51 protein-coding genes and 1 tRNA gene (2 of these 52 only partly in view) are annotated in these 57,671 nt (G+C 45.1%); 41 read left to right on the top strand and 11 right to left on the bottom strand.

The window, feature by feature from the left end; all coding sequences use genetic code 11:
- The 9 genes from ssnA to AB5916_RS02995 form a co-directional block, all read left to right on the top strand.
- Positions 1 to 1,332, top strand: the 3' portion of a protein-coding gene (gene ssnA, locus AB5916_RS03035) for a putative aminohydrolase SsnA (RefSeq protein WP_158421571.1). Its footprint begins 6 nt before the window's first position; the window shows 1,332 of its 1,338 coding nt (coding positions 7-1,338); its start codon lies off the left edge, out of view; the stop codon is at positions 1,330 to 1,332.
- Between the two features lie 11 nt (positions 1,333 to 1,343).
- Positions 1,344 to 4,340, top strand: a complete 2,997-nt coding sequence (gene ygfK, locus AB5916_RS03030) for a putative selenate reductase subunit YgfK (protein WP_368189185.1) — start codon at positions 1,344 to 1,346, stop codon at positions 4,338 to 4,340.
- Between the two features lie 39 nt (positions 4,341 to 4,379).
- Entirely contained in the window at positions 4,380 to 6,941 is a 2,562-nt protein-coding gene (gene xdh, locus AB5916_RS03025) for a selenium-dependent xanthine dehydrogenase (protein ID WP_368189184.1), read from the top strand.
- Positions 6,942 to 7,038: 97 nt separating this feature from the next.
- Positions 7,039 to 9,324, top strand: a complete 2,286-nt coding sequence (xdhA, locus tag AB5916_RS03020) for a xanthine dehydrogenase subunit XdhA (RefSeq protein WP_368189183.1) — start codon at positions 7,039 to 7,041, stop codon at positions 9,322 to 9,324.
- Between the two features lie 17 nt (positions 9,325 to 9,341).
- On the top strand, positions 9,342 to 10,226 hold the full coding sequence (xdhB, locus tag AB5916_RS03015; protein ID WP_368189182.1) for a xanthine dehydrogenase subunit XdhB: 885 nt from the start codon (positions 9,342 to 9,344) through the stop codon (positions 10,224 to 10,226).
- Positions 10,223 to 10,711 (top strand): xanthine dehydrogenase subunit XdhC, encoded by a 489-nt coding sequence (xdhC, locus tag AB5916_RS03010; protein WP_158421576.1) that lies wholly within the window; start codon positions 10,223 to 10,225, stop codon positions 10,709 to 10,711. Before xdhB ends, xdhC begins: the two co-directional genes overlap by 4 nt.
- A complete protein-coding gene (gene yqeB / locus AB5916_RS03005; protein WP_368189181.1) occupies positions 10,704 to 11,516 on the top strand; it encodes a selenium-dependent molybdenum cofactor biosynthesis protein YqeB in 813 nt (270 codons plus the stop codon). The genes xdhC and yqeB overlap by 8 nt, the downstream gene beginning before the upstream one ends.
- 11 nt (positions 11,517 to 11,527) lie before the next feature.
- Complete coding sequence (gene yqeC / locus AB5916_RS03000) at positions 11,528 to 12,250, top strand: selenium cofactor biosynthesis protein YqeC (RefSeq protein WP_173726702.1); 723 nt, start codon at positions 11,528 to 11,530, stop codon at positions 12,248 to 12,250.
- Entirely contained in the window at positions 12,237 to 12,839 is a 603-nt protein-coding gene (locus AB5916_RS02995; protein WP_368189180.1) for a nucleotidyltransferase family protein, read from the top strand. Before yqeC ends, AB5916_RS02995 begins: the two co-directional genes overlap by 14 nt.
- Positions 12,840 to 12,994: 155 nt before the next feature.
- Here AB5916_RS02995 and arcC read toward each other — a convergent pair whose 3' ends face one another.
- The 4 genes from arcC to dpaL all read right to left on the bottom strand — a co-directional run bounded on the left by arcC (position 12,995) and on the right by dpaL (position 17,842).
- Entirely contained in the window at positions 12,995 to 13,939 is a 945-nt protein-coding gene (arcC, locus tag AB5916_RS02990) for a carbamate kinase (RefSeq protein WP_158421580.1), read from the bottom strand.
- A 27-nt stretch (positions 13,940 to 13,966) separates the two neighbouring features.
- Positions 13,967 to 15,160 (bottom strand): knotted carbamoyltransferase YgeW, encoded by a 1,194-nt coding sequence (gene ygeW, locus AB5916_RS02985; RefSeq protein ID WP_173726704.1) that lies wholly within the window; start codon positions 15,158 to 15,160, stop codon positions 13,967 to 13,969.
- A 94-nt stretch (positions 15,161 to 15,254) separates the two neighbouring features.
- Complete coding sequence (locus AB5916_RS02980; protein ID WP_368189179.1) at positions 15,255 to 16,565, bottom strand: YgeY family selenium metabolism-linked hydrolase; 1,311 nt, start codon at positions 16,563 to 16,565, stop codon at positions 15,255 to 15,257.
- Positions 16,566 to 16,615: 50 nt separating this feature from the next.
- Entirely contained in the window at positions 16,616 to 17,842 is a 1,227-nt protein-coding gene (dpaL, locus tag AB5916_RS02975) for a diaminopropionate ammonia-lyase (protein ID WP_173726706.1), read from the bottom strand.
- A 222-nt stretch (positions 17,843 to 18,064) separates the two neighbouring features.
- On the opposite strand from dpaL, the gene AB5916_RS02970 reads away from it, so the two are divergent.
- Positions 18,065 to 19,312, top strand: a complete 1,248-nt coding sequence (locus AB5916_RS02970) for a DUF1015 domain-containing protein (RefSeq protein WP_368189178.1) — start codon at positions 18,065 to 18,067, stop codon at positions 19,310 to 19,312.
- On the opposite strand, the gene AB5916_RS02965 is transcribed toward AB5916_RS02970, so the two are convergent.
- Positions 19,309 to 19,830: a hypothetical protein gene (locus AB5916_RS02965; protein WP_158421585.1), complete on the bottom strand. Its 522-nt coding sequence runs from the start codon at positions 19,828 to 19,830 to the stop codon at positions 19,309 to 19,311. The genes AB5916_RS02970 and AB5916_RS02965 overlap by 4 nt on opposite strands.
- Before the next feature lie 75 nt (positions 19,831 to 19,905).
- Here AB5916_RS02965 and AB5916_RS02960 point away from each other — a divergent pair, with 75 nt between their 5' ends.
- Complete coding sequence (locus AB5916_RS02960; RefSeq protein WP_158421586.1) at positions 19,906 to 20,088, top strand: hypothetical protein; 183 nt, start codon at positions 19,906 to 19,908, stop codon at positions 20,086 to 20,088.
- 36 nt (positions 20,089 to 20,124) lie between these two features.
- On the opposite strand, the gene AB5916_RS02955 is transcribed toward AB5916_RS02960, so the two are convergent.
- On the bottom strand, positions 20,125 to 20,760 hold the full coding sequence (locus AB5916_RS02955; RefSeq protein WP_368189177.1) for a transcriptional regulator: 636 nt from the start codon (positions 20,758 to 20,760) through the stop codon (positions 20,125 to 20,127).
- A gap of 342 nt (positions 20,761 to 21,102) precedes the next feature.
- On the opposite strand from AB5916_RS02955, the gene hydA reads away from it, so the two are divergent.
- The 3 genes from hydA (at position 21,103) to AB5916_RS02940 (ending at position 24,259) form a co-directional block, all read left to right on the top strand.
- Positions 21,103 to 22,482: a dihydropyrimidinase gene (gene hydA / locus AB5916_RS02950; protein ID WP_368189176.1), complete on the top strand. Its 1,380-nt coding sequence runs from the start codon at positions 21,103 to 21,105 to the stop codon at positions 22,480 to 22,482.
- Between the two features lie 117 nt (positions 22,483 to 22,599).
- Positions 22,600 to 23,589 (top strand): XdhC family protein, encoded by a 990-nt coding sequence (locus AB5916_RS02945; protein ID WP_368189175.1) that lies wholly within the window; start codon positions 22,600 to 22,602, stop codon positions 23,587 to 23,589.
- Between the two features lie 133 nt (positions 23,590 to 23,722).
- The gene (locus AB5916_RS02940) at positions 23,723 to 24,259 is read left to right on the top strand and encodes an SH3 domain-containing protein (protein WP_368189174.1); all 537 of its coding nucleotides are present in this window, start codon (positions 23,723 to 23,725) and stop codon (positions 24,257 to 24,259) included.
- 89 nt (positions 24,260 to 24,348) lie between these two features.
- Here AB5916_RS02940 and AB5916_RS02935 read toward each other — a convergent pair whose 3' ends face one another.
- A complete protein-coding gene (locus AB5916_RS02935; protein WP_158421591.1) occupies positions 24,349 to 24,828 on the bottom strand; it encodes an S-ribosylhomocysteine lyase in 480 nt (159 codons plus the stop codon).
- Positions 24,829 to 25,049: 221 nt separating this feature from the next.
- Between AB5916_RS02935 and trpS the strand changes: the two genes are divergently transcribed.
- Together trpS and AB5916_RS02925 are read left to right on the top strand one after the other, a co-directional pair.
- Positions 25,050 to 26,054 (top strand): tryptophan--tRNA ligase, encoded by a 1,005-nt coding sequence (gene trpS / locus AB5916_RS02930; RefSeq protein WP_368189173.1) that lies wholly within the window; start codon positions 25,050 to 25,052, stop codon positions 26,052 to 26,054.
- Between the two features lie 211 nt (positions 26,055 to 26,265).
- Positions 26,266 to 26,940: a peptidylprolyl isomerase gene (locus AB5916_RS02925; RefSeq protein ID WP_368189200.1), complete on the top strand. Its 675-nt coding sequence runs from the start codon at positions 26,266 to 26,268 to the stop codon at positions 26,938 to 26,940.
- 19 nt (positions 26,941 to 26,959) lie between these two features.
- On the opposite strand, the gene AB5916_RS02920 is transcribed toward AB5916_RS02925, so the two are convergent.
- Positions 26,960 to 27,526 carry a class I SAM-dependent methyltransferase gene (locus AB5916_RS02920; RefSeq protein ID WP_368189198.1) on the bottom strand — a complete coding sequence of 189 codons (567 nt, stop codon included), beginning with the start codon at positions 27,524 to 27,526 and terminating at the stop codon, positions 26,960 to 26,962.
- 175 nt (positions 27,527 to 27,701) lie between these two features.
- Between AB5916_RS02920 and coaBC the strand changes: the two genes are divergently transcribed.
- The 3 genes from coaBC to AB5916_RS02905 all read left to right on the top strand — a co-directional run bounded on the left by coaBC (position 27,702) and on the right by AB5916_RS02905 (position 30,429).
- Entirely contained in the window at positions 27,702 to 28,910 is a 1,209-nt protein-coding gene (gene coaBC / locus AB5916_RS02915; protein ID WP_368189172.1) for a bifunctional phosphopantothenoylcysteine decarboxylase/phosphopantothenate--cysteine ligase CoaBC, read from the top strand.
- Between the two features lie 85 nt (positions 28,911 to 28,995).
- Entirely contained in the window at positions 28,996 to 29,652 is a 657-nt protein-coding gene (locus AB5916_RS02910) for an ECF transporter S component (RefSeq protein ID WP_158421595.1), read from the top strand.
- A gap of 12 nt (positions 29,653 to 29,664) precedes the next feature.
- On the top strand, positions 29,665 to 30,429 hold the full coding sequence (locus AB5916_RS02905) for a type III pantothenate kinase (protein ID WP_158421596.1): 765 nt from the start codon (positions 29,665 to 29,667) through the stop codon (positions 30,427 to 30,429).
- Positions 30,430 to 30,463: 34 nt separating this feature from the next.
- Here the strand turns inward: AB5916_RS02905 and AB5916_RS02900 are convergent, their stop codons facing one another.
- A complete protein-coding gene (locus AB5916_RS02900) occupies positions 30,464 to 31,360 on the bottom strand; it encodes an RluA family pseudouridine synthase (protein ID WP_173726717.1) in 897 nt (298 codons plus the stop codon).
- Positions 31,361 to 31,481: 121 nt separating this feature from the next.
- Here AB5916_RS02900 and AB5916_RS02895 point away from each other — a divergent pair, with 121 nt between their 5' ends.
- The 12 genes from AB5916_RS02895 to AB5916_RS02840 all read left to right on the top strand — a co-directional run bounded on the left by AB5916_RS02895 (position 31,482) and on the right by AB5916_RS02840 (position 44,980).
- Positions 31,482 to 32,822 carry an MATE family efflux transporter gene (locus AB5916_RS02895; RefSeq protein WP_158421598.1) on the top strand — a complete coding sequence of 447 codons (1,341 nt, stop codon included), beginning with the start codon at positions 31,482 to 31,484 and terminating at the stop codon, positions 32,820 to 32,822.
- A gap of 82 nt (positions 32,823 to 32,904) precedes the next feature.
- Positions 32,905 to 34,068, top strand: coding sequence for a cobalt-precorrin-5B (C(1))-methyltransferase CbiD (gene cbiD, locus AB5916_RS02890; protein ID WP_368189171.1), 1,164 nt, complete (start codon positions 32,905 to 32,907; stop codon positions 34,066 to 34,068).
- Complete coding sequence (gene cobI / locus AB5916_RS02885; protein ID WP_368189170.1) at positions 34,065 to 34,757, top strand: precorrin-2 C(20)-methyltransferase; 693 nt, start codon at positions 34,065 to 34,067, stop codon at positions 34,755 to 34,757. Before cbiD ends, cobI begins: the two co-directional genes overlap by 4 nt.
- 67 nt (positions 34,758 to 34,824) lie before the next feature.
- Entirely contained in the window at positions 34,825 to 35,598 is a 774-nt protein-coding gene (gene cobM / locus AB5916_RS02880; RefSeq protein WP_368189169.1) for a precorrin-4 C(11)-methyltransferase, read from the top strand.
- Between the two features lie 40 nt (positions 35,599 to 35,638).
- Positions 35,639 to 36,694 (top strand): cobalt-precorrin 5A hydrolase, encoded by a 1,056-nt coding sequence (locus AB5916_RS02875; protein WP_368189168.1) that lies wholly within the window; start codon positions 35,639 to 35,641, stop codon positions 36,692 to 36,694.
- Entirely contained in the window at positions 36,687 to 37,424 is a 738-nt protein-coding gene (gene cobJ, locus AB5916_RS02870) for a precorrin-3B C(17)-methyltransferase (RefSeq protein ID WP_191868051.1), read from the top strand. Before AB5916_RS02875 ends, cobJ begins: the two co-directional genes overlap by 8 nt.
- Entirely contained in the window at positions 37,417 to 39,390 is a 1,974-nt protein-coding gene (gene cobK, locus AB5916_RS02865) for a precorrin-6A reductase (RefSeq protein WP_368189167.1), read from the top strand. The genes cobJ and cobK overlap by 8 nt, the downstream gene beginning before the upstream one ends.
- On the top strand, positions 39,387 to 40,805 hold the full coding sequence (locus tag AB5916_RS02860) for a cobyrinate a,c-diamide synthase (protein ID WP_368189166.1): 1,419 nt from the start codon (positions 39,387 to 39,389) through the stop codon (positions 40,803 to 40,805). The genes cobK and AB5916_RS02860 overlap by 4 nt, the downstream gene beginning before the upstream one ends.
- A 2-nt stretch (positions 40,806 to 40,807) precedes the next feature.
- Entirely contained in the window at positions 40,808 to 41,770 is a 963-nt protein-coding gene (gene cbiB, locus AB5916_RS02855; protein WP_368189165.1) for an adenosylcobinamide-phosphate synthase CbiB, read from the top strand.
- Positions 41,771 to 41,786: 16 nt separating this feature from the next.
- Entirely contained in the window at positions 41,787 to 42,836 is a 1,050-nt protein-coding gene (locus AB5916_RS02850; RefSeq protein ID WP_368189164.1) for a histidinol-phosphate transaminase, read from the top strand.
- Positions 42,818 to 44,332, top strand: coding sequence for a cobyric acid synthase (locus tag AB5916_RS02845; protein ID WP_368189163.1), 1,515 nt, complete (start codon positions 42,818 to 42,820; stop codon positions 44,330 to 44,332). The genes AB5916_RS02850 and AB5916_RS02845 overlap by 19 nt, the downstream gene beginning before the upstream one ends.
- Before the next feature lie 6 nt (positions 44,333 to 44,338).
- On the top strand, positions 44,339 to 44,980 hold the full coding sequence (locus tag AB5916_RS02840) for a precorrin-8X methylmutase (RefSeq protein ID WP_158421627.1): 642 nt from the start codon (positions 44,339 to 44,341) through the stop codon (positions 44,978 to 44,980).
- On the opposite strand, the gene AB5916_RS02835 is transcribed toward AB5916_RS02840, so the two are convergent.
- The gene (locus AB5916_RS02835) at positions 44,969 to 46,297 is read right to left on the bottom strand and encodes a PLP-dependent aminotransferase family protein (RefSeq protein ID WP_368189162.1); all 1,329 of its coding nucleotides are present in this window, start codon (positions 46,295 to 46,297) and stop codon (positions 44,969 to 44,971) included. The two genes, AB5916_RS02840 and AB5916_RS02835, sit on opposite strands and share 12 nt — an antisense overlap.
- A gap of 135 nt (positions 46,298 to 46,432) precedes the next feature.
- Between AB5916_RS02835 and AB5916_RS02830 the strand changes: the two genes are divergently transcribed.
- The 4 genes from AB5916_RS02830 (at position 46,433) to AB5916_RS02815 (ending at position 49,731) form a co-directional block, all read left to right on the top strand.
- Complete coding sequence (locus tag AB5916_RS02830) at positions 46,433 to 47,299, top strand: pyridoxamine kinase (RefSeq protein ID WP_368189161.1); 867 nt, start codon at positions 46,433 to 46,435, stop codon at positions 47,297 to 47,299.
- 4 nt (positions 47,300 to 47,303) lie between these two features.
- Positions 47,304 to 47,909 (top strand): TIGR04100 family radical SAM protein, encoded by a 606-nt coding sequence (locus AB5916_RS02825; RefSeq protein WP_368189160.1) that lies wholly within the window; start codon positions 47,304 to 47,306, stop codon positions 47,907 to 47,909.
- Positions 47,910 to 48,025: 116 nt separating this feature from the next.
- The gene (locus AB5916_RS02820) at positions 48,026 to 48,514 is read left to right on the top strand and encodes a bifunctional precorrin-2 dehydrogenase/sirohydrochlorin ferrochelatase (protein ID WP_173726729.1); all 489 of its coding nucleotides are present in this window, start codon (positions 48,026 to 48,028) and stop codon (positions 48,512 to 48,514) included.
- A 131-nt stretch (positions 48,515 to 48,645) separates the two neighbouring features.
- Positions 48,646 to 49,731, top strand: a complete 1,086-nt coding sequence (locus AB5916_RS02815; protein ID WP_173726730.1) for a lactonase family protein — start codon at positions 48,646 to 48,648, stop codon at positions 49,729 to 49,731.
- 126 nt (positions 49,732 to 49,857) lie between these two features.
- Here the strand turns inward: AB5916_RS02815 and aroC are convergent, their stop codons facing one another.
- Positions 49,858 to 50,952 (bottom strand): chorismate synthase, encoded by a 1,095-nt coding sequence (gene aroC / locus AB5916_RS02810; protein WP_368189158.1) that lies wholly within the window; start codon positions 50,950 to 50,952, stop codon positions 49,858 to 49,860.
- A gap of 177 nt (positions 50,953 to 51,129) precedes the next feature.
- Here aroC and AB5916_RS02805 point away from each other — a divergent pair, with 177 nt between their 5' ends.
- From AB5916_RS02805 to ftsH, 6 genes are all read left to right on the top strand, one after another.
- Positions 51,130 to 52,071: a magnesium transporter CorA family protein gene (locus AB5916_RS02805; protein WP_158421615.1), complete on the top strand. Its 942-nt coding sequence runs from the start codon at positions 51,130 to 51,132 to the stop codon at positions 52,069 to 52,071.
- Between the two features lie 18 nt (positions 52,072 to 52,089).
- The gene (locus tag AB5916_RS02800) at positions 52,090 to 52,968 is read left to right on the top strand and encodes a rhomboid family intramembrane serine protease (RefSeq protein WP_368189157.1); all 879 of its coding nucleotides are present in this window, start codon (positions 52,090 to 52,092) and stop codon (positions 52,966 to 52,968) included.
- A gap of 51 nt (positions 52,969 to 53,019) precedes the next feature.
- Positions 53,020 to 54,453: a pyruvate kinase gene (gene pyk, locus AB5916_RS02795; protein WP_368189156.1), complete on the top strand. Its 1,434-nt coding sequence runs from the start codon at positions 53,020 to 53,022 to the stop codon at positions 54,451 to 54,453.
- Positions 54,454 to 54,476: 23 nt separating this feature from the next.
- On the top strand, positions 54,477 to 55,763 hold the full coding sequence (locus tag AB5916_RS02790; protein ID WP_158421618.1) for a diaminopimelate decarboxylase: 1,287 nt from the start codon (positions 54,477 to 54,479) through the stop codon (positions 55,761 to 55,763).
- Between the two features lie 135 nt (positions 55,764 to 55,898).
- A tRNA-Leu gene (locus tag AB5916_RS02785) sits at positions 55,899 to 55,981 on the top strand.
- 233 nt (positions 55,982 to 56,214) lie between these two features.
- Positions 56,215 to 57,671, top strand: partial view of an ATP-dependent zinc metalloprotease FtsH gene (gene ftsH / locus AB5916_RS02780; protein WP_368189155.1) — the 5' portion only. Its footprint extends 397 nt past the window's final position; only the first 1,457 of its 1,854 coding nucleotides appear in the window; the start codon lies at positions 56,215 to 56,217; its stop codon lies beyond the right edge, outside the window.

Genomic DNA, 57,671 nt, shown 5'->3' with positions numbered 1-57,671 from the left:
ATTATTGGTAATGGAAGAATGATCACACGGGACAAATCTCACATATTCTTTGAAAATGGGGCAGTGGCCATAGATGGCAATACGATCCACATGGTAGGCAATACGGAAGAAGTAAAAAAGGCCTGTCCAGGGGCAGAATACATTGATGCAAAAGGTGGCCTGATCATGCCTGCATTTATTAATGCACATGAGCACATTTACAGCGCCTTTGCCAGAGGGCTTTCTATCAAGGGGTACAATCCATCTGGTTTTCTGGATATTCTGGATGGACAGTGGTGGACGATCGACCGGCATCTTACGCTGGAGCAGACCAGGCTCAGTGCTTATGCTACCTATATTGATTCCATCCGCAACGGTGTAACAACTGTTTTCGACCATCATGCCAGCTTCGGGCATATTACAGGATCTTTAAGTGCTATAGAGGACGCAGCCAGGGATCTGGGGATCCGTACCTGCCTGTGCTATGAGATTTCTGACCGTGATGGTATGGATAAGTCCAGAGAGTCTGTTATGGAGAACGTGAATTTTATCAAACACGCCCTGGCAGATGACAGCGATATGATCGCAGCTATGATGGGTATGCACGCATCCTTTACGATTTCTGATCAGACAATGGAGCTTTGTAATGAACTGAAGCCGGAAGGTGTTGGTTACCATATTCACGTAGCTGAAGGGATCTATGACCTTCATCAGTGCCTGAAAGAGCATAATAAGCGAATCGTGGACAGGTTATATGATTGGAATATCCTGGGACCCAAGACTCTTCTGGGACATTGTATCTATGTGAATGAGCATGAGATGGATCTTATCAAAGACACAGATACTATGGTTGTACACAATCCGGAATCCAATATGGGCAATGCCTGTGGATGTCCTCCTACTATGGAGATGGTACATAAAGGAATTGTTACAGGACTTGGAACAGACGGATATACCCATGATATGCTGGAGTCCTGGAAGGTGGCAAATATCCTTCACAAGCATAGCCTTTGCGATCCTAATGCAGCCTGGGCAGAGGTTCCCAGGATGCTGTTTGAGAATAATGCAGTGATCGCAGGCAGATACTTTAAGAAACAGCTGGGTGTACTGAAGAAAGGTGCTGCAGCGGATGTGATCGTAATGGATTATGATCCTCTTACACCAATGCGTGGGGACAATGTGAACGGTCATCTTCTGTTTGGTACAACCGGAAGAGATGTTGTAACAACCATCTGCAATGGAAAAGTGCTGATGAAGGACAGAGAAGTATTGGTATGTGATGTGGAGAAGGTGATGGCAGACTGCAGACAGTCTGCGAAAGAACTGGCTGATGATATTAACAGTGGGAAATAGGAGGCAGACGAATGAGTGATCTTATGACATGTATGTCCTTTGGACAGCTGATGGAGTGGATCCTGGAGGAAGAAAGATCAAGAGGAACTGTATTTGGAGTGCATAGGGCTTATAAGGCAGATCCTGGGAAAGGCGGAGAGATCTTTGGCAGGAAGCTGGAGAATCCAATTGGGCCGGCAGCCGGCCCCCATACTCAGCTTGCTCAGAATATTGTAGCTTCATATTATGCAGGAGCACGATTCTTTGAGCTTAAAACTGTACAGAAGATGGATGGACAGGAATTGGCTTCCTGTATTAATAAGCCATGTATCCTTGCTGAGGACGAGGGATATAACTGTGAGTGGTCTACTGAGCTGACAGTACCGGATGCAATGGGAGAATATATTAAGGCATGGTTTCTGCTTCATGTAATGGCCAAAGAGTTTGAACTGGGAGGACAGGACGGATTCCAGTTTAATATTTCCGTAGGATATGATCTGGCAGGGATCAAGACTCCTAAGATCGATGCCTTTATCGAAGGCATGAAGGAAGCAAAGGATACCGCTGTTTTTAAAGAATGCCAGGAATGGCTTCTGGATCATACAGACCTGTTTCAGCATGTAAATGCAGAAGATATTAAGAGAATCCCATCTGCAGTCTGTAATTCAGCTACGATTTCTACTTTGCATGGATGTCCGCCAAAGGAAATCGAAAGTATTGCAGATTACCTGCTGAAAGAAAAGCATTTAAATACATTTATTAAATGCAATCCTACTCTTTTGGGCTATGAATTTGCCAGAAAGACTATGGATGAGATGGGATACGACTACATGGCATTTGGAGATTTCCATTTCCTGGATGATCTGCAGTATGAGGATGCTGTGCCTATGCTGACCAGACTGATAGAGCTTTCCGGTCAGCTTGGGCTTGAATTCGGAGTGAAGATCACCAATACCTTCCCTGTGGATGTGACCAGAGGTGAGCTTCCAAGTGAAGAAATGTATATGTCCGGGAAGTCTTTGTTCCCACTGTCTATTTCACTTGCAGCAAAGCTTTCTGCACAGTTTAAAGGAAAGCTTCGGATCGCTTATTCAGGAGGAGCTGATTATTATAACATTGACAAGATCGTTTCCTGTGGTGTGTGGCCGGTAACAGTAGCTACTACTTTATTAAAAACAGGCGGATATCAGAGATTTACCCAGATGGCAGAAAAAGTAATGGAAAAGCCTTTGGAGAAATGGCAGGGTGTACAGGTGGAGAAGCTGTCTGCCCTTGCTGAAGAAGCGAAAAAAGATCACCATCATTTAAAGAGCATTAAGCCTCTTCCTGTAAGAAAGAGTGATCAGCAGGTTCCGCTTCTGGATTGCTTTTATGCACCTTGTCAGGAAGGATGTCCTATCCATCAGGATATTCCGGAGTATATCCGGCTGACTGGGGAAGGCAGATATAAAGAAGCTCTTGAAGTGATTCTGGATAAGAATCCACTTCCTTTTATTACAGGTACCTTGTGTGCACATAATTGTATGACAAAATGTACAAGGAACTTTTATGAAGAGCCGGTGGACGTGCGTGGAACAAAGCTGATGGCTGCCAAAAACGGATACGAAAGTGTGCTTCCATATGTAAAGGCGAAGGCTGCTATCAGTAAAAAAACAGCTGTTGTAGGCGGTGGCCCGGCAGGTATAGCTGCAGCTTACTTCCTTGCAAGAGAGGGAGCGGATGTAACTATTTTTGAAAAAGAGGCACAGCTGGGCGGAGTGATCCGTTACGTGATCCCGGAGTTCCGTATTACAGACAGTGACATTGAAAAGGATCTGTCCTTCATAAAAGCACTTGGTGTGACAGTAAAGACAGGCAGGGCAATTGGTTCTGTTCAGGAACTGAAAGATGAAGGATTTGATTCTGTAATTCTTGCAGTAGGTGCACACAAACACGGCATTCTCTCTCTGGAAAAGGGAGAAGTTCGAAATGCACTTGAATTTTTAAGGGAATATAAAGAAAAGAATGGAGAACTTTCCCTTGGAAAGAATGTAGTAGTTATCGGTGGCGGCAATACTGCCATGGATACAGCAAGGGCAGCCAGCCGTGTGAAAGGCGTGGAAAAGGTTTCACTTGTATACAGAAGGACTAAGAGATATATGCCGGCAGCTGAGGATGAATTGCTGGAAGTTCTTGGTGAGGGTATTCAGTTCTGTGAACTTCTGTCACCTGTTAGTCTTGAAAATGGCAGCCTCCTCTGCAGAAAAATGGAACTGACCCAGGCAGACGAATCTGGCCGTGCAGGTGTAAAAGAAACGGATGAATGGATGCAGGTTCCAGCAGATACTGTGATTGCAGCAGTTGGTGAAAATGTACCCACAGAGTTTTATCAGGCAAATGGACTGGCTGTGAATGAAAAGGGCAGACTTCGCCTGAATACCCAGACCTGTGAGACAAGTGTGGCCGGGATTTATGCAGTAGGAGATGGATCCAGAGGAGCAGCTACCATTGTAGAGGGCATTCGTGATGCTCAGTTAGCAGCAAAGGATATCTTGAAAAAAGACATCGTAAGCCAGCATCCGGATCAGGGAACAAATGAAGATTGCTATAAAAAGAAAGGTATTCTTTGTGAAAAAGCACAGGCCTCATCCGAGGCAGACAGATGTCTGGATTGCAGCAGGGTTTGCGAGAATTGTGTGGATGTATGTCCAAACAGAGCCAATATTTCCATTCATGTGCCTGGCATGGAGAAAGACCAGGTGATCCATGTTGATTATATGTGTAATGAATGCGGGAACTGTGGCACTTTCTGTCCATATGCAAGTGCACCATATAAAGACAAGTTTACTTTATTTGCCAGTGAAGCTGACATGGCAGACAGCAAAAATGACGGATTTACTGTACTGGATCATGAGAATCGGATCTGCAAAGTCCGTTTTCTGGGTACAGAAAAGCAATGCAAGGCAGACGATCCGGAGGATCCATTATTCGAAAACCTTAGAAAACTGATACTTGCAGTGATTTGTGATTACAGTTATCTGATTCCGTAAAGTAGATCGTTCAGGTTCCGGAAAATATGGGAGGGATCTATGTACCGTTTTTATGTAAATGGAAAGGAATATCAGGAGGAAGGCGATGGGAAGCTGCTTCCTTTCCTGAGAAATGTATGTAAATTAAAATCAGTAAAAGACGGATGCAGCGAAGGCGCCTGTGGTACCTGCCATGTCCTGATCGATGGTAAGCCCATGAAAGCCTGTGTCCCCAGACTTTCCAAGCTTGAAGGAAAGCATATCCTGACTGTGGAAGGTCTAAGTGAGCAGGAAAAGGAGATTTATGTAAGAGCCTTTGGGGAAGCAGGTGCCGTGCAATGCGGTTTTTGCATTCCTGGGATGATCATCAGTGCAAAAGGGCTTTTGGACAAAAATCCGGATCCTTCCAGAGCAGATGCTGCAGATGCCATCAAGAATAATATTTGTCGCTGTACAGGTTACAAAAAGATCATTGATGGAATCCTTCTTGCAGGGAAATATTTGCGGGAAGGGCTTCCAGCCACTCCTTCCTATACTTGGAAGATGGGAGAGAGAGTTCCAAGGATTGATGTACAGGAAAAGGTACTGGGAACCGGTAAATATCCGGATGACCTGGAGTTTGAGGGAATGATCTATGGAAGCGCCCTTCGGGCAGCTTATCCCAGGGCACGGGTTCTTGCTATTCACACAGAGGAGGCAAAGGCACTTCCAGGAGTGATCGATGTTTATACAGCAGAAGATGTTCCAGGCAATGTTAAAACCGGACATCTGAAAAAAGACTGGGATACATTGGTTCCGGTGGGACGGCTGGTTCACTATTTGGGAGACGCGGTTGCCCTTGTGGCAGCCCGCACACCGGAGATCCTTGAAGAGGCCAAAAAACTGATCCGTGTAGAGTATGAAGAGCTTCCTATGGTTAAAGACCCATATCAGGCTATGAAGCCGGAAGCACCTAAGGTCCACGAGTCGGAAAAGGATAATCTTATGGCTCACTGGCATGTACACAGGGGGAATGCAGATCAGGCGATTGCACAGTCTGCCTATGTGGTGAAAGACAGTTTTCAAACACCATGGACAGAGCATGCCTTTTTGGAGCCGGAGTGTGCAGTGGCAGTTAAGGATGAAGATGGCGGTGTGACCGTTTATTCTACAGATCAGGGCGTCTACGACACACAGCAGGAATGTATGACTGTTCTGGGACTCCCGGCAGAAAAGGTTCGTGTACGAAATATGCTGGTAGGCGGAGGGTTTGGCGGCAAGGAGGATGTGACTGTCCAGCATCATGCTGCTATGATCGCTTATCTGTCCGGTTATCCGGTAAAGGTTAAGCTTACCAGGGCAGAAAGTATCCTGATCCATCCAAAGCGCCATCCTATGGATATGGAGTTTACGCTGGGGTGTGATGAAAATGGGATCATCCAGGGAGTAAAGGCAAGTGTGATCGCAGATACAGGAGCATATGCCTCCCTTGGCGGACCAGTGCTGCAAAGAGCCTGTACGCATGCATCCGGGCCATACAATTATCAGAATTTTGATATTGATGGTAAAGCATATTATACCAATAATCCTCCGGCAGGTGCTTTTCGAGGGTTTGGTGTGACCCAGACCTGTTTTGCAATTGAAATGCTCCTTACCAAAATGGCAGAGAAGGTAGGAATCAGTGACTGGGAAATCAGGTACAGGAATGGGATACGGCCGGGACAGGAGCTTCCTAATGGTCAGATTGTGGATGCATCCACTGGCCTTTGTGAAACACTGGAAGCAGTAAAGAAAGTATTTGATGAACATCCAGGTGCCGGCATTGCCTGTGCCATGAAGAATGCGGGTGTAGGCGTGGGGCTGCCAGACTGGGGCAGATGCAGGCTGCTTGTGAAGAACGGGCGTGTGGAGATCCACGCAGGAGCATCCTGCATCGGACAGGGGGTAGGCACTGTTCTGGTGCAGCTGGTATCAGAGCATCTGGGACTTCCAAGAGAAAAGATCTGTTACAGTGGGTCAGATACCTATAGTGCACCGGATTCAGGTACTACCTCTGGTTCCAGGCAGACTCTTGTTACAGGGGAAGCTTGTATACGAGCCTGTGAAAAAATGAAAAAAGCTCTGGAAGGAACAGATCTTTCTAATCTGGAAGGCAGTGAATATATAGGTGAATATTTGGCGAAAACAGATCCTATGGGAAGTGATCTGAAAAATCCGGTTTCCCATGTGGCTTATGGATATGCTACCCAGGTATGTATTTTGAATGAGGACGGAATGGTGGAAAAGATCGTAGCTGCCCATGATGTGGGAAAAGCAGTGAATCCATTGTCTGTGGAAGGGCAGATCGAAGGCGGTGTGATCATGTCTTATGGATTTGCACTTACAGAAAAATATCCTCTTACAGATTGCAAACCAACAGCCAGATATGGTACACTGGGATTACCAAAAGCAAACAAAATACCTTTGGTAGAGAGTATTATTGTAGAGAAAAAAGGGCTGAATGTAGCAGGAGGGGCCATTGGAATCGGAGAGATCACATCCATACCAACAGCACCGGCTATTGCAGCAGCCTACTATCATTATGATGGAAAGTTCAGGACGTCCCTTCCTCTTTCTGATACTCCCTATGAGAGGAAGAAATAGAAGCAGATAAAGAGCCAATGGCGGTTCCTGAAATGGCAGGGAGCTGTCTGGCTCTTTTAAAATATTAACAAAGCTATGAAAAAAGAAGGTGAAGCTTATGATCGGAAAAAGTGTACCAAGAGTGGATGCTTACGACAAGGTGACCGGAAGAGCCAGGTTTACAGATGATATGATCCTGAACCACTGTCTGGTTGCAAAGGTTTATCATGCTACCATCGGAAATGGCAGGGTAATTTCCATTGACACCAGTGAAGCTGAGGCTTTGGACGGTGTGGTAAAGATTGTAACATTTAAAGATGTGCCCACACATCCTTACCCTACACCAGGGCATCCATGGTCTGTAGAAACTGCACATCAGGATGTGTCAGACCGTAATCTGCTTACCGGACGTATACGGTATTATGGAGATGATATTGCAGCGGTTGTAGCAGAGGATGAAGTGACAGCCTCCAGGGCTTTGCGGCTGATCAAGGTGGAATATGAAGAATATCCTGTGCAGATCCATCCAAGAGAGTCCATGAAAGGAAGTAATCCTCCGATACACCAGGAGAAAAAGGATAATATCCTGGCACATTCAGATTATGAAATTGGAGATGTGGACCAGGGGATGAAGGAAGCGGCAGTTGTAGTGAAAGCCAGCTATAAGACACCTATTATACAGCATTGTCATATTGAGAATAATATTTCTTATGCTTATATGGAAAATGGCCGGATCGTAGTAGTATCCTCTACCCAGATCCCGCATATTGTGCGCAGAGTGATCGGTCAGGCACTGGGAATCCCGTGGGGGAAGGTACGAGTGATCAAACCCTATATTGGCGGTGGCTTCGGCAATAAACAGGATGTGCTGTATGAGCCTTTAAATGCCTTTCTTACGATGGCTGTAGGAGGGCGTGCTGTAAAGCTGGAGCTTACAAGAGAGGAGACTTTTGTAAATACCAGAACAAGACACTCCATAGAGTATGATCTGGCTGCTGGAGTGGATGAAGATGGCCACTTGATAGCAAAGGATATGCATGCTTATTCTAACCAGGGTGCCTATGCTTCCCATGGACATGCCATTGTAGCTAACGGGCTTACCGCCTGGCGCCTTCAGTATGGCTGTCCTAATGTGCGGGCAGAGGGATATACCATTTATACCAATACACCTGTAGGCGGTGCTATGCGTGCTTATGGGATTCCACAGGCGAATTTTGCCATGGAATGTTTTATGGATGATGTGGCATATGCCATCCATATGGATCCATTGGAATTCAGAAAGAAGAATCTGATCAAGGGCTTTTACCAGGATGCATACCTGAAGCCTATTGCAGCTCATACGAACGGTATTTTTGAATGCCTGAAAAAAGGCGCAGAATTTATCCACTGGGAAGAAAAAAGAAAAGAATATGCTAACCAGACAGGCAATATCCGAAGGGGAGTGGGAATGTCCCTGTTTTCTTATAAAACAGGAGTATGGCCTATTTCCCTGGAAATCGCAGGAGCCAGAATGTCCCTGAATCAGGACGGCAGCGTGCAGCTTCAGGTAGGCGCAACAGAGATCGGACAGGGTGCAGATACGGTATTTTCACAGATGGCAGCAGAGACGCTGCATATGGAGCTGGAGAATATCCATATCACTTCTGTGCAGGATACAGATGTTACACCTTTTGATACAGGTGCCTATGCATCCAGGCAGTCCTTTGTAACAGGGACAGCAGTGAAGGAATGTGCCCAGCTTTTGAAGGAGAAGATCCTTGCTTATGCCAAGACGCTTCTTCCTGAGGCTGTGGGTACGCTGGAACTGGATCATGGATATATCCTGGAGAACGGAGAGAAGGTGCTTTCACTTGAACAGCTGGCACTGGAATGCTATTACAGCCTGACGAATTCCTCTGTAATTACAGCAGAGGTTTCAAGACAGGTAAAGAAAAATACCCTTGCCACAGGCTGTGGGTTTGCAGAAGTGGAAGTGGATATGGCTTTAGGAAAAGTAAAAGTACTGAATATTATTAATGTACATGATAGTGGGAAGCTGTTGAATCCCCAGCTGGCTTCCATGCAGGTTCAGGGCGGGATGTCCATGGGTATGGGATATGGTCTGTCTGAGCAGCTGCTTCTGGATGAAAAGACAGGACGTCCTTTGAATGCCACTCTTCTGGATTACAAAATGATGACCATGATGGATACGCCGGATCTGACTGCAGGTTTTGTAGAGATGGACGATCCGGAAGGCCCATATGGGAATAAAGCACTGGGTGAGCCGCCTGCTATTCCTCCGGCGCCAGCTATTCGCAATGCAGTACTTCATGCAACCGGTGTAGCATTTAATGAGAATCCGCTTACGCCTCAAAGGCTGATCGAAGCCTTCCAAAGGGCAGGACTTATACCAGTTGTGGGATGATTGAGGAGGACTGAAAAATGTATGATATTGAGAATTATTATCAGGCGTCAACCATAGAGGAAGCGGTAAAGCTTCTGAAAGAACATCCCCATGCCAGAGTTATTTCCGGAGGCAGTGATGTGCTGATCAAGATCCGGGAAGGCAAAATGGCAGGTACTTCCCTGGTGAGTATCCGGGATATAAGGGAGATCCAGGGAGTATGGATGGCTGAGAACAGGGATATCTGGATCGGGGCAGGCACTACTTTCTCCCATGTGACAGCAGATCCTTTGATCACTAGGCATTTGTCTGTACTTGGTGAGGCAGTAGATCAGGTAGGAGGTCCTCAGGTAAGGAATATCGGTACCATCGGGGGCAATGTATGTAATGGGGCTGTCAGTGCAGACAGTGCACCTACACTGTTTTCCTTAAACGCAATGCTGCTGATCCGAAATGATCAGGGAGAACGGCTGGTTCCTATCCAGGAGTTTTATCTGGGTCCTGGAAAAGTAGATCTTCACCCTGGGGACCTGCTGACCCACATTGTGATCCCTGTCTGTGAATATGAAGGTTATAAAGGCCACTATATTAAATATTCCATGCGTAATGCTATGGATATTGCAACCTTAAGCTGCAGTGTAGTGAGTGCGGTAGACCTTGATACATATACGTTGAAGGATGTAAGGATCACCTTTGGTGTGGCAGCACCTGTACCCCTTCGGTGCAGGGAAACAGAGCAGGCACTGAAGGGAATGAAGATTGGGGAGGAGCTTTATACCAATGTAAAAGAGCTGGTACGAAAGGAAATCAATCCCAGGAATTCCTGGAGGGCATCCAGGGCATTCAGACTTCAGATCGGCGGTGAGATTGCAGCCAGGGCGCTGGAAGAAAGCATCCGTCTGCAGGGAGGTGACAGAGCATGAAAAAAGAAATGAGACTGGTACAATGTACAGTAAATGGACGGCCTGTAGCGGAATATGTGGATGTAAGAGAGTCTCTTCTGGATATGTTACGAAATCGTCTTGGACTTACCTCTGTGAAAAAAGGATGTGAGGTAGGAGAATGTGGTGCCTGTACAGTGATCCTGGATGGAGAGACCATTGATTCCTGCATTTATCTGGCTGTCTGGGCTGATGGCAAAGAGATCCGTACCCTGGAAGGCCTGGAGAAGAACGGAGAGCTTACAAGGATCCAACAGGCATTTATAGAGGAGGGAGCTGTACAGTGCGGCTTCTGTACTCCAGGTTTCATTATGTCTGCCACAGTGCTCCTGGAAAAAGGGATTCCACTGTCCAGAGATGCTATCCGTAAGCACATGGCAGGGAATCTGTGCAGATGTACCGGATATGAAAACATTGTGAATGCAGTAGAAAAAGTAAATAAGGAAAATCTTCAGAATAATGAGTGAGCATTATATTATTGTAAGAGGTGGCGGTGACCTGGCCACTGGGGTGATCTACAGGCTTTTTAGGTGCGGTTATAAAGTCCTTATATTAGAGTGTGAAAAGCCAAGTGCTATCCGCAGGAAAGTAGCTTTCTGCGAAGCTGTATATGATGGAGAAGCCTTTGTGGAAGGTGTGCTTTGCAGCAGGATCGAAGATATTAGCCAATGCAGGCAAGTGTGGGAAAAAAGACAGATTCCGCTGTTGGTAGATCCGGAGGCGGCATGCCTTAAGACCGGGCTGGATGGCCAGACACCAGCAGCTTTGATCGATGGAATCATTGCAAAGAAAAATCTTGGAACAAGGAAAGAAATGGCACCTGTAACCATTGGCCTTGGTCCAGGCTTTCTGGCTGGAGAAGATGTGGACTATGTGGTGGAAACGATGCGTGGACATGATCTTGGCAGGATCATAGAGGACGATTATGCACAGCCTAATACAGGCGTGCCCGGTATGGTAGGGGGAGTAAGCAAGGAGCGTGTGCTCCATTCTCCGGAGGCAGGGATCATCCATGTAAAGAGCCAGATTGCAGATCTGGTGGAGAAGGGACAGATTCTTGCCTATGTAGGAGAAGTGCCTGTACCGGCTTCAATCACAGGTGTGCTGAGAGGAATCATACGTGATGGATATCATGTCTTTAAAGGAATGAAGATTGCTGATATTGATCCCAGAAAAGAAGAAAAAAAGAACTGTTTTACCATATCAGATAAAGCCAGATGTATAGCAGGAAGCGTGATTGAGATCCTGCTTGGAGAGCATATACTTCCATAAAGGAGGAGCCGATGCATTATTCAGAATATTTTCTGGATCTTCTTGATCTGGATATCCAGAACGATCCAGTGATCGCTGTTGTTGGAGGCGGAGGGAAGACTAGCTTGATCTACCGTCTGTGTCAGGAGCTGACGGCTATGGATAAAACTGTGGTGATCGCTACAACCACGCATATGGAATGGGAAAAGGACAGACCATTTGCCAAGGATGGCAACAGGCAGCAGGTGCTGGCGTGCCTGGAGCAATATAAATATGTGGTGGCAGCAGGACTGGATCCAGAGAAAAATAAGATAACAGCCTTGCCAGAACAACAGCTACGGGAGCTTAAAGATTTATGCGATGTAATGCTGATCGAGGCTGATGGAGCAAAACATAAACCATTGAAGGTACCGGAGGAATGGGAACCGGTGATTCCCAAGTTTGCACACATTGTGATCAGCGTGATCGGGCTGGACTGTCTTGGCCATCCTATTCGGGAAGTGACCCACAGAGCAGAGAAAACATCCGTATTTTTACAGAAAAATATGGATGCACCAGTAACTGGTGAAGATGTTGTAAAGATCGCATCATCTATACATGGTTTATTTAAGAATGTGGAAAAACGTATTTATCGTGTATACCTGAATAAGGCAGATGTACTGGCAGACCCGGAAGAAGCAGCCAACATTGCCAGATGCCTGGAAGAAAAGGGTACAACGGCTGTATGGGGAAGTATAAAAAATGAGACAGCATGAACTAACAGAACTTGCATTAATTTTACTGGCGGCTGGATATAGCCGCCGTTTTGGACAGAATAAGCTATTGTATCCTGTAAATGGAAAGCCTATGTATAGTTATGGATTGGATACATTAAAGAAAGCTGCAGGGTTGCTGAAAGTAAACTGTCAGGTGCAGGTTGTGACTCAGTATGAACAGATCCTGGAAGCATGCATCAGCCAGGGATTTCCGGTCTATATGAATCCTGCTCCTGACCTAGGGATCGCTTCTTCCATGCAGGTGGGACTGCAGCATAATCTTCACAAAGATGTATGTCTTTTTATGGTGGCAGACCAGCCTGGCCTTACAGCCGGCAGTGTAAAGGAACTGGTGGATGGATTTCTTCTTTCAGGGAAGGGCATGGGTGTGTGCTGTTTTCAGGAGAAAATGGGTAATCCATGTATTTTTGGCAGCAGGTATTACCCTCAGCTTTTAAAACTTACCGGTGACAAGGGCGGGAAGGTACTGATCCGTCAATATCCGGAGGATGTGTTTTATTATCAGATAAGGGATCCACAGGAATTACTGGACATTGATTATTCATCAGAACTGTCCGGCAGATCATAAGAAAACAAAAGGAGTTATCCGAAATGGGAGCGGAAGTGTAAGCACCTTTCTTCTCATGGGGATAACTCCTTTTTGATTACGTGGACGTTAAATGGATTGGTGATGTGATACCAGGCAACCTGTTTATTTCAATAAGTGACTATTACCAGGTTGTTTTATAGATGGATCAGGGTTCCTGTTTTCCCCTGGATCCCTTCTTTTGCCTTTTCAAGCAACGTGATCAGTGCTGTACGTCCGGAACCGGAGCCGGCAAAATCAATGGCTGCTTCTACCTTGGGAAGCATGGAGCCAGCAGCAAATTGGCCTTCTTTTACGTACTTACGAGCCTGGGATACTGTAAGGTCATTCAGCCATTTCTGATCAGGGGTGCCAAAATGAATGGCTACCTTTTCAACTGCTGTAAGGATGATCAGCATATCGGCATCCAGCTGCTTTGCAAGAAGACAGCTGGCAAAGTCCTTGTCAATCACTGCGGATGCACCTTTCAGATGATGATCCTTCAGGATTACTGGAATACCGCCACCGCCACAGCAAATCACGATCTTATTGGCATCCACCAGGCTGTTGATGGCATCCTGTTCAACAATCTCTACAGGCTTAGGTGATGCTACCACACGCCGGTAGCCACGGCCTGCATCCTCGCGCATGATGTGACCATAGGCTTTTGCCTGATATTCGGCCTCTTCCTTGGTAAGGAATTTGCCGATCGGCTTTGTGGGATTGGCAAAGGCAGGGTCATCCGGATCTACCCTGACCTGGGTGACAACTGTTACTACAGGAGTGCGCATAAAACCACGCTTCCGCAATTCTTCCCTGAGTGCGTTCTGGAGATCGTAGCCAATATAGGCCTGACTCATAGCAACACATACGGAAAGAGGCGTGTTAGGCTGGGTATCATCCTCTCTGGAAAGGGCAGACATAGCATTATTGATCATGCCTACCTGCGGACCGTTTCCGTGGACAACCACCACCTGATGTCCTTCCTCAATAAGATCACAGAGAGCCCTGGCAGTAGTTTTTACAGCAATCATCTGTTCAGGAAGGGTATTTCCCAATGCATTACCGCCAAGAGCGATTACGATTCGTTTTCTCTGATACATACAAACCTCCCACTCCCCAACGGGGTATTATGCCATGATTCTGGGAGCTGCTTTCACTTCCAGCTTTTTCAGGATGTCCTGAGGATTCTCAAATTTAGACAGCATGATCATAGCTGCAATAACATAAGGTTTAAAGCTTGCTTCTTTGTAAAGCGGGATTCTGTAGCGGTCAAATACACTTGCATCAACCTCACCGGTTTCACAGCTTACACCTGTGATATCTGCAGGCAGGCAGTGAAGGTAAAGAGCTTTTCCATTCTTTGTGGTTTTCATAAGCTCTTCTGTGCATGCCCAGTCTTTATGCTCTGCATTTTGAGCAAGCAGTTCTTTTTCCAGTTTGTCAATGCCATCGAAATCACCTTCACCATAAAGGTTGGTACGTTTCTCCATGGCTGCAAACGGAGCCCAACTCTTTGGATAAACAATATCAGCATCTTTGAATGCTTCTTCCATGCTGTTGGTCTTTGTGAAAGAACCGCCGGAAGCCTGTGCATTCTTACGTGCGATCTCCTCAACCTCTGGCATTACATCATATCCGTCCGGATGAGCAAGAACAACATCCATTCCGAAACGTGTCATAAGTCCGATCACGCCCTGAGGAACAGAAAGAGGTTTGCCATAAGAAGGAGAGTATGCCCAGGACATAGCGATCTTTTTACCTTTCAGGTTCTCAACACCGCCAAATTCATGGATGATATGCAGCATATCTGCCATGCACTGGGTAGGATGGTCTACATCACACTGAAGGTTTACAAGAGTAGGACGCTGCTCCAAGATACCGTCCTGATTGCCCTCTGTAACAGAATCCATAAATTCTTTCTGGTAAGCATGTCCTTTGCCGATATACATATCATCACGGATACCAATCACATCAGCCATGAAGGAAACCATATTTGCTGTTTCGCGTACAGTCTCGCCGTGAGCAATCTGAGATTTCTTTTCGTCCAGGTCCTGTACTTCAAGGCCTAACAGGTTGCAGGCAGAAGCAAAGGAGAAACGGGTACGTGTGGAATTATCACGGAAAATAGAAATCCCAAGACCACTTTCAAATACTTTGGTAGAAATATTATGCTCTCTCATAAAGCGAAGTGCATCAGCAACAGTGAAAACAGCTTCCAGTTCATCATCGGTCTTATCCCATGTCCAGAAGAAATCGTTGTTGTACATTTCTTTAAAATTAAGGCTGTTCAATTTGTCAATATAATCCTGTAATGTTTTCATGATTATCATTCTCCTTGTATGTTTTATGATGGATTATCTGGTATACAGCCGGGACGCACAGGTGCGGATCCCGGCCCTGATTGCGGAAAAAAAATTATTTGCAGTAATTGCCCGGAAGTGCTGCATATACAGCTGCACATCTTACAAGGTCATCTTTCCAGGTTCTTTCATTTGGAGCATGAGCCTGTGCCTCTGCACCAGGTCCAAAGCCGATGCATGGGATATTATTACGTCCCATAATGGTTACACCATTTGTGGAGAAGGTCCACTTGTCGGTAAGAGGACGGGATTTACGAAGCTGGGATGTTACATCATTGCCCTGGCGTTCTTCGCCATACAGTCCCTTGTATGCATCCTCAAGTGCTTTTGTAACCTTATGATCCTTGGGAATGACCCAGGTAGGGAAGTAGCATTCAATAGGATATACAAGCTCTGTCCAGGAAGGACGGGAATATTCGTACATGGAAACCTTTACATCGTCTCCGTATTTCTTTACGGAAGGAAGAGCACGGATCTCATCCAGGCAGCTTTCCCAGGTTTCGCCTGCGGTCATACGGCGGTCAAGGGATACAGAGCAGGAATCTGCAACTGCACAGCGGCTTGGGGAAGTAAAGAAGATCTCAGAAGTAGTAACAGTACCTCTTCCAAGGAAACGTGCTTCTTCCCATTCTGGATTGTATTTCTCATCCAGCATTTTAACCAGGCCTTTGATCTGTGTTTCATCAGCTGCATCATTTTCGTTGAGGGCGCGTATATCCTGAAGGATATCAGCCATCTTATAAATAGCATTATCTCCACGCTCAGGAGCAGAGCCATGGCAGGAGATACCTTTTACATCTACACGGATCTCCATACGTCCCCGCTGTCCACGATAAATACCGCCGTCTGTAGGCTCTGTAGATACAACAAACTCAGGACGAATCTTGTCTTCATGGATGATGTATTGCCAGCAAAGACCGTCACAATCCTCCTCCTGTACAGTACCGGTGACTACAACCTGAAATTTGTCATTTAAAAGACCAAGATCTTTCATGATCTTTGCACCATAAACAGCAGAAACAATACCGCCCATCTGGTCAGAGGTTCCACGGCCGCCGATCTCAGAGTCTGTCTCGTAGCCTTCGTATGGATCAAATTTCCAGTTATCTCTGTTACCAATACCTACAGTATCGATATGAGCGTCAAAACCGATGAGAGTCTGGCCGCTTCCCATGAAACCAAGGATATTGCCCATAGGATCGATCTGAACTTTGTCAAAGCCAAGTTTCTCCATTTCTTCTTTGATCCGCATCACATGGCCTTTCTCGCCACAGCTTTCTCCCGGGATTTTTACAAGATCCCGTAAGAATCTGGTCATGTCTGCTTTGTAGCCTTCTGCTGCTGCATTGATTTGACTGTAATCCATTTTTCTTCCTCCTGTATATGTGTAATATTAAATGAATAATTATGTTCTGATTATTTACTGAGAGACTGGGATGTGCCATAAAGACCGTCCCATACGATCTCACGGTAGCGTACCGGGTCAGTGTCTCCCTCTGTGGAGATCACAAGGATGTTGGAATCCGCATCCAGGTGAAGGGCTTCTTTAAGGTCTGCTGCATCTGCATCATGAAGCGCAGTGTAAACAAGGCCAAGCGGTACAGAGCCGGATTCACCGGAAATAACCTTAGGATCATCTCCAAGCGGGTTGGCATAAATTCTTGTAGCTTTTGCACTCATCCAGTCAGGACATGATGCAAATACGGAAACATGGTTCTTAAGGATATCCCATCCGATGGTATTGCCCTCGCCACAGGCAAGTCCAGCCATGATAGTGGCAAGGTCTCCGGTTACATTTACAAGATCACCGGTCTTTGCACAGGCAGAGCGGTAAAGGCAATCAGCTGCGCCTGCTTCGCACACCACCATGATGGGAGGATTTTCTTTATATTTGTTTGCAAAATAACCTACCACAGCACCTGCAAGGGAGCCTACGCCAGCTTGAACAAATACGTGAGTAGGCCGCACACCGGCTTCTTCCATCTGATGATCTGCTTCCAGAACCAAAGTGCCATATCCCTGCATGATCCAGGAAGGAATCTCTTCATAACCGTCCCAGGCAGTATCCTGGACAATGATCCCATGAGGGGTTTTGGCGGCTTCAGCAGCTGCCATCCTTACACAGTCATCATAGTTTACTTCTTCAATAGTAACTTCTGCGCCTTCTTTTGCAATATTGTCAAAACGGGTCTTGGTTGTACCTTTCGGCATCCGCACAACGGCCTTCTGTCCAAGACGATGAGCTGCCCATGCAACGCCACGTCCGTGGTTGCCATCTGTAGCAGTAAAGAAAGTAGCCTGTCCGAATTCTTTACGAAGTTCTTCAGAAGAGAGAACATTATAAGGCAGCTGGCTGATATCTTTCCCAAGTTCTTTTGCAATATAACGGCCCATTGCATAGGATCCGCCCAGCACTTTAAAAGCATTCAGCCCGAAACGGTAGGATTCGTCCTTGCAGAAAATATTGTTTACGCCCAAAAAACTGGCCAGGGCAGAAAGCTTCTGCAGGGGTGTTACAGAATACTGGGGAAAGCTTTTATGGAATTCATTGGCTTTTGCTACGTTTTCCCCGGACATAAGATCCAGGTAGGAATCAGAAGACTTGGGCACCTGGTTCACAGTCCATTTCAATCCTTCTGTCATATGAAACAACCTCCCTTTATATTTTTTTAAAATTTATAATTTCTTATTTCTATAATATCATAAAATAAATAATTTACAATAGAAATATGCAAAAATATTTAGGCATTTCAAAAAAAAATTAGGCTCATTGTCATGGGGTGGAAACTGTGGTAAAATAAACTGATGTTTTTGGGTAAATTATTCTGCAGATAACTGTACTTAGAGATGAGAGGAGAGATTATTATGGCCATATTAAGGGCTTTTCGTGCCCTTCGTCCTGTACCGGAGAAGGCGGCAAAGGTGGCTGCACTTCCGTATGATGTGGTGAATCGTGAAGAAGCCAGGGCGATAGGAGAAGCAAATCCGGATTCCTTTCTGCATGTGGATAGGGCTGAGATGGACCTGCCGCAGGATGTAGATCTGTATGACCCTTCTGTTTATCAGAAGGCAAAAGAAAACCTGGAAAAAATGGAAGAAACAGGAACTATGATCCAGGATCCTGATCCCTGCTATTATATTTATGAACTGGTCCGTAAAGGCAGGACCCAGACAGGGATTGCAGGCTGTGCATCCATTGACGATTACATAAATGGTGTAGTGAAAAAGCATGAGCTTACAAGGGAAGATAAGGAACTGGACCGTATCCGCCACGTAGATGTGTGTGATGCCAATACAGGTCCTATTTATCTTGCCTGCAGATATACACAGCAGCTTCTTTCTCTGATGGAGCAATGGAAAGAGTCCCACAAGGCAGTTTATGATTTTACGGCAGAGGATGAAGTGATCCACAGAGTGTGGGTGATCGATGATAAGGATACTATCCAGAAGATTTCACAGGAGTTTGGAGATATCCCTGCCTTTTATATTGCAGATGGCCATCACAGGGCTGCATCTGCTGTGAAGGTAGGACAGAAGAGAAGACAGGAGCATCCAGACTATACAGGAGAGGAAGAATTTAACTTTTTCCTTTCTGTTGTTTTTCCCTTTGACCAGCTTACCATCCTTCCTTACAACAGGATCGTAAAGGATCTGAACGGTCTGACAGAACAGGCATTCCTTGCAAGCCTGAAGTTTAATTTTGAATTAGTGGCTATGCCCGGATTTCCATGTAAGCCTGTGGAGAAGCATTGCATCGGCCTGTATATAGGCGGACAGTGGTTCCATTTGAAGGCATGGCCGGATGTATATGAAAAGAAGGATATTGTGGGGCAGTTGGATGTGCAGATCCTTCATGACAAAGTGCTGGCACCTGTCCTGGGGATCAAAGATGAAAGGCGGGATCCCAGGATACGCTTTGTAGGAGGCAATCGAAGCCTGAAACAGCTGGGAGAACTGGCAAAAGAAGAAGGTGGGATTGCATTTGCCATGTATCCCACCTCTGTTGAGGATCTGATGCAGATCGCTGATGAGGGTAAGCTGATGCCGCCCAAGTCTACCTGGTTTGAGCCAAAGCTTCGCAGCGGGATCTTTATCCACAAGCTGAAAGATTAAAGCTCTACCAAATGTCCGGACTCTTTATCATAGCGGCAGTATTTGCCGTTGCCGGAGATGAAAGGCTGGTATGTATTGGTCTTAACGTCCTTCAGATATACGATCCCTGTAGAGATCATATGCACCAGGGAGAACCGCTCGCTTAGGGAGGAGATCCACTCATAAGTCTTGTTGTGAGAAGAGTCTGCCATGACCAGATTATAACCTCCATCGCAGGGCTCCAGTGAAAAATACACTTTTTCTGCATGGGCCGGGTCGTCAAAAACCTGGCTCAGGATATAAGAAGAAAAATGGTCCTTTACAAAATTATAAAAGCTGTCCATGGTATATGTGATCCCGGATACTTCATCTGTGATCCTGTCACCACGTTCCAGACGGGTTCGGATTACTTTTAGGACTTCAATAGTCGAATTGATGAATGAGATACCGGTATAGTCCAGGCTGTTGAGAAGTTCTTCGATCAGCTGTCTGGATAATATATTAGAGCGGACTGCTTCTTCGTACATTTCCTGATTCATAATGGCCTCCTTATAGGGTTGTTTTATGATTACAGTATAGCTGTTTTGACAGGGAATTTCAAGGAGGGGAGAGAAGTGGAAGAGGAATTTATTTCAGGATTTTGCAGGACCATGAATGGAAGTAATACGGTATGCTGTGAATATGAGATCACAGATGGAAAGAAAAAGCTGACATTTATGGACTGTGCTTATAAAAGATGCGTAAACAGCGGCGCCTGTGAAATATATAAAGAAGCCTGCGCTCTGGAAGAAAAGTGAAATCTCTTCCAGGCCGCAGGCCTTTTCTTTGGAAAATTACTTATTAACATCAATATAGCTGTATAGCGTATATTTGGAAATGCCAAAATAATTGGCTACCTTATCTCCTGACTTTGTAATAAGAAATGCCCCTGAATCATTTAGGAACTGGATGGCTTTTACTTTGTCATCCTTATTCATCAATGCAACTGGCTTGCCTGCAAGTGCTACAGACTCCTCAATCAAGCGATCCAGCAAATCATTCACATTGTGAGAGATCTGCTTTGGATTTTCTTCCTTATTCTGCGGGGTGATCAGTGCGTGGAGCGCATTCTCGATCATGGTAAGCTTGGTAATATCATAATTGATCCCAAATACATAATGGAGAGATCCATCATCATCACGGATATAGGATGTGCTGCATTTCAGAATCTTGCCGTCACTGGTTTTCATCAGATAACCAGAGTGGTCAGAAGGTTCGCTGCCTTTGCGGTTCCGGTTGCGAATTACATCAAACACTGCATCTGAAGGCCCGTCCCCAATGCTGCGTCCTGTAACATGGCCGTTTACGATATAAACAATAGAGTGTTCAGGATCCTTGGTTTTCAGGTCATGTATCACAACCTCACAGTCAGGCCCGAATTCTGAAGCCAGATCCTGGGCGATTTGTTTTAAGACAGTCAGACGTCCCATAAAAGCTGCCTCCCTTTCTATAAAATAATGGTAACTGCTTAGTGCCTTTACGGCTGCCAGGCAAATGGTCGCTTGTCCTCCTTGTGTATGCACAGGTGGTCTCAGACCTGTTGATACTGTAATCATAGTATATCACAGGCGCAAAAAAATAAAAAGGATTTTCACAAAAAAAATGTGGAAAGCTAAAAAAAATTGTAAAATTAAAGGATATGTATGGAATAATCTGTACAAAAGTGCTATATTGAAGCAAACGGATATGATGCCTTAGGGCAACATGTTCATAATGGGGCCAGTCCCCGGGACAGTGGAATCATAAAACCTGAATGATAAGGAGGTATCACCATGAGATATTTACTTAAGAACGGAACGGTTGTGTCAGGAGAAAAGTCAATGAAAGCAGATGTACTGACAGATGGAGAGAAGATCCTTGCTGTCGGAGAGAAACTTCCGGAAGATGGGGCAAACGTTATAGATGTAACAGGAAAGCTTTTGTTCCCCGGATTTATTGACGGACATACTCATCTTGACTTGGATGTGGCGGGGACTGTTACAGCGGATGATTTTGAAACTGGTACAAAAGCGGCTCTTCTTGGAGGCACCACCATGGTGGTGGATTATGCGTCACAGGATAAAGGCGGCCATACATTAAAAGAAGGTCTGGAAAAATGGCACAAAAAGGCAGACGGTAAATGCTCCTGTGATTATTCATTCCATATGTCTATCGTGGAATGGAATGAAGAAACAGAAAAAGAGATCCAGGATATGATCGATGCCGGGATCACCAGCTTTAAGCTGTATATGACTTATCCGGCAATGATGGTAGGGGATGGGGATATTTACAAAATCATTAAGAAACTAAATAAAGAAGGATGCTTTGCAGGAGTACACTGCGAGAATGCAGAAGTGATCGATGCACTGTCCCAGGAAGCAAAGGCAGCAGGCAGACTGGGACCTGAGAATCATCCGTTGGTGCGGCCGGATACTATGGAGGCAGAAGCTGTGCACCGTTTGCTGGTAATCGCAGAAGCGGCTGGAGCACCTGTTATGATCGTCCATCTTACAAATCGGAAAGCTTATCAGGAAGTTATGGCAGCCAGGGCAAGAGGACAGATCGTATATGTGGAAACCTGTCCACATTATCTGCTACTAGATGATAGTAAGTATTCACTGCCGGATTTTGAAGGAGCCAGATATGTATGTGCCCCTCCTCTTCGAAAAAAAGAAGATCAGGAATGCTTATGGAAGGCACTGGCAAATGGACAGATCCAGACAGTTGCCACAGATCATTGCAGCTTTACATTGGAGCAGAGGGCTCTTGGAAAGGATGATTTTACAAAGATCCCAGGAGGGCTTCCGGGAATACAGACAAGAGGAAGCCTGCTGTACACCTATGGAGTACGAATGGGAAGGATCAGTCAGGAGCAGATGTGCAGCCTGTTATGTGAAAATCCTGCAAAGCTTTATGGTGTATACCCAAGAAAAGGTGTGCTTGCACCGGGAAGCGATGCAGATATTGTAATATTTGACCCGGAAAAAGAAAGCAGTATTTCAGCAAAGACACATGCTTGCAATACAGACAATACCCCATTTGAAGGCTTTGCACTTCATGGCGAGATTGACAGTGTTTTCCTTAGAGGAACCTTATGCGTATCAGGCGGCAAGCTGCTCAGGGAAAAACAGGGAACTTATATCCACAGGGATAAAAACAGCTTTCGGTTTTAAAGGCTTTGCGCTGGCATAATAGCAGATTTTAATCTCAGTCGAGAAGACTCCCACCTCTTTCAGGTGGTGAGTAACAGCAGCTCGACTTGAAAACACATATAGCCGGAGGCACAGGAAATGTATAGAGAAATATACCATATACTTGAAAAACAGGGAAAACTGAAAACAGTTTTGATCCTGGATGGAGAGCATCAGGGACAGAAGGCTTACAGGACGGACCTTGGATGGCAGGGGACGGATCCCGGGTTTAACTGGCACCCTTATGAAGAGGCATTAGATCAGATAGAGGAAACCGGAATCAAGCAGATCTATGGAGTATCTTTTTTTGTGGAAATCTACATGAAGAATCCAAGACTGATCCTTCTTGGAGCAGGTCATGTATCCTGTCCTACAGCAAAGATAGGTAAGATGCTAGGATTCCATGTTACTGTTATGGATGAAAGAGAGGAATTTCTTACAAAAGACAGGTTTCCCGATGCTGATGTACTGGTACCGGCTCCTTTTGAAGAACTGTCTGCAAGGATCCCGGCATATGCAAATGCTTATTATGTGATCGTTACAAGAGGCCATGTGGGTGACGGTATCTGCGTTCGGCAGATTCTGGATCGGCCCTATACCTATCTTGGTATGATCGGAAGCAGGACTAAGGTACGGATCACTATGGAGAATCTGGAAAATGAAGGCTATACCAGGGAACAGCTGGAGTCAGTCCATGCACCCATTGGCCTGCCGCTGGGAGGGCAGATGCCGGCAGAGATCGCAGTCAGTATTATGGCGGAGATCGTAAAGGTGAAAAACCAGCATTATATGGCATATTGTGATGAGGATGTACAGCATGCAGTGGAAGCCGGCCGAACAGGTGTAATGGTTACTATCATAAGCAAATCTGGCTCATCTCCCAGAGGAGTGGGAAGCAAAATGCTGGTTGGGGATGATGGAAAGACCTGGGGCAGCATTGGAGGCGGCAGGGTAGAATATGAGGCGATCCGGTATTGCACACAAGTTGTTTCTCCTGAATGTGTATCTTATAATCTGTCCAATGCAGAACAGGGAAATCTTGGAATGATCTGCGGCGGTCAGGTGGATGTGCTGTTTGAAAGGATATGATACTCTAAGAATCTTTTGGGAAAATGGGTTGCATATTCTGAAATAATCATGTATATTAGTTGTAATACAATTTTAATAACTAATATGTGAATAATCAGCGCATTCATGCAGCTGAGTCAGGAGGAAATATATTATGAAAAAAACATTATTGGCATTGCTTGTACTGGGAGCAGCTATTGTGCTTCCAGGATGTGGGTTTGATGATGGAGCCGGTTCAACAGTAACAGTTGTGGAGATCACACCTACTCCGGAGCCAACACCTACTCCAGAGGTGACACCTACCCCAGAAGTAACACCTACTCCGGAGCCTGTTATTGTACAGACAGCAAGCGGTGTTAATGTTACCAAGCAGGACGGTGTATATACTACCAATACAGAAGTGAACCTTCGTGCAGATGCAAGCACAGATGCAGAGCTTGTTACAGGAGTTGGCGCAGGGGTCCAGCTTACCAGCACTGGTGTATGTGATAATGGATGGATCGAAGTGAACTATAATGGACAGACCTTATATGCGTCCGGAGATTATGTGACTGCAGTGGCAGCAGATCCTAATGCGGCAGCAGACCCTAATGCAGCAGCAGACCCTAATGCAGCAGCGGATCCTAATGCGGCTGTAAGTGACGGTACACAGGGAGATGCAGCTGTATCAGATGGTACTGTGCAGCAATAAGACAGAGCATTACAAAAATAATAATAATTGAGAAACGAACAGCACAGCCATTTGATGACCGTGCTGTTCGTTTTTTGTGTAATAAAACATTATTTTGGATAAACCAGACGATCCGGGCGGATATCGTAAAGCACCTGCTCCAGATATTTCTTTGCCAGATATTTGGCCATGCCAAGATTCATATCCAAATAGTTGCCACAATCCCTGGCAGAAGCACCAGGTACTTCTCCTTCAAAATCGCGGATAAATTCAAAGGTTTCAATCATAAGGGGAACAATATCCCTGGATTCGTAGTCTCCATTTAAAAGAAGATAATTGCCGGTGCGGCAGCCCATTGGTCCCCAGTAGATCATCTTAGGACCAAATACAGGATGGTTCCTTAAAAAAGTAGCAGCCAGGTGCTCGATGGTATGAAGCTCAGCAGTGTTCATTACAGGCTCTTCATTAGGGGAAGTCATACGGATATCAAAGGTGGTGATCACGCTGTCACCTGCTTTGTCTTTCCTGGATACATATACTCCAGGCTGCAATTTGATGTGGTCTATGGTAAAACTGGTTATTTTTTCCATGTCAGATCCTCTCTTTCGATTTAAATGATAACAGGCTGTACACTGTCTTTTTTAATTTTAACAGAAAAAAACAGTTTTGCAATATAAAACAGCTGGCAGATAAAAGACCAGATAAAAATCATCTGTAGATATAAGCGGCAGATAAAAAATAACTGCAACATTGACTTTAATGTGACAGAATGCTAAACTGACTAGGAATGAAAAAAGAAGGAGAAATCATTATGATCGACGGAAATAAAGTGTTGTTCAGCGGCATGCAGGCAACAGGAAATCTTACTCTGGGTAATTATCTGGGTGCCCTGAAGAATTGGGTGACTTTATGTGATGAATATGAATGCTTTTACAGTGTGGTAGATATGCACTCTATTACCATACGCCAGGATCCGGCAGTGCTCCGCAAAAGAGCCAGGAATCTGCTTACCCTTTATATTGCTGCAGGACTGGATCCAAAGAAAAATTGCATCTATTATCAATCTCACGTGTCCGGTCATGCAGAACTGGCATGGATCCTGGACTGCTTTACCTATATGGGAGAATTAAACCGTATGACTCAGTTCAAGGACAAAGCAGCCAAACATGCGGATAATATTAACAGCGGACTTTTTACATATCCGGTACTGATGGCAGCAGATATTCTTCTGTATCAGGCAGATGTGGTTCCGGTGGGGATTGACCAGATGCAGCATCTTGAACTTACAAGAAACATTGCAGAGCGTTTTAATAATATTTACGGCGATGTATTTACAATTCCGGAAGCGTATATCGGCAAGGTAGGTGCAAAGATCATGAGCCTTCAGGATCCTTCCAAAAAGATGTCCAAATCTGATGAGAACCCGAATGGAAGCATTTATCTGATGGATGATCCGGATACTATTATGAGAAAGTGCAAACGTGCAATTACAGACTCAGAAGGATGTATCCTGTACAGGGATGAGCAGCCGGGAATCAAGAATCTGATCGATATTTACAGTGCATGCACAGGTAAAACACCGGATGAAACAGTGAAGGAATTCCAGGGTAAGGGATATGGAGACTTCAAGCCTGCAGTTGGAGAAGCTGTTGTCAGTGTGCTGAAACCGCTTCAGGATGAGTTCGCCAGACTTTCAAAGGATAAGGCATATATTGATTCTGTTATCAAGGAAAATGCAGAAAAGGCAAACTATTATGCAACAAAAACTTTGCGTAAGGTTCAGAGAAAAGTAGGCTTTCCTGATCGGATTCGATAAGAGTACAAGAAAACAGTCATTATAATATAATAAAAGTAATCTGGGAGGCATAATGAATATGAAACGTAAATATCTTGCAGTGCTTTGTGCAGCAGTGCTTTCAGCCTGCATGTTCACAGGGTGTGGAAACAAAGACACAGATAATAAGGAAAACGCAAAGACTGCGTCTGAAGAGCAGCAGGGAACAGAAAAGGATGCAGAGGAGGCTGGTATTTCTGATGGTTCTGATACAGAAGATGTACAGGAGGGCAGCCAGGAGGAAGGCCAGAGCGGACAGCCTGTAGAGGATGCAGAAGATGCTGCAGAAGAAACCTCCCAGGAGCCGGAGAAAGCGGCAGATACTGGATCTTCAGAGGATGCAGTTACACTGGATGTAAGCAAGTCCCTTACCGGTACTCATGATGTGGAGATCAAGGTAAAGGATTATGGCACCATCGATGTACAACTGGATGCAGATACAGCTCCTATTACAGTAACTAATTTTATTAAGCTTGTACAGGAGAATTTTTATGATGGACTTACCTTTCACAGGATCATGGACGGCTTTATGATCCAGGGGGGAGATCCTCTTGGCAATGGTACCGGCGGTTCTGATCAGACCATTAAAGGGGAGTTCAAGAACAACAAGGTGGAGAATAACATCTCCCATAAGAGAGGCGTGATCTCTATGGCAAGGAGCAGTGATCCGGATAGTGCCAGCTCACAGTTCTTTATCGTGCAGACAGACAGCACCTTCCTGGACGGAGATTATGCTGCATTCGGAGAAGTTACCTCTGGTATGGATGTGGTAGATGCCATCTGCAAAGATGCCAAGCCTACAGACGACAATGGCACCATCCCGGCAGACCAGCAGCCTGTGATCGAGTACATCAAGGTTCTGGACTGATCTTCCGGGACTGATCCGTTTATTTCAGCCGGATCACCAGCACAGGCACCGGCGGATGATTGGGCCTGTTATAAAATTCACTTTTGATAACAAGATAACAGTGGGGATCAAGGCTTTTCAGCCAGCTAAGGATAGCATCATGCTCTTCAAAGCCTGTATCTCCCCCGCTGTAGATACAAAGAGACAAAAGCCCGCCTTTTTTCAGAAGCTTCAGCGAAGAAGAAAGAGCGGGCATACTTGTTTTTATCCTTGTAGATATGGTATGATCCCCACCTGGAAGATAGCCGAAGTTAAATACAATGCAGCTGACTGTATCTGGGGATGCATATGCTTCCATGTTGGAATGGGAATCCAGGATGCATTTGCAGTTCTGAAAGGGACTTTCTTTCAAAAGCTTTTCCTTTGTGTGATCCAGGGCGTCTCTTTGGATATCAAAGGCAAGTACATGGCCTGTACTTCCGCAAAGTCTGGAAAGAAGAAGGGTATCTGAGCCGTTTCCTGCTGTGGCATCTATGCACAGGTCTCCTTCCTGTACCTGCTCTTCTATAAAACGGCTGCACCAGCCGGTGATCTGTATATTTTTCATGGTGATCATTCCTTTCTCAATATGGTTTCACTGCTCTTTTTTTTCTATTTTACCAAATGGGTAAAAAAAATTCCATTGCAATCCATTAATCCCTGCCGTATAATAAATCAGGATATTACCTGTGTACAGTAACACCATCATATCGAAATTTTACAGAGGAGGACGATTTATTTCCATGTTAAAAGACAAAACTGTGCTTCTGGGAGTGACAGGCAGCATTGCTGCATATAAAATCGCATATCTTGCCAGTGCGCTTGTAAAGCTTCATGCAGATGTACATGTGCTTATGACAAAGAATGCATGTAATTTTATAAATCCTATTACTTTTGAAACACTTACAGGAAATAAATGTCTTGTGGATACCTTTGACAGGAATTTTCAGTTTTCTGTGGAGCATGTATCTGTTGCCAAGAAGGCTGATGTGGTGATGATCGCACCGGCAAGTGCGAATGTGATCGGCAAGCTGGCCCATGGCATTGCAGATGATATGCTTACCACTACGATTCTGGCGTGCAGATGCAGGAAATTTATTTCCCCAGCAATGAATACCAATATGTTTGAGAATCCCATTGTGCAGGATAATTTAAAGATTCTTGCAGGCTATGGATACTCTGTGATCGATCCTGCAGTAGGACATCTGGCATGTGGGGATACAGGGGCAGGCAAGATGCCGGAGCCTGAGACGCTTCTTTCTTATATTTTACAGGAGATCGGTGCAGCAAAGGATCTGAGAGGAAAGAAGGTTCTGGTAACAGCAGGACCTACCCAGGAGCCCATTGACCCGGTACGCTATATTACGAATCATTCCTCTGGCAAGATGGGATATGCCATTGCAAAGGCAGCTATGCTAAGGGGAGCGGAGGTAACTTTGGTCAGCGGACCGGTTGCCATTAAGCCTCCGGCTTTTGTAAAGCTGATTCCTGTTGTAACTGCCCAGGATATGTATGAGGCTGTGACCAGTATCAGTGACAGCCAGCATATTATCATCAAGGCTGCAGCAGTAGCTGATTATTGCCCTGCTACAGTAAGTGAGGACAAGCTCAAAAAACAGGATGACCAGATGTCCATTCCGCTAAAAAGAACAAGGGATATTTTGAAATACCTGGGTGAGCATAAGGTGCCCGGGCAGTTTTTGTGCGGATTTTCTATGGAAACCCGCGATATGCTCAGTAATTCCAGAGCCAAGCTAAAGAAGAAGAACCTGAATATGGTAGCTGCCAATAATGTGAAGGTGGCAGGAGCCGGATTCCAGGGAGATACCAATGTGCTGACTCTGATTACACAGGATGAGGAAGTATCACTCCCGCTGATGAGCAAGGAGGATGCAGCCGGAAAGATCCTGGATAAGATCCTGGAGATTATGAACCAGGAGGTAACTGATTAACCAAAGGATGCGGACAAATTCATAATATCCGCAGATCCAGCACCGTATTGTATCCCGAAAAGGGAACGATAACAAGGAGGACAAAATGAAAAATCAACTGAAAACATCACAAATCACTATGCTTGGCCTGATGATCGCCATCCTGCTTCTTATGGCCTACACACCCCTTGGGTATCTGAATATCGGCCCGCTTGCCATTACCTTTAATGTGATTCCGGTAGCTATCAGTGCCATTGTACTTGGGCCTGCAGGCGGAGCTGTTGCAGGGGCAGTGTTTGGTATTACCAGCTGTCTGCAGTGTATAGGCGTTGGCGGCTCCAGTGCCATGGGTGCTACACTTTTTGCCATAAATCCTGCATTGGCTATTATTCAGAGATTTGTACCAAGATTTCTGGATGGTATTCTTCTTGGATATATTTTCAGAGGAACCCGTAAGAAATCCAAGAATGTTTACCTTTCTTGCTCTGTAACAGGCTTCTTTTCCGCATTTCTTAATACTCTGTTTTTCATGACAATGCTGGTTGTCCTTTTTGGCAACAGTGAGTATATACAGGGACTGATGGGCGGCCAGAATGTGATTGTGTTTATTTGCTCATTTGTTGGAATTAATGCTGTATGTGAGATGATCTCTTCTACTGTGATCACCGGAATGGTAGGCGCTGCACTTTATAAAGCAAGACTGCTTCCCGGCACAGCAACTGAGGGCACAGAAGCAGTAAAAAGAGATGCCGTAAGGCTGTAACCAGGAGGAAACATGATTTTTGCAATCGATATTGGCAACACAAATATTGTAGCCGGCTGTATTGATAAGGAGAAGACTTATTTTATTGAAAGGCTTTCTACAGTAAGAACAAAAACAGAATTGGAATATGCAGTTGACATTAAAACGCTTCTGGACATTTACCACATTAAGAAGAATGACATTGAAGGATGCATTATTTCTTCTGTTGTGCCTCAGATCACCAACGCAGTGAAGCTGGCTGCTGAAAAGATCCTGAAAAAAGAAGTGATGGTATTAGGCCCTGGCGTGAAAACAGGACTGAATATTATGATGGATAACCCCGGCTCACTGGGGGCAGACCTGGTGGCAAATGCTGTGGCAGGGATTGCAGAATATCCGCTGCCTCTGGCCATTATCGATATGGGCACTGCCAGTACAGTAAGCGTTGTGGATGAGAAGAAGCATTATGTAGGGGGTATGATCTTTCCGGGAATCAACATTTCCCTGGATGCCCTCACTGCACGAGCATCCCAGCTTAGTGGGATCAGTATTGACGCACCTAGAAGGATCATTGGGAAAAACACCATTGAGTGTATGAAAAGCGGTGTGATCTACAGCAATGCCGCTGCTTTGGACGGGATCGTGGAGCGAATCGGAGAGGAACTTGGGAAAGAACCCTTTGTAGTGGCAACCGGCGGCCTTTCCAAAAAGATAGTTCCCTATTGCAAAAAGAAGATCGTTCTGGATGAGGATCTTCTTTTGAAGGGGCTGATGATCATTTATGACAAAAATAAATGATTCATCTGGCAGAAGCCGGGGATTGTATCATTGGTCATGACAGTTCCTTTGTAAAGGCAGACGCAAAGTCCTGTGGAACAGGTGCAGTAAATAAAAGGGGACTACCGGTCACAGGATGGGTGAATTCCAGCTGATAGGAGTGGAGCGGTTGTCTGTGGATGATCCGGTAGTCCGGATTGTATAAGTAATCTCCTGGCAGAGGGAAGCCCAGATATTTCATGTGGACCCGGATCTGATGTGTCCGGCCTGTGTCCAGTCGGAGAGCAAGAAGTGAGCGCTTTGCATGGACAGCGAGGCGCTCATAGTGCGTTACCGCCTTTTCTCCATTTTGGAAGTCCACAATTCTGGTAATGGCAGATCCGTTTTCGCGGGCAATGGGAGCATCTATGGTGCCATGTTCGGGTGTGATCCCTGTGACAATGGCAAGATACGTTCTTTTGATCTGCCGGGCTTTCATCTGCTGGGACAGTACAGCTGCACTGAGAGCATTTTTGGCAAGCACAAGGACTCCGGAAGTGTCACGATCCAGACGGTTGATACAACGGTATACAAAGGGCTGCTCTTTGGAAGCAAAATAATAAGAAACTCCGTTAGCCAGGGTATTTTCATAATTGCCTGCAGATGGATGAACCGGCATATCTGCAGGTTTATTTAAAACAAGCAGGTCTTGATCCTCGAAAAGGATCTGCAGATCCATTTTTACAGGAGAGATCAGAGATGGAGGATCCATTTCCCGAAGGAGGATGGTAAGTATATCCCCTTCTTTTAACAGGGTATGACCAAAGCCACGGTCTTCATTCAGACGGATGCAGCCTGGGTCATTTTTCATCGAGGACAGAAGATGGCGAGAAAAGCCATGGCTTCGCAGGAAATCAAGGATCTCTACGCCTGCATCTTTGTCTGTAACAGAATATGTAAGGGTACGACACATAAGGTTACCTTTCTAAATGATTTTTTAATTACAGAATCATAGCATTTTCAGAAAGAAATAACAAGACTTCAGGATAAAAGACAGTCAATACAAAGCTTCATTAGAGGGAAAGGGAGTATATATGGAGCAGAAACATCTTTTTTCAAATAAAATGTTAAAAAGCATTCTGGTACCGGTCATTCTGGAACAGCTGTTGAATTCCTTTATGGGTACGGCTGATACCATGATGGTGAGTAATGTAGGATCTGCAGCTATTTCTGCAGTTTCTCTTGTGGATTCCATTAATGTGTTGTTGATCCAGGCATTCTCTGCACTTGCAGCAGGAGGAACCATTATCTGTGCTCAGTATATGGGACAGCGTAATTATGAAAGGGCAAATAAATCAGCCAGACAGGTATTATTCATCATACTGTCCATTTCGGCTGCTGTTACTATTTTGTGCCTTCTTTTTAAAGATCCTCTGCTTCATTTTATCTTTGGAAAAGTAGATGCAGATGTTATGGAAGCATCTTCTGTTTACTTTCTGTTTTCAGCAGCTTCCTATCCTTTTATTGCACTGTATGACTCTGGTGCATCTATTTTCAGAGCACAGGAAAATACAAAAGGGCCACTGATCATTTCAGTAATCTCCAATGTGATGAATATTGTTGGCAATGCGATACTGATCTGGGGATTTAATATGGGGGTGGCAGGAGCTGCCATTGCAACCCTGGTTTCAAGGATCTTCTGTGCAGTTGTTGTACTTTGGCAGTTAAGGAAGGACAGACAGCCTATTGTAGTCAGGGATTATCTGAAGATACGTCCGGATCGTAAATTGATCGGCAGGATCCTGGGACTTGGGATTCCTTCCGGGATTGAGAACAGTATGTTTCAGCTTGGAAAGCTTGCTATACAGTCTACGGTTTCCACGCTTGGTACAACAGCTATCGCAGCCCAGGCAATGACTAACAATCTGGAGATGTTAAATGGTACGGCAGCTATGGGAGTTGGGATCGGGCTGATGACCATTGTAGGAGAATGTATCGGAGCAGGCCGGGAAGATGAGGCTGTTTATTATGTGAAGAAACTGAGCTGTGTGGCTGAGATGATCATCATTGGATGCTGCCTTCTGGTATTTGCCCTTACAAAGCCTATCACCATTCTTGGCGGTATGGAGCCGGAAAGTGCAAGGATGTGCTTTCAGATGATGGCCTGGATCACAGTGGTCAAGCCGCTTGTATGGGTGGTATCCTTTATCCCGGCATATGGAATGCGTGCTGCCGGTGATGTGCGTTTTTCTATGATCACCTCTTGTGTAAGCATGTGGGTGTTTCGGTTCTGTTTATGTGTATTTCTGATCCGTGTTATAGGCATGGGACCACTGGCTGTATGGTTTGGAATGTTTACAGACTGGACCATCCGCGGCATCGTATTTATTTGGCGTTTCCACAGCCGTAAATGGCTGAAACATAAGGTTGTATAGGGTGTGTAAAAGTTATCAGATAAGAGCGTACAGGCTGAATATAGCTTCAAAGAAGGAATCATATCACAGGAAAGGAAAAGGCATGCATAAAACAGGTCTGGAAGATTATTACGTCATTAAGGGACAAAAGAAAATGCGTTTTGGATATACCACAGGTTCCTGTGCAGCTGCGGCTTCAAAGGCTGCAGTAAAGATGCTTCTGTCCGGGAAAAAGGTGGAAGAGGTATCGATTATGACGCCAAAAGGGATCCGGCTTTCTCTGATTCCTGAGGATATTTGTATTGACAAAGACAAGGCATCCTGTGCGATCCGAAAGGATGGGGGAGATGATCCGGATAGCACCAGCGGGCTCCTTGTGTATGCCTCGGCAGAAAAAATTAGTACTCCGGGAATCCTTATCGATGGGGGAATCGGTGTAGGACGGGTGACAAAGCCAGGATTATCCCAGCAAATAGGAGAGGCTGCCATTAATCCTGTTCCGCGGGCGATGATCAAAAAAGAAGCAGAAGAGGCTGCCCAGGAATGGGATTATGAAGGTGGTCTTAAGATCATCATTTCTGTACCTGAGGGAGAAAAGACAGCCCAGAAAACCTTTAATCCAAGGCTTGGCATAGAAGGCGGGATTTCCATTTTAGGTACCAGTGGGATCGTGGAGCCTATGAGCGAGAAAGCACTTATCGAAAGCATTCGTGTGGAGATGAGACAGCATTTTACCCAGGGAGAGGAATATCTTCTTGTAACCCCTGGAAATTATGGCGCAGAATATTTGAAAAATCATATGGATCTGCCATTTGAAAAAAATATAAAATGCAGCAATTATGTAGGGGAAACTATTGATATGGCCATTGATATGGGAGTAAAAGGCATTCTTTTTGTGGCCCATATTGGGAAGTTTGTAAAGGTGGCAGCAGGGATCATGAATACCCATTCTCATAATGCAGACGGAAGGATGGAGGTACTGGCAGCCAATGGGATCCGTGCAGGGTCTGATCTGGAGTGTGCCCGTAAGATCCTGGAATGCAATACTACAGATGAGGCATTACAGATCCTGGAACAGAACGGAATCTTAAAGCCTGCAATGGAGCAGGTGATGAAACGGATCCAGTTTTATCTGAATCACCGCTCTTATGATCAGATCCTTCTGGGAGCAGTGGTATTTTCTAATGTTTATGGCTATCTGGGAATGACAGAGGATGCTCCCTGTCTGATCCAGAAGATTCAAAAGGAGTATAAAGGAGAATTATGACCGGAAAATTATACGGGGTAGGAGTAGGACCGGGAGACCCGGAACTGCTTACGCTAAAAGCCCTAAGAATTATAAAAGAGGCAGATGTGGTGGCAGTGCCTGGAGAAATCCCAGAGCAAAGCATTGCCTACCGGATCGTTTACGGTGCATGGGAAGGAATCAGGAAAAAAGAATTGCTTGCTGTGCCTATGCCAATGACAAAGGACCAAAAGCAGCTGAAAGAAAATCATGAAAAAGGGGCACAGCTTCTTGGAACACTTCTGGAGCAGGGGAAAAAGGTGGCTTTTCTGACTTTGGGAGATCCTACTGTTTATTCCACATATCTTTATGTACATAGGATCCTAACGGATCGGGGATATGACACACAGATCATAAGTGGTATCCCTTCGTTCTGTGCAGTCAGCGCAAGGCTGAATACAGGTCTGGTAGAAACAAGCCAGCAGCTTCATGTGCTTCCGGCCTCCTATCAGATCCGGGAAGGGCTGAAGCTTCCGGGAACAAAGGTGCTGATGAAGGCAGGACATAAGATGAAAGAAGTCAGGCAGCAGATCCAAAAGCTGGGGGAAGAAGCGGTGATGATCCGCAACTGTGGCATGGAAGACGAGCAGATCTTTGACAGTGTGGAAAAGATTCCGGATGATCCTGGCTATTATTCGCTGATCATTGTAAAAGATAAAGCAAATACATAAAGCAAATACATAAAGCAAACACATAAAGCAAACACATAAAGCAAACACATAAAAGGAGGACTGATCTATGGTACATTTTGTTGGAGCAGGTTCAGGAGCAGCGGATCTGATCACAGTAAGAGGAAAACAGTATCTGGAAGAGGCAGATGTGGTGATCTATGCAGGATCACTTGTAAATCCGCAGATTCTGGACTATACAAAGGATGTGTGCACCATTTATAACAGTGCCAAAATGACACTGGAGGATGTGATCTCTGTGATGGAAAAGGCAGAAGCAGCAGGGAAAACAACGGTCCGACTGCATACTGGAGATCCCTGCATTTATGGAGCTATCCGTGAACAGATGGATATTTTGGATGAAAAGAAGATCGCTTATGACTATTGTCCCGGAGTCAGTGCATTTTGTGGAGCAGCCAGTGCCCTGAACCTGGAATATACACTTCCGGAGATATCACAAAGTGTGATCATTACCAGAATGGAGGGAAGGACACCGGTTCCGGAAAGAGAGAGCATTCAGTCTTTTGCTGCTCATCATGCAACTATGGTTATCTTTTTAAGTACAGGAATGCTGGAAGAATTAAGCCGCCGTCTGATCGAGGGAGGATATGAAGCCGAAACTCCTGCAGCTATTGTATACAAGGCAACCTGGCCGGATGAGAAAAAATTCATTTGTACGGTTGGAACTTTGGCACAAACTGCAAAAGAAAATAATATTACAAAGACAGCTTTGATGATCATCGGAGATGCAGTGAAGGGTGCAAAGTATGACCGTTCCAAGCTGTATGACCCGGGATTTACAACAGAATTCAGAGAAGCAACTAGTACATCGAAAACCATGTAATAGATAATCAACGAAAAGAGAAATGTCCAGGTGATAAGAAATGAAAATAGCCATGATATGCTACAGCCTGACAGGAGAAAGTACAGGGCTTCGCCTAAAAGAAGGCCTGGAAAAGCTGGGACACAGTGTACAGCTGTGGGAGAAAAGCAAATATCTGCCGGATTCAATAAAGGAGTCTTGTAGTCAGTGGACCGGCGACAGGTTTGGGGATTCTCAGGCAGTGATATTTATTGGAGCTTGTGGGATTGCAGTACGCAGTATTGCGCCTTTTGTAGCATCCAAAAAAACAGATCCTGCAGTTCTGGTAGTGGATGAATGCAGCAGATTTGTGATTTCACTGCTTTCCGGTCATCTGGGAGGGGCCAATGAACTGGCTGGGACAGCAGCCAAAATACTGGATGCCATGCCGGTAGTAACAACTGCCACAGACCTTCATCAGTGCTTTGCAGTGGATGTTTTTGCAAAGAAAAATGACTGTGGGATTTTCAATATGAAGGGTGCTAAAGAAGTGTCAGCAGCCCTTCTTGCTGGGAAAAAAGCAGGATTTTTCAGCGATTTCCCATGGGAAGGAAGTCTTCCGCCCGGACTGGTCTATTGTAAAGACAGGCAGGAAGCAAAGAAAAAAGGACTGCTTTTGGGAATCAGTGTAACGGTTTATAAGGAGCATACTCCTTTTGAGGAAACCGTTTATGTAGTACCAAAAACAGTAGCTTTAGGCATGGGCTGCAGAAAGGGAAAAGAGTCTGAAGCTGTGCTTCAGGCAGCAAATGAGATCCTAAAAAAGACCGGGATTTTCAAAGAAGGGGTAAAGACCCTGACCAGCATTGATATCAAAAAAGAAGAGCCAGGCCTTGTGGCATTAGCAGAGCAGTGGAAGATTCCCTTCCAGGTATATACAAGTGAGGAACTGCAGGCTGTGAAGGGGGATTTTACACCCTCATCCTTTGTAAAAGCCCAGGTAGGGGTAGATAATGTATGTGAAAGAAGCGCCCTTCTTGCAAGTGGGGAAGAAGGGGTACTGATAGAAAAAAAGCAGGCGGCAGGTGGCGTGACAGCAGCTTTGGCAGCCGGAAACCGGAGGATTCATTTTGAGTAAACAGAAAATCTATGTGGTAGGCATCGGACCTGGCGCATACCAGGAAATGACCGGGGCAGCAGTGGCAGCCCTTGAACAAAGTGATGTGATCGTTGGATATACAGTATATATCGATCTTGTAAAAGAGCATTTTAGTGATAAAGCCTTTCTGACAACACCGATGAGAAAAGAAGTGGACCGGTGTGTGATGGCTTTTGAGGAAGCAAAAAAGGGACAGACTGTGTCTATGATCTGCAGTGGAGATGCAGGAGTATATGGTATGGCAGGACTGATCTATGAGATCAGCGAAAGATATCCGGATGTGGAGATAGAGATCATTCCCGGGGTCACTGCTGCCATTGGAGGAGCTTCTGTGCTTGGAGCACCTTTGATCCATGATTTCTGCCTGATCAGCTTAAGTGACCTTCTTACCCCCTGGGAAAAGATCCAGGCAAGGCTTCTTGGCGCATCCCAGGCGGACTTTGTGATCTGTCTTTATAATCCATCCAGCCATAAGCGCCATGATTATCTTCAGAAGGCATGTGATTTGATGATGACATACAAATCCCCGGATACAGTGTGTGGGATCGTGTCAAATATTGCAAGAGAAGGGGAAAACTCCAGGATCATGACATTAAAAGAATTGCGTGATACAAAGGTGGACATGTTTACCACTGTATTTATTGGCAATTCTCAGACAAAGGTGATAAACGGCAAAATGGTAACTCCAAGAGGATATAAAGATGTATAAGGTTCTTGTGTTTGCAGGTACAACAGAAGGATATGAGCTTTGCAGGTTCCTTGGAAAACAGAAGATTTCTGTATGCGCCCTTGTAGCAACCGAATACGGCACCCGTTCCCCAGGGGAATTGCCAGGGGTGGCGCTTCATGCAGGTCGCATGGATGAAAGCCAGATGGAGGCCTTTATCCAGGAAACGTCTCCGGAACTTGTGCTGGACGCCACTCATCCTTATGCAGCAGAAGTGACGAAAAATATCCGGGAAGCCTGTGACAATAAAAATACGGAGTATGTACGGATCCTGCGGGCACAGGGAAAACATGAGGATCAGGCAGTTTATACAGAAAGCATTCAGGATGCTGTGGATTATTTAAAAGGCACCAGGGGAAATATTCTGCTTACTACAGGAAGCAAGGAGCTTTTAGCATTTACAGGACTTCCGGATTATAGGGAGCGGGTGTACGCACGTGTACTTTCCCTTCCTTCCGTAATCAGTGCATGCAAGGAAATGGGATTTGAAGGAAAGCATCTGATCGGTATGCAGGGGCCTTTTTCCAGAGAATTAAATGAAGCTATGCTCAGGCAGTTTCAGTGTGATTTTCTTGTCACAAAGGATACCGGGATGGCAGGAGGCTTTCAGGAAAAGATCGATGCGGCTTTAAACTGCCATGCAGTTCCGGTGATTATTGGGCGTCCCATAAAGGAGCAGGGGCTGACTGTTCTGGAATGTAAACGTTTTTTGCAGAAGCGTTTCCAGATTTTGGCAAAGCCAAAGGTTACTGTGCTTGGGATTGGGATGGGTTCTGAAGAAACACTTACTATCCAGGGAAAAAGGGCAGTTCAGGAAGCAGATCTTGTGATCGGAGCCAGAAGGATGGCAGACAGTGTAGGGATGCCAGGCCAGAAAGTGGTATATGAGTACCGCAGCGAAGCGATCCTGAAGTACATTGAAGAGCATCCGGAATTTGAAAATATTCTGATCGTATTATCCGGAGATGTGGGATTTTACAGTGGAGCCAAAAAGCTTCTGGAAGGTCTTGGCAGTGACACACAGGTGATCTGCGGGATTTCTTCAGTTGTTTATTTTATGTCCAGGATCCACATGTCCTGGGAGGATGCAAAGCTTTTAAGCGCACATGGAAAGAATTGTAATCTGATCCACTATATTTGCCATTACCGAAAGGTTTTTGCTATTCTTGGCAGTGGCCGGGAAATCGGAAATCTGGCTGCAAAGCTGGTTTCTTATGGCATGTCAGATGTGATGCTGTATGTAGGAGAGAAGCTTTCTTATCCTGAGGAAAAAATATTTGCAAAAACAGCAGGAGAGCTGATCGGATATGAAGGGGATGCTTTATGTGTGGTCTGCGCCTGTAATCCGAAGGCAAAGCCTATGCTTTTGGTGCATGGTATCCGGGATGAGGAATTTATCCGTGGCAAGGCGCCAATGACAAAAGAAGAGATCCGTACAGTTTCCCTTTCCAAGCTTCAGCTGCCAAAGGATGCCATATGCTATGATGTGGGGGCAGGTACAGGCTCCCTGTCTGTGGAAATGGCTTTAAGGGCCTTTGATGGAGAAGTATATGCAATCGAAAAAAAGGATGAGGCAGCAGATCTGATTCTTGAAAATAAAATGAAATTTGCAGCAGACAACCTGGAAGTGATCAAGGGAGAAGCACCGGAGGCTCTGAAAAGTCTGCCTGCACCTACCCATGTATTTATCGGAGGTTCTTCAGGAAATCTTTCCCAGATCGTAGATCTGCTTATGGAAAAGAATCCGGAAGTACGGATCGTGATCAACTGTATTACTTTGGAAACCGTAGGGGAGGCTTTGCAGGTGATAAAGAATCAGCAGTTTACAGAAACAGACATTGTGCAGATAAGCGCTGCAAGATCCAAAGAAATTGGACGTTACCATATGATGATGGGAGAAAATCCTATTTATATCATCACCTGTCAGAAGAGGGAGGAAAAGAAATGAAGATCCCCAGGATCCTTTTTGCAGCAGGGGCTAGCGGAAGCGGAAAAACCCTGATCACCTGCGGATTTTTACAGGTGCTTGTAAACAGAGGGATCAGAGCAGCTTCCTTTAAATGCGGGCCTGATTATATTGATCCCATGTTCCACAGCAGGGTGATCGGTACCAAATCCAGAAATCTTGACACCTTTTTTACATCTCCATATGTTACCAGATATCTGCTTCAGGAAAATGCAAAGGACTGTGATCTGGCTGTTATGGAAGGCGTTATGGGATATTATGACGGAGTGGCAGGCACGACCACAAAAGCCAGTGCTTATGATCTGGCAGATATTACGGATACTCCGGTGATCCTGATCGTAAACAGCAAAGGAATGAGTGTTTCTCTGGCTGCCTACATCAAAGGGTTTCTGGAATATAAAAAGAACAGCCACATTAAAGGCGTGATCTTTAACCAGATGTCGGCCATGCTGTATCCAAGGATGAAAAAACTGGTTCAGGAACAGCTGGGGATCCAGGTTCTTGGCTATGTGCCAAGGGTGGAGGACTGCCTGATTGAAAGCCGTCATCTTGGTTTGATCCTTCCAGAGGAGATCCCAGGACTGAAACAGCGGCTTTACAGGCTTTCCCAGATCTTGAATGATACCCTGGAGATTGATGAGATCCTGAAGCTTGCCGTGGAAGCATCAAAGATTGATGTACCAGATAAACTGGAAAAAGTGGATCCTTCTTTTGGATGGAGTTTACCAAAGAAAGAAAAGAAGCTTCGGATCGGACTGGCAAAGGATGAAGCCTTCTGTTTCTTTTATGAGGATAATTTCAGACTTCTTCAGCAAATGGGAGCAGAACTGGTGCCATTTTCACCAATTCATGACAAGAAGCTTCCGAAGGATATACAGGGACTTTTACTGTACGGCGGTTATCCGGAACTGTATGGTAAGCAGCTGGAGGAAAACCAGGAAATGCGTCAGCAGATCCGGGAAGCCATTTATGATCAAATGCCGGTTCTTGCAGAATGTGGAGGCTTTATGTACCTGCATCAGCAGATGGAAGGTATGGATGGGAAGCTTTATCAGATGGCAGATGTGATAAAAGGAAAGGCATACAGAACACCAAGGCTTACCAGGTTTGGCTATATTACTCTGGAACAGAAGCTTTCTGTGCTTGGACATACGGATCTGGGAAGCATACCTGCCCATGAATTTCATTATTTTGATTCCAACAGCTGTGGAGAAGCCTTTCATGCATCAAAACCGGAAAGCTTAAGAGGCTGGGAATGTATTTGGGGCAGTGACCGAATACTTGCAGGATTTCCTCATTTGTATTATTATGGAAATCCACGGATACCACAGGCCTTTCTTGAAAGGTGCCTTGCCTTCCGCCAGGAAAAATCCCTGAAAAACAAAGGAGATCAATGAAAATGCTGAGAATACTTGCACTTCCCCTTGGATTCGTTCTGGATCTGATCTTTGGAGATCCATCCTGGATCAGACATCCGGTATGCTGGATCGGTGATTTGATCAGTGCATTGGAAAAAAGACTTCGGAAGATTTTTCCGGATACTCCAGGCGGACTTCTGACTGCAGGGATCGTGATGGTTTTTATGGTATGTGCAGTCTGTTATTTTCTGCCCTTTGCCATTCTTTATATATTATATAAGTATGTACCTGTGGCTGCTTTCCTTCTTGAAACTTTCTGGTGCTATCAGCTTCTTGCAGCCAGATCACTGAAGCAGGAAAGCATGAAGGTGTATGACAGACTGGTAAACGGCACCCTGGATGAAGCCAGATATGCGGTTTCCATGATCGTTGGACGGGATACGGAAAGCTTAAGTGATACAGGAGTTACAAAGGCGGCTGTGGAAACAGTGGCTGAAAACGCTTCTGACGGAGTGATCGCACCTATGCTTTTTATGGCTATTGGCGGTGCACCGCTTATGTTTTTGTACAAAGGCATCAATACTATGGATTCTATGGTTGGTTATAAAAATGACAAGTATCTGTATTTTGGCAGATGTGCTGCAAAGCTGGATGATGTGGCTAATTTTATCCCGGCCAGGCTTTCCGGATGGCTGATGGTAGCAGCAAGTGGACTGACCGGCTTTAACTGGAAGAATGCAGCAAGGATCTACCGAAGGGACAGACGCAATCATGCAAGTCCCAATTCAGCCCAGACCGAAGCGGCTATGGCAGGAGCCCTGGGTGTACAGCTGGCAGGCAATGCGTTTTATTTTGGAAAGCTGTATGAAAAGCCCACTATAGGTGATCCGGACAGGACTGTAGAATACGAAGATATTCCAAGGGCAAACCGGATCCTGTATGGGACTGCTGTTCTTGGAATGGCAGTTTTTACAGTGCTTGGATTTCTGATTAGATTAGCCTGAAGATTTGGAGGAACAGATGAATAATCATGTGCATGGCGGAGATGTTTATCATTACAGGGATTGCCTGGATTTCTCAGCAAACTGTAATCCGCTGGGAACACCAGAAAGTGTAAAGGCTGCGGCAAGGGATAGTTTGGAGCGAATCTATGAGTATCCACAGGTAGGCTATCAGCCTTTGAAAGAGGCAATCGGAAAATATGAGCAGGTAGATCCTGACTGGATCATCTGCGGCAATGGGGCAGCTGAGGTGATCTTTTCTGTGTGCAGGGCAGGAAAGCCAAAGAAGGCGCTGGTCACAGGTCCTTCCTTTGCAGAATATGAACAAGCATTGCAAGGTGTGGGATGTGAGGTGGATCATTTTTGGCTGGAAGAGGAAGAAGATTTTCGAGTTAAAAGGGATTTTTTGAAAGCTCTCCGGCCGGAGCTGGATATTGTTTTTCTGTGCAATCCTAATAATCCTACAGGTGTTCTGATGGATCAATGCCTTCTTATGGAGATACTGAAAAGGTGCAGGGAACTGGATATTTTTCTTGTAGTGGATGAATGCTTCCTTGATTTTGTGGAAGAGCCGGCACTTTATACGCTGAAGAAAGTACTGGGAGACTACAGGAATCTTTTTATTATAAAGGCATTTACCAAAAGGTATGCGATGCCAGGTTTAAGACTTGGGTATGGGCTTTGCGCAAATACAAGGCTGCTGGAAAAAATGACAGAAGAAAATCAGCCATGGAATATTTCCACACCAGCCCAGGCAGCAGGGATGGCAGCTCTTTTGGAAAATTCATATGTGGAGGCCGGAAGACAGCTGGTTTTTAAGGAAAAAGCATATTTAAGGGAGAGACTTACCAGGCTAGGACTTAAGGTATATCCATCGATGGCCAATTATCTGTTTTTTAAGGGCCCTGAGGACCTTTTTCAGGCCTGCCTGCAAAAAAAAGTGCTGATCCGGGATTGCAGCAATTATCCCGGTCTTTCTAAGGGATATTACCGGATTGCCGTGAAAAAGCATGTACAGAATGAAATACTGGTAAAAGCATTGGAGGAAATATGGCAAAAGCGATTATGATACAGGGAACCATGTCAAATGCAGGAAAAAGCCTTCTTGCAGCTGGACTTTGCCGGATCTTTCGGCAGGACGGATATTTGGTGGCCCCCTTTAAATCACAGAATATGGCACTGAATTCCTTTATCACTGAGGAAGGTCTGGAGATGGGCAGAGCCCAGGTGATGCAGGCAGAGGCAGCAGGGATCCGTCCTTCTGTAAAGATGAATCCCATCCTTTTAAAGCCTACCAATGATGTGGGCTCCCAGGTGATCGTAAACGGAGAAGTACTGGGGACTATGAGCGCCAGGGATTATTTTAAATACAAAAAGAAGCTGGTGCCGGACATTATGAAGGCTTATCAGGAATTGTCTGATGAATATGATATTATTGTGATCGAAGGCGCAGGCAGTCCGGCAGAGATCAATCTGAAAAATGATGATATTGTTAATATGGGAATGGCTAAAATGGCAAAAGCACCAGTGCTTCTTGTAGGAGATATCGACCGGGGCGGTGTGTTTGCCCAGCTGATCGGTACTGTAGACCTTCTGGAGCCTTCTGAGCGTGATATGGTAAAGGGGCTGATCATCAACAAATTCCGGGGAGACAAGACCATTCTGGATCCTGGTGTAAAAATGCTGGAGGAGCGAAGCCATATCCCGGTGGTAGGAGTTGCCCCGTACATGAATATCCAGGTGGAGGATGAAGACAGTTTGACGGAACGGTTTGACAGGAAGCAGTCGGCAGGTCTGATCGATATTGCAGTGATCCGTGTGCCCAGGATTTCCAATTTTACGGATTTTAATCCTTTTGAAAGTGTAGAAGGGGTATCCCTGCGTTATGTACAGCATGTGTCTGAACTGAAGAATCCGGATATGATCATTCTTCCAGGAACGAAAAATACAATGGAAGATTTGCTGTGGATGAGGGAAAACGGTCTGGAAGCAGCTGTTCTGAAGGCTGCAGCTGCAGGCTGTATCGTATTTGGGATCTGCGGAGGATACCAGATGCTGGGAGATACATTAAGTGACCCTTATCATGTGGAGGCTGGCGGAAAAATCCGGGGTATGGGTCTTTTACCTATGGATACAGTATTTGCCAGTCAAAAAACAAGAACCCGTGTTACAGGGCAGTTTCTTCCAATGCCAGGTATCTTTGCTGCATTGTCAGGAGTAAGCCTGGAAGGTTATGAGATCCATATGGGAGAATCAGTAAGAAAAGAGGGGATATTGCCCGCAACAAAGCTGATGGTGGCCGGAAATCAGCCGGAAGAAACAAAGATAGAAGGTGCTTTTCATGAAAATGTATGTGGAACCTATGTACATGGGGTGTTTGATAAAGAGGAAGTTGTGGAGACTTTGATCCGGATCCTTGGAGAAAGAAAAGGGATAGATGTATCTTCTATGACAGGCATTGATTTTGCTGCCTTTAAGGAAACACAGTATAACATCCTGGCTGCGGAGCTTAGAAAGCATCTGGACATGAAGAAAATATACAGCATATTGGAAGAAGGGGTGTAATTTATGATAAAGGTGGAACTGGAAAATGTTAAGCCTATGGATATCGAAAAAAGGAGCTTTGAGATCATAACCTCAGAGCTTGGGGATGTGCAGCTGGTTCCTGGAACAGAGCTGATCGTTAAACGGTGTATCCATACAAGTGCGGATTTTGATTATGCTCAGAATCTGAAATTTTCAGAAGGGGCAGTACAGCATGCCCTGGATGCAATCAAAAACGGAGCCTGTATTGTAACAGATACCCAGATGGCAAAAGCCGGGATCAATAAAAAGGCATTGGCACGGTATGGCGGAGAAGTATACTGCTTTATGTCAGATGAGGATGTGGCACAGAATGCTAAAAAAAACGGCACCACCCGTGCCACTGCAAGTATGGACAAGGCAGCAGGCCTTTCAAAGCCGCTGATCTTTGCTGTTGGGAATGCACCTACAGCTCTTGTAAGGCTGTATGAACTGATCGAAGATGGCTTCTTAAAACCTGAGCTGATCATTGGTGTTCCGGTAGGATTCGTAAATGTGGTCCAGTCAAAGGAGCTGATCATGAAAGCTCCGGTTCCCTATATCGTTGCCCAGGGAAGAAAGGGCGGCTCAAATATTGCAGCCTGTATTGTGAACGCTCTTTTATATATGATCAATAATTCAAGAGACTGAAAGACTTTGCAGGGTTTCTTTCAGTATATGACAAGCCGGGAGAAAATCCTGGACTTCCATAGCTGAATAGGATAACAGGAAGGTTTTTGTATCTGCCGTTTCAGACAGCACAGGGATACGAAGACCTTTTTTTTCTGTTTCTTTGCGAACAACATCGGTACTTACCACACAGGGTAGAGTCAGGGCAAGGCTTGTGCCTGCAGGCCCCATTTTTATGCTGTATTCTTTGCCGAAAACTGTGGAAAGTATCTGGCACAGCTGCTTTCCTTTTTGGGCATATAATCGTTTCAGCTTTCTGGTCTGGGAAGCAAGATGTCCGTCTCTGATAAATTGGCACAAAGCGATCTGCTCTGCTTTAGAGGCTGTCTGATTGTAAAAATCAGCTTTTTTTCGGTAAGCATCCAACAAAGATGGGGGAAGGACCATAAAGCTGATCCGGATGGAAGGAAGGAGAAGTCTGGAAAAAGAGCCAATATATACTACATTCTGTCCGCCGGAAAGACCAAACAGGGAGGGCGTTGGCTTTTGCAGATATACAAACTCATTTTCATAATCATCCTCTATAATCAGGCTTTCTCGCTGGCTTGCATACTCAAGCAGCTCCAGGCGTCTGGAAACGGGCATGATCTCTCCCCATTTGGTCATATGAGCCGGGGATACGTAGATGACCTGGCTGTTCTTATCCCTGTAATGGAGCTGAAATCCAAAATCCTGAAATATGGTAGATCCTTGTACAAAGGAGGGATTAGGAAAAGAAACAGAGTGGTACCTGCTTTTCAGAAGCGGGCACAGTACCTGAAGAAGACACTGCACACTGGCACCTACCACAATATCATCGGGGGAGCATTGAATATTCCGGCGATGTCTTATGTAGTCAGCCAGCACCTGTCTGAGATCCTGCTCCCCTTGTACTTCGCCGTAGGTCAGCATTCGCTGATCCTGCCGCAGGGCACTTTTGATATACCTGCTCCAAAGGTCGAAACGGAAGCTTTCTCTGTCTACGCCTGCAGAGGAGAAGTCAAACCGGATATTTACGCTCTGGCTGTACCTGGAACTGGCCTTTTGGCGTTGATGAACAGAGATTTCAGTTACATAGTATCCACTTTGGGCTTTGGCAAGGATGTATCCGTCTGCAGCCAGCTGAAGATAAGCATTTTCTATGGTAGTTCTGCTTAATTTCAATTCCTGGGCACATTTTCGCAGGGAAGGCATTTTGCTGCCTGGCAGCATTTTACCGTTTTGAATCAGGTCACGGTAATATCGGTACACTTCCAGATATAAATGATCAGTTGTTTCTTTTCTATCTAATTGAATCATAGCTGTCCTCTTAAAAATAATTAAATTTGGATATTTATTAAGATACACTTAGGTGATATTCTATATCACAATGAAAAAAAATACAAGGAGAGATCGTAGCTGTTTCATACCTTTGCAGTTACGAGAAATTAAATATTGAAAAAAATAGCCGTTTTAAATGATTTGTCCGGACTTGGAAAATGTTCTCTGACAGCAGCCATTCCAGTGATCTCTGCCATGGGTGTGCAGGCCTGTCCTCTTCCTACAGCAATTCTTAGTAATCAAACCGGATATGCCTCATATTATTGTGACGATTATACACAGCATATGGATGCGATTATGGATGAGTGGGAGAAACGGGGGTTTCGTCCAGATGGAATCTATACAGGATTTCTGGCAGGAGAGAAACAGGCAGACAAGATTCTTGAGTTTATTCATCGATTTTCTTCATCAGACACGAAGGTCCTGGTAGACCCGGTAATGGGAGACCAGGGAAGGGCTTATGATATTTATTCTCCGCAGCTTTGTGAGAAAATGAGAGCCCTGATATCCCAAGCCCAAGTGATCACTCCTAATCTGACAGAGGCATTGCTTTTACTATACGGGAAAGAGGAAATGGAAAAGAAATGGGCGTCCCTTTTGCAGCTTTCAGGTAAAGAATACCTAAAAGAGATAGAATCACTGGGAAGCAGGCTTCATGAACAGTACCAGGTGCCTGGGATTGTGATCACAGGAGTGGACGATCAGGATGGAGAAATAAAGCAGATTGGCAATCTGATTTGGGAAAATAACGAAGAAACATGGGTTTTTTCTGAGAAAACAGGAGGCAGCTATTCTGGCACAGGCGATCTTTTTGCATCTGTTTTATGTGGTGGGATGGTGCAGGAAATCTGCTTAAAAGCACTTGTTCATAAAGCAGTCCGTTTTCTTGAAAAGGCGATCCGGGATGCAGTAAAGGAAGGTACGGACCGAAACGACGGAGTTTGCTTTGAAAAATATCTTTATACATTATGGGAGGATTAGGACTATGACAGATATTGTATATCATTATAATCATCAGGTGTATTTTAATCTGACAAATAAATGTCCATGCAGATGTACCTTCTGTATCCGAAATAATGGAGACACAGTAGGGAAATCTGGGAATCTGTGGTTTTCCAAGGAACCTTCTCTTGAGGAGATCATCCCGGCGATAGACAGGTTTGATTTTACCAGATGCAGGGAAGCTGTATTTTGTGGGTATGGGGAGCCTACCATGGTACTTGACAAGCTGGTGGCAGTAAGTGAATACGTAAGGAAAAAATATGATTTCCGTCTGCGATTAAATACCAACGGATTAAGTGACCTGATCCACGGAAGGTCTACGGCAGAAGAGATCTGTAAGGCTGTAGACTGTGTTTCCATCAGCCTGAACATGCCGGACGCAAAATCCTATAATGAAGTGGTACGTCCTGCTTATGGGGAGAAGTCCTTTGATGCTATGCTGAAATTTGCCTGCGACTGCAGAAAATATCTGGATGATGTAAGATTTACAGTAGTAGACTGTATCGGAGAAGAGAATATACGTAAAAGTCAGGAATTGGCAGATTCCCTTGGTATTCCGTTACGTGTCCGTATCTACTCAGCAGGCTGAATATAGTAAAATAATTATTGGCCCCTTATCCCTTCACCGCTGTATTGACATTCCATTCTTTCACGATTAAAATATTATCCATGAGCAGGAAACACAAAGGAAGCAGGAGATAACTAATGAAAAACAGTCGGTATTTTCCAATGTTCGTGGATTTATCAGATAAAAACATCGTTGTGGCAGGGGGTGGCAAGACAGCCCTTCAAAGGACCAAATGTCTCCTTTTATTTACAAGAAATATTACGGTGATCGCACCTCGGATGACGCAGGAGCTTCAGGAAATGGGAAAGGCAGGCAGAGTCAATATCCAGCTTCGTCCCATCAGGCGGTCAGATTTCGATAATGCATATATGGTGATCGCAGCATCACAGGACTGGAAGCTGAATGAGCAGATCTGTAAGGTATGTAAGGAAGAAGGCATCTATGTGAATGTATCCGGAGATAAAGAAGAAAGTGATTTCTATTTTCCAGGACTTTGTATTGCAGATGATTCTGTGATCGGGATCCAGACCGGCAGTACGGACACAGCCAGAAAGCGGGAGCTGAGAGAAGAGACAGATCAGGTGCTTACAAGGCTTACAAAAAAATGGAAAGCAGCGGACGAATAGTTGTGACTGATGCTTGTTACAAAGACCACGATATGGTATAATCAACCAGAGGGTGTTGCTGAGAACGGAGTGAACAGTAACTGATAGTTACCTCGGGATATGAGAGATGACATTAGGAGGTTGACAGAACAATGGGGAAAAAGAAATACGTGGCTTATGTTGGAACTTACACTCATGGAACCAGTAAAGGGATCCAGGTGTATGATGTGAATGTGGAAGATGGAACACTGACAGAGCGCAGTGAGGTGCAGGTAAGCAATGCATCCTATACGGCAGTCTCCAAGAATGGCAAGTTTCTTTATTCCATAGAGGATGAGGGAGTTGCTGTTTTTCAAAGGGATGAGAACGGAGACCTTACAAGGATCAACAGTGTGGACATTGATGGTATGAGAGGCTGTTTTCTGGCTACGGATGTGGATGGCAGATATCTTTATGTGGCTGGCTACCATGACGGGAAGGTTACAGTGGTACATACCCATCAGGATGGAAGCCTTGGCAGTGTTATGGATGGGGTTTTCCATACAGGCCTTGGCAGTGTTGCGGAGCGTAATTTCCGGCCGCATGTGAATTGTGTACGTCCTACACCGGATAACAAGTATCTTTGTGCAGTAGATAATGGGATTGACCAGGTAAAGATATACAGGATCAACAAGAGAACAGATAAGCTGGAACTGGTAGATATTTTGCGTTGCCCAAGAGAGAGCGGTCCAAGGATCATTCGGTTCAGCGCAGACGGCAGATATGCATATCTTCTTTTTGAACTGAGCAATGAGATCAAGGTTTACAGTTATGACGGCAGCGGAAATGCACCGGAGTTTGAATTGCTGCAGAGCGTTTCCACCCTTCAGAAGGGTGACACAGATGTATCACATAATGCAGCCTCAGGTCTGGCTCTTGCGCCGGATGGCAGACATTTGTTCAGCACTACTGCAGGGGAGAATACAGTTTCCATGTATGAGATCGATGAACAGACAGGGCTTCTCACCAAGAAGTTTACCCTTCCCATTAGTGGGGATTATCCTAAGGATCTGGCTATTTTCCCGGATAATAAGCATATAGCCATTGCCAATCATTCAAGTAATTCCATCACCATGTTTACTGTGGACTATGAGAAGAATATTATCGTTATGAACGGCAAACCAAGAAAGATCGAGACACCTAACTGTATCGGTATCTGGCCGGTACCGGACGGAGAGGATATACCGGACCATAACTGAAAGCTTCAAAAGCGGTGTAATGGTTAATAAATACTTTAAAAAATAAAGCTGCTGCAGATTCAGCTTCCCATTTATCAGATAAGTGAGAAGAAGTGTCTGCAGCAGTTTTTTCTTTCAAAGCTGATTTTACCGATTGTAGAAGGTTTTGATTTTATCCATCTGACAGCTCATATTGGTAAAAAGTGCATCTGTAAGCACAAGAGCAGCCATGGATTCCACTACGACTACTGCTCTTGGTACGATCACAGGATCATGGCGTCCATGGATTTCAAGGGATATAGGCTCTTTATCTTTGGTTACAGTATTTTGTGGCTGGCTGATGGACGGGGTGGGTTTTATATGTGCCCGAAGAAGGATCTGACTTCCATCACTGATCCCGCCCAGGATCCCGCCTGCATGATTGGTGCTTTTGGTAATATGACCGTCTTTTACGGTAAAGCCGTCATTATCTGTGGAGCCTTTCATGGTAGAAACAGCAGCACCATCGCCGATTTCCACTGCTTTTACTGCACCAATGGACATTATGGCCTGGGCAAGCATTGCATCCAGCTTGTCAAATACCGGTTCTCCAAGACCAGAAGGAACATCGCTTATCCTGCATTCGATCACACCGCCTGCACTATCCTGATTTTTCATACATTCTTCCAGATAAGCACTGGCTTTGTCTGCTGCCAAAGGATCCGGCATATAGAAAGGATTTTTATTGATGGCTTGTGGATCAAAGCTTTGGATCTGGATTTCCCCGATGGAACGGGTATAAGTGCACAAAGAGATGCCCATTTCGGAAAGAATCCTGGAGGCGATGGCTCCGGCGGCTACACGGCCTATAGTTTCACGGCCGGAAGAACGTCCACCGCCACGGTAATCACGGAAGCCGTATTTCTGGTCAAAACCGAAGTCTGCATGGCCTGGGCGGTAGGTATAGGCCAGATTCCCATAGTCTTTTGACCGTTGATCCTTATTCCATACGATCATGGATATGGGAGTTCCGGTGGTGCGTCCCTGAAATACACCGGAAAGGATCGCTACCTGATCACCCTCCTGCCGGGAGGTGGTATAACGGCTCTGACCTGGCTTGCGTCTGTCCAGAAAGTACTGGATATCACTTTCCTGTAGAGGAAGCCCTGCTGGGCATCCGTCTACTACAGCACCAAGGGCTTTCCCATGGGATTCTCCCCAGGTGGTTACTGTAAATCTATTTCCAAAAGATGATCTGCTCATAAGTTGACTCCTTTTTGTGGTCTGTCCGGGACAATGATGTTTCCGGATTTCTTTATTATAGACAGGTGTTAAAAATTTGTAAACCGAAACCAATAGAATTGACAAAAATTCCGGCACAATTTATAATGAATTGAACTTGTCCATTTGGCTTCAAAGGGACAGGAAGGGAGGAAAATCATGGTCAGGATTTTTAAAACGATCGACAGCTCCATTCATGAGATCCAGGAGCCGGAAGAAGGATGCTGGGTAGCACTTACCAATCCTACGGCTACAGAGATTTTTCAGATTTCCGAGCGTTTTGGAATTGAAGTGGATGATCTGCGCGCACCTTTGGATGAAGAAGAGCGTGCCCGTATAGAGGCAGAGGATAATTATACCCTGATCCTGGTAGATATTCCTATGATCGAAGAAAGAAATGACAAAGACTGGTATGGCACTATCCCTTTAGGCATTATTGTCACAAAAAAGATGATCTTTACTATCTGTCTGGAGGATACGCAGGTTCTTGCACGCTTTATGGAGGGACGTGTGCGGAACTTTTTCACATACATGAAGACCAGGTTTATCCTGCAGATCCTGTACAGGAATGCCAGTATGTACCTGCGGTATCTGCGTATCATTGACAAGAAAAGCGAGCAGGTGGAGGAAAAGCTTCACATGTCCACACGTAATCAGGAACTGATGGAGCTTCTGGAATTGGAGAAGTCGCTGGTTTATTTTACCACTTCCCTCAGATCTAATGAAGTTGTGCTGGAAAAGCTTTTGAAAGTAGATACCATCAAGCAGTATCCGGAGGATACAGACCTTCTGGAGGATGTTATCATAGAGAATAAGCAGGCAATCGAGATGGCCAATATATACAGTGGGATCCTGAGCAGTATGATGGGTACCTTTGCGTCTGTTATCTCCAATAACCTGAATGTAGTTATGAAGGTACTTTCCGTGATAACGATCGTGATGAGTATTCCAACGATTATTTTCAGCGCTTACGGGATGAATCTGAATGCACATGGAATGCCATTTTCTTTTACTACCCATGGTTTTTTGATCATTATTCTTTTATCTATAGCAGTTAGTATTATCGCAGCTGTCATATTATCAAAAAAGAAATTTTTCTGATGGAGGACACACAAGGAAATGAAGTGGATTGATAAACTTGAAAGAAAATACGGTAAATACGGCGGGATCAATAATCTGACCCTGTATGTTATCATTTGTTACGTGATCGGATATATCATCAGTATTGTGAATTCCGGCTTCCTTACCTGGTTTACATTAAATCCTGAGAAGATCCTGCACGGACAGATCTGGCGGCTTGTGACCTGGATATTTCTGCCACCGTCCAACGGAGGCGTATTCTGGTTTGTGATCGCAGTTCTGTTTTTGTATTATCCTATTGGCACATCTCTGGAGCATACCTGGGGGAGTCTTAGGTATACTATTTATATTGCTTCAGGTATGGTATTTACCATTATCGGAGCATTTGCCCTGTATCTGATCGCAGTTTACGGATTGGGATACGACGGGGTCAGTGATGGTGTCTGGAATTATTTTACCACCTATTATATCAGTGTATCTGTATTCCTGGCATACGGTGTTTCTTTCCCCAATATGCGGGTAATGCTGTATTTTATTATTCCGATCAAGATGAGCTGGATGTCCATTTTCTACGGAGTGATGATCATATACGAGATGATCAGCTATATCCGTATGGGTGCCTGGTTTATGGCTGTATTGATCGTTGCATCCCTTCTGAATTTTGTTATTTATTTTCTGGGAACGCGGGATCTTCAACGTTATAATCCCAAAGAGGTTCACAGACGCAACGAATTTCGCCGTGCTATGGAGCCAAAGAGCCGTACCGGGCAGAATGGTGCCATTACAAAGCATAAATGTGCCATCTGCGGCAGAACTGAGCAGGATGATCCAAATTTGGAATTTCGTTTCTGTTCCAAATGCAATGGCAATTATGAATACTGTCAGGATCATTTGTTTACCCATACACACGTGAAATGACAGGGACACTTTTTACAACAGCATTGCGTTTTACTTAGAGGGAGAATTGTCATGAAGAGAACAAAAATCATTTGTACGCTTGGTCCAGCCAGCAGCAGCCGGGAGATTATGAGGGAAATGATCCTGACTGGAATGGATATTGCCAGATTTAACTTTTCACATGGGGACCATGAGGAACATAAGGGCAGAGTGGAACTGGTCAAGTCTTTGCGGGAAGAACTGGATGTGCCGGTAGCCATGCTCCTGGATACAAAAGGACCTGAGATCCGTACAAAGCTTCTAAAAGACGGCAGGAAAGTTACGTTAACTTCAGGAAGTCAGTTTATTCTTTCAGTCGGAGATTTTGAAGGTGATGAGCACAAGGTGGCCATCACTTATGAAGAGTTATACAAGGATGTGAAGCCAGGCGGTAAGATCCTGATCGATGACGGACTGATCGGTTTGGAGATCGAGAAGATCGAAGGAAAAGATATTATTTGCCGTGTCTTAAATGGTGGTGAACTGGGAGAACGAAAGGGAGTGAATGTTCCTTACGTAAAGGTGAATCTTCCGGGGATCACAGAACAGGATAAAAAGGATATTCTTTTCGGGATTGAACAGGGATTTGACTATGTGGCAGCTTCTTTTGTGCGTAATGCACAGGTGATCCGTGATATCCGTAAGCTTCTTGATGAGAATGGCGGAAGCGATATCGGCATCATTGCCAAGATAGAGAATGCAGAGGGTGTGGATAATATTGATTCCATTATCCAGGAGGCAGATGGCATTATGGTGGCCAGGGGAGATCTAGGCGTGGAGATACCTGCCAGCCAGGTTCCCCATATCCAGAAAAGGATTATCCAGAAGTGTAATGAGAATTATGCCCTTGTGATCACTGCCACACAGATGCTGGATTCTATGATCCGTAATCCCAGACCTACCAGGGCTGAGGTGGCAGATGTGGCAAATGCTATTTATGACGGCACAGATGCGATCATGCTGTCCGGTGAGACTGCAGCAGGTAAATATCCGGTACAGGCAGTGAAGATGATGGTGGAGATTGCTGAGACTACAGAGCCACATCTTAATAACACCCTTCACAGAAAAGACAGGAACATGTTCAGACAAGGCTTTGTTTCAAGCGCAGTAGGACTTGCTGCAGTACAGGCTGCAAGGGATCTGAAGGCAGCTGCTGTTGTAACGCCTACCATGACCGGAAAGACTGCACTTTTGATTTCCAACTACCGCCCAGAGGTTCCTATTTATGCCATTACACCTAACGAGCGTGTTCAGCACAAGCTGCAGCTTGCATGGGGAGTCTGTCCTCTGAAGGGCTATCATAAGGATTCAACAGAGCATATCATTTCCCAGGCCATGAATGTTGTTAAAGCAAAGGAACACGTTAAGAAAGGAGATCTTCTTGTATTTACAGCAGGAGACCCTGCAACAAACATGACTACAGAGGGTGCAGTGACAAATATGATGCACATCATTGAGACAAAATAGCCAGGCATAAGGAGAAGATTATTATGAAGAAAAAACCGTTTGTTACCCTTGAAAAGCTGCAGGAGATCACTGCAAAATATCCTACTCCTTTTCATCTTTATGATGAAAAAGGGATCCGTGATAATGCAAAAGCTTTAAAGGAAGCATTTGCGTGGAACAAAGGATTTAAGGAGTTTTTTGCAGTAAAAGCTACGCCCAACCCATATCTGATCAAGATCCTTCAGGAATATGGCTGTGGATGTGACTGTTCTTCCATGACAGAACTGATGCTTTCAAAGGCCATTGGATGTAAGGAAGGAGACATTATGTTTTCTTCTAATGATACGCCGGAGAAGGAGTTTAAATATGCGGATGAGATCGGCGGTATCATCAATCTGGATGATATTACCCACATTGAAAGTGTGGAGCGTGCAGTTGGCAGTATTCCAAAGACCATCAGCTGCCGTTACAACCCAGGTGGTGTATTTAAGATCAGCAATGATATTATGGACAACCCCGGTGATGCAAAGTATGGAATGACTACGGAGCAGATCTTCCAGGCTTTCCGTATCCTGAAAGAAAAAGGAGCAGAGAATTTTGGTATCCATGCATTCCTTGCAAGCAATACTGTTACCAATGAATATTATCCGATGCTGGCAAAAGTAATGTTTGAGCTGGCTGTAAAGCTTCAGAAAGAAACAGGTGCGCATGTGAAGTTTATCAACCTGTCCGGTGGTATTGGCATTCCTTACCGTCCGGAGCAGACCCCCAACGACATCAAGGTGATCGGAGAGGGGGTACGCAAAGTTTATGAAGAAGTGCTGATACCGGCTGGTATGGGAGATGTGGCTATTTACACAGAACTTGGCCGTTTTATGATGGGGCCTTATGGCTGTCTGGTAACAAAAGCTATCCATGAGAAGCATACCCACAAGGAGTATATTGGTGTGGATGCGTGTGCAGTCAACCTGATGCGTCCTGCAATGTATGGGGCATATCACCATATTACTGTTATGGGAAAAGAGGATGCGCCCTGCGATCATATGTATGATATTACCGGTTCTCTTTGTGAAAATAATGATAAATTTGCTATTGACCGTTATCTTCCGGAGATTTCTAAGGGAGATCTGTTGGTGATCCACGACACAGGCGCTCATGGCTTTTCCATGGGATACAATTATAACGGAAAGCTGAAGTCTTCCGAGATTCTTCTAAAAGAAGACGGATCCTTTGAGATGATCCGCAGGGCAGAAACGCCAAAGGATTATTTTGCTACTTTTGACTGCTTTCCGATTTATGAAAAGCTTTTGGAAGATGCAGATAAATTCTGAAAAATAAAATAATTCAGGATCTATTATAAAATATTTCAGTATTCATCATAAGTGGTTCATAAAAATATTTCAGTATCTATCATAAAAGGCTTGCATAAGCGAGCCTTTTGTGATAAGATAACTTTTGTTTCAAGCGCCGGCATGTCGGAATGGCAGACGAGGCAGACTCAAAATCTGTTGTAGGCAACTACGTGTGGGTTCAAGTCCCACTGCCGGCACTTTTTCAAGCTCTGAGAGATCAGGGCTTTTTTTTATGCAATACGAAATCACTTTGCAATGTTTCTGTTACGCAAAAAACGTTCCCCGAGGATGGGATTTTGACCAAGTTGCTGTGAACGGAGTGAACAGTAACTTTAATTCTAAAAAGTTTATGAAATATGATCCGGGTCTGTTGATATTCAGAATAAATAGTGATAGCATCAGGTATACAACACAAAACGGAGGAAAAAGCATGAGTCTGAATGATAAAAAGCCAGGCAAACGTCCATTATATGTATATACACTGGCAGCAGTGGTTGTGATCCTGGTTCTGAACATGTTGGTACTTCCCATGATCCAGGGGAGAAGTGTGGAGAAGACCGATTATACCACCTTCCTGAAGAATGTGGATAGTGGCAATGTTACTAAGGCTGAGATACAGGACAGCTATATTTATTATGTGGTAGAGAAAGATGACACCAAGACGGTGTGCAGGACAGTGCGGATGGAGGATCCCCAGCTGGTAGACCGTTTATATGAGGCCGGTACTAGCATGGAAGTGGTAGAGCCCCAGAAGCCATCCATACTTCTGAACCTGCTGGCAGGTTATCTGATCCCGATCCTGATCTTTGTACTTCTGGGCAGATGGATCAGCAAGAAGATGATGAATTCTATGGGAAATGGAGGCCCTGGGGGGATGATGTCCTTTGGTAAAAGCAATGCCAAGGTATATGTGAAGTCCACCAATGGGATCAAGTTCTCAGATGTAGCCGGTGAGGATGAGGCAAAGGAGCTTCTTACAGAGATCGTGGATTATCTTCATAATCCTCGCAAATATGCAGATATTGGTGCATCCATGCCGAAAGGAGCGCTTCTTGTAGGCCCTCCGGGTACTGGTAAGACTCTTCTGGCCAAAGCAGTGGCAGGGGAGGCTGAGGTTCCCTTCTTTTCCATTTCAGGCTCTGAGTTTGTGGAGATGTTTGTTGGTATGGGAGCTGCCAAGGTAAGGGATCTGTTTAAGCAGGCCAATGAAAAAGCTCCATGTATTGTATTTATTGATGAGATCGACACCATTGGTAAGAAGCGTGATGGAGCTGGCTTCTCCGGAGGTAATGATGAGCGTGAGCAGACACTGAATCAGCTTCTTACAGAGATGGACGGATTTGATGGATCCAAGGGTGTAGTGATCCTTGCGGCTACCAACCGTCCGGATTCCCTGGATCCTGCACTTTTAAGGCCGGGACGTTTTGACCGGAGGATCCCGGTAGAGCTTCCAGATCTTCAGGGACGCGAAGAGATCCTGAAGGTACATGCAAAGAAGATCAAGATTTCTGATTCAGTGCGGTTTGATGAGATTGCTAAGGCAGCAGCAGGCGCATCAGGAGCAGAGCTTGCCAATATTGTGAATGAGGCAGCTTTACGTGCAGTACGTGATGGCAGAAGATTTGCCACTCAGGCAGATTTTGAAGAAAGCATTGAGGTAGTTATTGCAGGATATCAGAAGAAGAACCGGGTTCTTTCCAACAAGGAAAAGCTGATCGTTTCCTATCATGAGATTGGTCATGCTCTGGTAGCTGCCAAGCAGACAGATTCTGCACCTGTACACAAGATCACTATTATTCCACGTACTTCCGGTGCATTAGGATACACCATGCAGGTGGATGAAAAGGAGCATTATCTTATGTCCAAGGAAGAACTGGAGAATAAGAT

This window comes from Blautia sp. 1033sp1_1033st1_G9_1033SCRN_220408 (genome assembly GCF_040929965.1).
GTDB classification, from domain to species: Bacteria; Bacillota; Clostridia; order Lachnospirales; family Lachnospiraceae; genus Blautia_A; species Blautia_A ammoniilytica.
This window is presented reverse-complemented; position numbering and strand designations above follow the sequence as displayed.

Bases quoted from the DNA above. Each gene is read 5' to 3' on its own strand.
- ygfK (WP_368189185.1), top strand. From the start codon at position 1,344: ATGAGTGATCTTATGACATGTATGTCCTTTGGACAGCTGATGGAGTGG.
- xdh (WP_368189184.1), top strand. From the start codon at position 4,380: ATGTACCGTTTTTATGTAAATGGAAAGGAATATCAGGAGGAAGGCGAT.
- xdhA (WP_368189183.1), top strand. From the start codon at position 7,039: ATGATCGGAAAAAGTGTACCAAGAGTGGATGCTTACGACAAGGTGACC.
- xdhB (WP_368189182.1), top strand. From the start codon at position 9,342: ATGTATGATATTGAGAATTATTATCAGGCGTCAACCATAGAGGAAGCG.
- xdhC (WP_158421576.1), top strand. From the start codon at position 10,223: ATGAAAAAAGAAATGAGACTGGTACAATGTACAGTAAATGGACGGCCT.
- yqeB (WP_368189181.1), top strand. From the start codon at position 10,704: ATGAGTGAGCATTATATTATTGTAAGAGGTGGCGGTGACCTGGCCACT.
- yqeC (WP_173726702.1), top strand. From the start codon at position 11,528: ATGCATTATTCAGAATATTTTCTGGATCTTCTTGATCTGGATATCCAG.
- AB5916_RS02995 (WP_368189180.1), top strand. From the start codon at position 12,237: ATGAGACAGCATGAACTAACAGAACTTGCATTAATTTTACTGGCGGCT.
- arcC (WP_158421580.1), bottom strand. From the start codon at position 13,939: ATGTATCAGAGAAAACGAATCGTAATCGCTCTTGGCGGTAATGCATTG.
- ygeW (WP_173726704.1), bottom strand. From the start codon at position 15,160: ATGAAAACATTACAGGATTATATTGACAAATTGAACAGCCTTAATTTT.
- AB5916_RS02980 (WP_368189179.1), bottom strand. From the start codon at position 16,565: ATGGATTACAGTCAAATCAATGCAGCAGCAGAAGGCTACAAAGCAGAC.
- dpaL (WP_173726706.1), bottom strand. From the start codon at position 17,842: ATGACAGAAGGATTGAAATGGACTGTGAACCAGGTGCCCAAGTCTTCT.
- AB5916_RS02970 (WP_368189178.1), top strand. From the start codon at position 18,065: ATGGCCATATTAAGGGCTTTTCGTGCCCTTCGTCCTGTACCGGAGAAG.
- AB5916_RS02965 (WP_158421585.1), bottom strand. From the start codon at position 19,830: ATGAATCAGGAAATGTACGAAGAAGCAGTCCGCTCTAATATATTATCC.
- AB5916_RS02955 (WP_368189177.1), bottom strand. From the start codon at position 20,760: ATGGGACGTCTGACTGTCTTAAAACAAATCGCCCAGGATCTGGCTTCA.
- hydA (WP_368189176.1), top strand. From the start codon at position 21,103: ATGAGATATTTACTTAAGAACGGAACGGTTGTGTCAGGAGAAAAGTCA.
- AB5916_RS02945 (WP_368189175.1), top strand. From the start codon at position 22,600: ATGTATAGAGAAATATACCATATACTTGAAAAACAGGGAAAACTGAAA.
- AB5916_RS02940 (WP_368189174.1), top strand. From the start codon at position 23,723: ATGAAAAAAACATTATTGGCATTGCTTGTACTGGGAGCAGCTATTGTG.
- AB5916_RS02935 (WP_158421591.1), bottom strand. From the start codon at position 24,828: ATGGAAAAAATAACCAGTTTTACCATAGACCACATCAAATTGCAGCCT.
- trpS (WP_368189173.1), top strand. From the start codon at position 25,050: ATGATCGACGGAAATAAAGTGTTGTTCAGCGGCATGCAGGCAACAGGA.
- AB5916_RS02920 (WP_368189198.1), bottom strand. From the start codon at position 27,526: ATGAAAAATATACAGATCACCGGCTGGTGCAGCCGTTTTATAGAAGAG.
- coaBC (WP_368189172.1), top strand. From the start codon at position 27,702: ATGTTAAAAGACAAAACTGTGCTTCTGGGAGTGACAGGCAGCATTGCT.
- AB5916_RS02910 (WP_158421595.1), top strand. From the start codon at position 28,996: ATGAAAAATCAACTGAAAACATCACAAATCACTATGCTTGGCCTGATG.
- AB5916_RS02905 (WP_158421596.1), top strand. From the start codon at position 29,665: ATGATTTTTGCAATCGATATTGGCAACACAAATATTGTAGCCGGCTGT.
- AB5916_RS02900 (WP_173726717.1), bottom strand. From the start codon at position 31,360: ATGTGTCGTACCCTTACATATTCTGTTACAGACAAAGATGCAGGCGTA.
- AB5916_RS02895 (WP_158421598.1), top strand. From the start codon at position 31,482: ATGGAGCAGAAACATCTTTTTTCAAATAAAATGTTAAAAAGCATTCTG.
- cbiD (WP_368189171.1), top strand. From the start codon at position 32,905: ATGCATAAAACAGGTCTGGAAGATTATTACGTCATTAAGGGACAAAAG.
- cobI (WP_368189170.1), top strand. From the start codon at position 34,065: ATGACCGGAAAATTATACGGGGTAGGAGTAGGACCGGGAGACCCGGAA.
- cobM (WP_368189169.1), top strand. From the start codon at position 34,825: ATGGTACATTTTGTTGGAGCAGGTTCAGGAGCAGCGGATCTGATCACA.
- AB5916_RS02875 (WP_368189168.1), top strand. From the start codon at position 35,639: ATGAAAATAGCCATGATATGCTACAGCCTGACAGGAGAAAGTACAGGG.
- cobK (WP_368189167.1), top strand. From the start codon at position 37,417: ATGTATAAGGTTCTTGTGTTTGCAGGTACAACAGAAGGATATGAGCTT.
- AB5916_RS02860 (WP_368189166.1), top strand. From the start codon at position 39,387: ATGAAGATCCCCAGGATCCTTTTTGCAGCAGGGGCTAGCGGAAGCGGA.
- cbiB (WP_368189165.1), top strand. From the start codon at position 40,808: ATGCTGAGAATACTTGCACTTCCCCTTGGATTCGTTCTGGATCTGATC.
- AB5916_RS02850 (WP_368189164.1), top strand. From the start codon at position 41,787: ATGAATAATCATGTGCATGGCGGAGATGTTTATCATTACAGGGATTGC.
- AB5916_RS02845 (WP_368189163.1), top strand. From the start codon at position 42,818: ATGGCAAAAGCGATTATGATACAGGGAACCATGTCAAATGCAGGAAAA.
- AB5916_RS02835 (WP_368189162.1), bottom strand. From the start codon at position 46,297: ATGATTCAATTAGATAGAAAAGAAACAACTGATCATTTATATCTGGAA.
- AB5916_RS02825 (WP_368189160.1), top strand. From the start codon at position 47,304: ATGACAGATATTGTATATCATTATAATCATCAGGTGTATTTTAATCTG.
- AB5916_RS02820 (WP_173726729.1), top strand. From the start codon at position 48,026: ATGAAAAACAGTCGGTATTTTCCAATGTTCGTGGATTTATCAGATAAA.
- AB5916_RS02815 (WP_173726730.1), top strand. From the start codon at position 48,646: ATGGGGAAAAAGAAATACGTGGCTTATGTTGGAACTTACACTCATGGA.
- aroC (WP_368189158.1), bottom strand. From the start codon at position 50,952: ATGAGCAGATCATCTTTTGGAAATAGATTTACAGTAACCACCTGGGGA.
- AB5916_RS02805 (WP_158421615.1), top strand. From the start codon at position 51,130: ATGGTCAGGATTTTTAAAACGATCGACAGCTCCATTCATGAGATCCAG.
- AB5916_RS02800 (WP_368189157.1), top strand. From the start codon at position 52,090: ATGAAGTGGATTGATAAACTTGAAAGAAAATACGGTAAATACGGCGGG.
- pyk (WP_368189156.1), top strand. From the start codon at position 53,020: ATGAAGAGAACAAAAATCATTTGTACGCTTGGTCCAGCCAGCAGCAGC.
- AB5916_RS02790 (WP_158421618.1), top strand. From the start codon at position 54,477: ATGAAGAAAAAACCGTTTGTTACCCTTGAAAAGCTGCAGGAGATCACT.